This window comes from Catenibacterium mitsuokai (genome assembly GCF_025148785.1).
GTDB classification, from domain to species: Bacteria; Bacillota_I; Bacilli_A; order Erysipelotrichales; family Coprobacillaceae; genus Catenibacterium; species Catenibacterium mitsuoka.
In genome coordinates this window covers 173,014-230,684 of record NZ_CP102271.1, presented here as the reverse complement: position 1 = coordinate 230,684, position 57,671 = coordinate 173,014, and the positions used below count along the sequence as shown (strand labels likewise).

55 protein-coding genes, 1 pseudogene and 1 other annotated feature (2 of these 57 only partly in view) are annotated in these 57,671 nt (G+C 33.7%); of the genes and pseudogenes, 13 read left to right on the top strand and 43 right to left on the bottom strand.

The window, feature by feature from the left end:
- Positions 1–216, top strand: the 3' portion of a protein-coding gene (locus NQ499_RS01145; RefSeq protein WP_006505407.1) for a LacI family DNA-binding transcriptional regulator. The gene continues 795 nt to the left of window position 1, outside the view; only the last 216 of its 1,011 coding nucleotides appear in the window; its start codon lies off the left edge, out of view; the stop codon is at positions 214–216.
- 16 nt (positions 217–232) lie between these two features.
- Here NQ499_RS01145 and NQ499_RS01140 read toward each other — a convergent pair whose 3' ends face one another.
- The 12 genes from NQ499_RS01140 to NQ499_RS01085 all read right to left on the bottom strand — a co-directional run bounded on the left by NQ499_RS01140 (position 233) and on the right by NQ499_RS01085 (position 15,268).
- Complete coding sequence (locus NQ499_RS01140; protein WP_006505406.1) at positions 233–1,066, bottom strand: DUF6591 domain-containing protein; 834 nt, start codon at positions 1,064–1,066, stop codon at positions 233–235.
- Between the two features lie 171 nt (positions 1,067–1,237).
- Positions 1,238–4,459 (bottom strand): protein kinase domain-containing protein, encoded by a 3,222-nt coding sequence (locus NQ499_RS01135; protein WP_040389799.1) that lies wholly within the window; start codon positions 4,457–4,459, stop codon positions 1,238–1,240.
- Positions 4,460–4,530: 71 nt separating this feature from the next.
- Positions 4,531–5,739, bottom strand: a complete 1,209-nt coding sequence (locus tag NQ499_RS01130; protein ID WP_006505404.1) for a hypothetical protein — start codon at positions 5,737–5,739, stop codon at positions 4,531–4,533.
- A 173-nt stretch (positions 5,740–5,912) separates the two neighbouring features.
- Positions 5,913–7,091, bottom strand: a complete 1,179-nt coding sequence (locus tag NQ499_RS01125) for an ATP-binding protein (RefSeq protein WP_040389798.1) — start codon at positions 7,089–7,091, stop codon at positions 5,913–5,915.
- Positions 7,092–7,233: 142 nt separating this feature from the next.
- Positions 7,234–7,986 (bottom strand): MurR/RpiR family transcriptional regulator, encoded by a 753-nt coding sequence (locus NQ499_RS01120; protein WP_040389797.1) that lies wholly within the window; start codon positions 7,984–7,986, stop codon positions 7,234–7,236.
- Positions 7,987–7,991: 5 nt separating this feature from the next.
- On the bottom strand, positions 7,992–9,677 hold the full coding sequence (locus NQ499_RS01115) for a glycoside hydrolase family 13 protein (protein WP_006505401.1): 1,686 nt from the start codon (positions 9,675–9,677) through the stop codon (positions 7,992–7,994).
- Positions 9,661–10,083 (bottom strand): PTS sugar transporter subunit IIA, encoded by a 423-nt coding sequence (locus NQ499_RS01110; RefSeq protein ID WP_006505400.1) that lies wholly within the window; start codon positions 10,081–10,083, stop codon positions 9,661–9,663. The genes NQ499_RS01115 and NQ499_RS01110 overlap by 17 nt, the downstream gene beginning before the upstream one ends.
- Before the next feature lie 24 nt (positions 10,084–10,107).
- On the bottom strand, positions 10,108–10,929 hold the full coding sequence (locus tag NQ499_RS01105) for a PTS system mannose/fructose/sorbose family transporter subunit IID (RefSeq protein WP_202898380.1): 822 nt from the start codon (positions 10,927–10,929) through the stop codon (positions 10,108–10,110).
- Complete coding sequence (locus tag NQ499_RS01100) at positions 10,922–11,719, bottom strand: PTS mannose/fructose/sorbose/N-acetylgalactosamine transporter subunit IIC (RefSeq protein WP_006505398.1); 798 nt, start codon at positions 11,717–11,719, stop codon at positions 10,922–10,924. The genes NQ499_RS01105 and NQ499_RS01100 overlap by 8 nt, the downstream gene beginning before the upstream one ends.
- 18 nt (positions 11,720–11,737) lie before the next feature.
- Positions 11,738–12,214, bottom strand: a complete 477-nt coding sequence (locus tag NQ499_RS01095) for a PTS system mannose/fructose/N-acetylgalactosamine-transporter subunit IIB (RefSeq protein WP_040389796.1) — start codon at positions 12,212–12,214, stop codon at positions 11,738–11,740.
- 305 nt (positions 12,215–12,519) lie between these two features.
- Complete coding sequence (locus tag NQ499_RS01090; RefSeq protein ID WP_006505396.1) at positions 12,520–13,776, bottom strand: L-cysteine desulfidase family protein; 1,257 nt, start codon at positions 13,774–13,776, stop codon at positions 12,520–12,522.
- Positions 13,777–13,906: 130 nt separating this feature from the next.
- Entirely contained in the window at positions 13,907–15,268 is a 1,362-nt protein-coding gene (locus NQ499_RS01085) for a PTS sugar transporter subunit IIC (protein WP_040389795.1), read from the bottom strand.
- Between the two features lie 278 nt (positions 15,269–15,546).
- Between NQ499_RS01085 and NQ499_RS01080 the strand changes: the two genes are divergently transcribed.
- From NQ499_RS01080 to NQ499_RS01070, 3 genes are all read left to right on the top strand, one after another.
- The gene (locus tag NQ499_RS01080) at positions 15,547–16,269 is read left to right on the top strand and encodes a 6-phosphogluconolactonase (protein WP_006505394.1); all 723 of its coding nucleotides are present in this window, start codon (positions 15,547–15,549) and stop codon (positions 16,267–16,269) included.
- Between the two features lie 124 nt (positions 16,270–16,393).
- On the top strand, positions 16,394–16,939 hold the full coding sequence (locus tag NQ499_RS01075) for an RDD family protein (protein WP_006505393.1): 546 nt from the start codon (positions 16,394–16,396) through the stop codon (positions 16,937–16,939).
- 51 nt (positions 16,940–16,990) lie between these two features.
- Positions 16,991–17,782, top strand: a complete 792-nt coding sequence (locus NQ499_RS01070) for a MurR/RpiR family transcriptional regulator (RefSeq protein WP_006505392.1) — start codon at positions 16,991–16,993, stop codon at positions 17,780–17,782.
- Positions 17,783–17,896: 114 nt separating this feature from the next.
- Here NQ499_RS01070 and rsmH read toward each other — a convergent pair whose 3' ends face one another.
- The gene (gene rsmH, locus NQ499_RS01065; protein ID WP_006505391.1) at positions 17,897–18,943 is read right to left on the bottom strand and encodes a 16S rRNA (cytosine(1402)-N(4))-methyltransferase RsmH; all 1,047 of its coding nucleotides are present in this window, start codon (positions 18,941–18,943) and stop codon (positions 17,897–17,899) included.
- A gap of 180 nt (positions 18,944–19,123) precedes the next feature.
- Here rsmH and NQ499_RS01060 point away from each other — a divergent pair, with 180 nt between their 5' ends.
- Positions 19,124–20,260 (top strand): DUF4825 domain-containing protein, encoded by a 1,137-nt coding sequence (locus NQ499_RS01060; RefSeq protein ID WP_006505390.1) that lies wholly within the window; start codon positions 19,124–19,126, stop codon positions 20,258–20,260.
- Between the two features lie 300 nt (positions 20,261–20,560).
- Here the strand turns inward: NQ499_RS01060 and NQ499_RS01055 are convergent, their stop codons facing one another.
- The 18 genes and pseudogenes from NQ499_RS01055 to dusB form a co-directional block, all read right to left on the bottom strand.
- The gene (locus NQ499_RS01055) at positions 20,561–21,832 is read right to left on the bottom strand and encodes an ATP-binding protein (protein ID WP_006505388.1); all 1,272 of its coding nucleotides are present in this window, start codon (positions 21,830–21,832) and stop codon (positions 20,561–20,563) included.
- 433 nt (positions 21,833–22,265) lie between these two features.
- Positions 22,266–22,418 (bottom strand): annotated as a pseudogene (locus tag NQ499_RS01050) (amino acid--tRNA ligase-related protein); the annotation flags it as partial.
- 552 nt (positions 22,419–22,970) lie between these two features.
- Positions 22,971–23,282, bottom strand: a complete 312-nt coding sequence (locus NQ499_RS01045; RefSeq protein WP_006505385.1) for a hypothetical protein — start codon at positions 23,280–23,282, stop codon at positions 22,971–22,973.
- A gap of 51 nt (positions 23,283–23,333) precedes the next feature.
- Complete coding sequence (locus NQ499_RS01040; RefSeq protein ID WP_259848572.1) at positions 23,334–23,468, bottom strand: hypothetical protein; 135 nt, start codon at positions 23,466–23,468, stop codon at positions 23,334–23,336.
- Between the two features lie 177 nt (positions 23,469–23,645).
- Positions 23,646–24,443, bottom strand: a complete 798-nt coding sequence (locus NQ499_RS01035) for a hypothetical protein (RefSeq protein ID WP_259848571.1) — start codon at positions 24,441–24,443, stop codon at positions 23,646–23,648.
- A gap of 117 nt (positions 24,444–24,560) precedes the next feature.
- Positions 24,561–25,361, bottom strand: a complete 801-nt coding sequence (locus NQ499_RS01030) for a hypothetical protein (protein WP_006505381.1) — start codon at positions 25,359–25,361, stop codon at positions 24,561–24,563.
- Positions 25,352–25,951 (bottom strand): type IV toxin-antitoxin system AbiEi family antitoxin domain-containing protein, encoded by a 600-nt coding sequence (locus NQ499_RS01025; RefSeq protein WP_040389793.1) that lies wholly within the window; start codon positions 25,949–25,951, stop codon positions 25,352–25,354. Before NQ499_RS01025 ends, NQ499_RS01030 begins: the two co-directional genes overlap by 10 nt.
- A gap of 523 nt (positions 25,952–26,474) precedes the next feature.
- Entirely contained in the window at positions 26,475–27,959 is a 1,485-nt protein-coding gene (gene lysS, locus NQ499_RS01020; RefSeq protein ID WP_006505378.1) for a lysine--tRNA ligase, read from the bottom strand.
- Positions 27,960–27,997: 38 nt separating this feature from the next.
- Positions 27,998–28,207, bottom strand: a binding site (T-box leader).
- 70 nt (positions 28,208–28,277) lie between these two features.
- Positions 28,278–29,135: a YitT family protein gene (locus NQ499_RS01015; RefSeq protein WP_040389792.1), complete on the bottom strand. Its 858-nt coding sequence runs from the start codon at positions 29,133–29,135 to the stop codon at positions 28,278–28,280.
- A gap of 67 nt (positions 29,136–29,202) precedes the next feature.
- Complete coding sequence (locus tag NQ499_RS01010; RefSeq protein WP_006505376.1) at positions 29,203–29,931, bottom strand: MurR/RpiR family transcriptional regulator; 729 nt, start codon at positions 29,929–29,931, stop codon at positions 29,203–29,205.
- A gap of 31 nt (positions 29,932–29,962) precedes the next feature.
- Positions 29,963–30,607: an RDD family protein gene (locus NQ499_RS01005; protein ID WP_006505375.1), complete on the bottom strand. Its 645-nt coding sequence runs from the start codon at positions 30,605–30,607 to the stop codon at positions 29,963–29,965.
- Positions 30,608–30,624: 17 nt separating this feature from the next.
- Positions 30,625–31,506 (bottom strand): ROK family protein, encoded by an 882-nt coding sequence (locus NQ499_RS01000; RefSeq protein WP_006505374.1) that lies wholly within the window; start codon positions 31,504–31,506, stop codon positions 30,625–30,627.
- Entirely contained in the window at positions 31,503–32,918 is a 1,416-nt protein-coding gene (locus NQ499_RS00995) for a 6-phospho-beta-glucosidase (protein WP_006505373.1), read from the bottom strand. Before NQ499_RS00995 ends, NQ499_RS01000 begins: the two co-directional genes overlap by 4 nt.
- Entirely contained in the window at positions 32,911–34,263 is a 1,353-nt protein-coding gene (locus tag NQ499_RS00990) for a PTS sugar transporter subunit IIC (protein ID WP_006505372.1), read from the bottom strand. Before NQ499_RS00990 ends, NQ499_RS00995 begins: the two co-directional genes overlap by 8 nt.
- Positions 34,264–34,404: 141 nt before the next feature.
- Positions 34,405–35,136: a MurR/RpiR family transcriptional regulator gene (locus tag NQ499_RS00985; protein WP_006505371.1), complete on the bottom strand. Its 732-nt coding sequence runs from the start codon at positions 35,134–35,136 to the stop codon at positions 34,405–34,407.
- Positions 35,137–35,952, bottom strand: coding sequence for an AmmeMemoRadiSam system radical SAM enzyme (gene amrS / locus NQ499_RS00980; RefSeq protein ID WP_006505370.1), 816 nt, complete (start codon positions 35,950–35,952; stop codon positions 35,137–35,139).
- Complete coding sequence (gene amrA, locus NQ499_RS00975) at positions 35,945–37,312, bottom strand: AmmeMemoRadiSam system protein A (RefSeq protein WP_040389791.1); 1,368 nt, start codon at positions 37,310–37,312, stop codon at positions 35,945–35,947. Before amrA ends, amrS begins: the two co-directional genes overlap by 8 nt.
- 43 nt (positions 37,313–37,355) lie before the next feature.
- A complete protein-coding gene (gene dusB, locus NQ499_RS00970) occupies positions 37,356–38,333 on the bottom strand; it encodes a tRNA dihydrouridine synthase DusB (protein WP_006505368.1) in 978 nt (325 codons plus the stop codon).
- 234 nt (positions 38,334–38,567) lie between these two features.
- Between dusB and NQ499_RS00965 the strand changes: the two genes are divergently transcribed.
- From NQ499_RS00965 to NQ499_RS00950, 4 genes are all read left to right on the top strand, one after another.
- Positions 38,568–38,942 carry a hypothetical protein gene (locus tag NQ499_RS00965; RefSeq protein WP_238319832.1) on the top strand — a complete coding sequence of 125 codons (375 nt, stop codon included), beginning with the start codon at positions 38,568–38,570 and terminating at the stop codon, positions 38,940–38,942.
- Entirely contained in the window at positions 38,882–39,394 is a 513-nt protein-coding gene (locus NQ499_RS00960) for a 4Fe-4S binding protein (RefSeq protein WP_407651059.1), read from the top strand. Before NQ499_RS00965 ends, NQ499_RS00960 begins: the two co-directional genes overlap by 61 nt.
- 251 nt (positions 39,395–39,645) lie before the next feature.
- A complete protein-coding gene (locus NQ499_RS00955; RefSeq protein WP_259848570.1) occupies positions 39,646–40,398 on the top strand; it encodes a helix-turn-helix domain-containing protein in 753 nt (250 codons plus the stop codon).
- Positions 40,399–40,409: 11 nt separating this feature from the next.
- Positions 40,410–41,297: an IS3 family transposase gene (locus tag NQ499_RS00950; protein ID WP_259848569.1), complete on the top strand. Its 888-nt coding sequence runs from the start codon at positions 40,410–40,412 to the stop codon at positions 41,295–41,297.
- Positions 41,298–41,377: 80 nt separating this feature from the next.
- Here NQ499_RS00950 and hslO read toward each other — a convergent pair whose 3' ends face one another.
- From hslO to prfA, 8 genes are all read right to left on the bottom strand, one after another.
- Positions 41,378–42,250, bottom strand: a complete 873-nt coding sequence (gene hslO / locus NQ499_RS00945) for an Hsp33 family molecular chaperone HslO (RefSeq protein WP_006504841.1) — start codon at positions 42,248–42,250, stop codon at positions 41,378–41,380.
- Positions 42,251–42,384: 134 nt separating this feature from the next.
- Positions 42,385–44,343 carry an ATP-dependent zinc metalloprotease FtsH gene (gene ftsH, locus NQ499_RS00940; protein ID WP_006504842.1) on the bottom strand — a complete coding sequence of 653 codons (1,959 nt, stop codon included), beginning with the start codon at positions 44,341–44,343 and terminating at the stop codon, positions 42,385–42,387.
- 7 nt (positions 44,344–44,350) lie between these two features.
- Positions 44,351–44,881: a hypoxanthine phosphoribosyltransferase gene (gene hpt / locus NQ499_RS00935; protein WP_006504843.1), complete on the bottom strand. Its 531-nt coding sequence runs from the start codon at positions 44,879–44,881 to the stop codon at positions 44,351–44,353.
- A 28-nt stretch (positions 44,882–44,909) separates the two neighbouring features.
- A complete protein-coding gene (gene tilS, locus NQ499_RS00930) occupies positions 44,910–46,127 on the bottom strand; it encodes a tRNA lysidine(34) synthetase TilS (protein WP_259848568.1) in 1,218 nt (405 codons plus the stop codon).
- 39 nt (positions 46,128–46,166) lie between these two features.
- Positions 46,167–46,739: an HdeD family acid-resistance protein gene (locus NQ499_RS00925; protein ID WP_006504845.1), complete on the bottom strand. Its 573-nt coding sequence runs from the start codon at positions 46,737–46,739 to the stop codon at positions 46,167–46,169.
- 18 nt (positions 46,740–46,757) lie between these two features.
- On the bottom strand, positions 46,758–47,321 hold the full coding sequence (locus NQ499_RS00920; RefSeq protein ID WP_081455794.1) for a GNAT family N-acetyltransferase: 564 nt from the start codon (positions 47,319–47,321) through the stop codon (positions 46,758–46,760).
- Positions 47,272–48,105 (bottom strand): peptide chain release factor N(5)-glutamine methyltransferase, encoded by an 834-nt coding sequence (gene prmC / locus NQ499_RS00915; RefSeq protein WP_006504847.1) that lies wholly within the window; start codon positions 48,103–48,105, stop codon positions 47,272–47,274. The genes NQ499_RS00920 and prmC overlap by 50 nt, the downstream gene beginning before the upstream one ends.
- On the bottom strand, positions 48,106–49,182 hold the full coding sequence (prfA, locus tag NQ499_RS00910) for a peptide chain release factor 1 (protein ID WP_006504848.1): 1,077 nt from the start codon (positions 49,180–49,182) through the stop codon (positions 48,106–48,108). It lies immediately after the preceding gene.
- 158 nt (positions 49,183–49,340) lie between these two features.
- On the opposite strand from prfA, the gene NQ499_RS00905 reads away from it, so the two are divergent.
- Both NQ499_RS00905 and NQ499_RS00900 read left to right on the top strand, forming a co-directional pair.
- Positions 49,341–49,985, top strand: coding sequence for an HAD family hydrolase (locus tag NQ499_RS00905; protein ID WP_006504849.1), 645 nt, complete (start codon positions 49,341–49,343; stop codon positions 49,983–49,985).
- A 133-nt stretch (positions 49,986–50,118) separates the two neighbouring features.
- On the top strand, positions 50,119–50,745 hold the full coding sequence (locus NQ499_RS00900) for a thymidine kinase (protein ID WP_006504850.1): 627 nt from the start codon (positions 50,119–50,121) through the stop codon (positions 50,743–50,745).
- 465 nt (positions 50,746–51,210) lie between these two features.
- On the opposite strand, the gene dnaB is transcribed toward NQ499_RS00900, so the two are convergent.
- From dnaB to NQ499_RS00880, 4 genes are read right to left on the bottom strand one after another with little or no spacing between them, the layout of a single operon-like run.
- The gene (gene dnaB / locus NQ499_RS00895) at positions 51,211–52,572 is read right to left on the bottom strand and encodes a replicative DNA helicase (RefSeq protein ID WP_006505593.1); all 1,362 of its coding nucleotides are present in this window, start codon (positions 52,570–52,572) and stop codon (positions 51,211–51,213) included.
- Positions 52,573–52,583: 11 nt separating this feature from the next.
- Entirely contained in the window at positions 52,584–53,030 is a 447-nt protein-coding gene (gene rplI / locus NQ499_RS00890) for a 50S ribosomal protein L9 (RefSeq protein WP_006505594.1), read from the bottom strand.
- Between the two features lie 3 nt (positions 53,031–53,033).
- Positions 53,034–54,995, bottom strand: coding sequence for a GGDEF domain-containing protein (locus NQ499_RS00885; RefSeq protein ID WP_006505595.1), 1,962 nt, complete (start codon positions 54,993–54,995; stop codon positions 53,034–53,036).
- 14 nt (positions 54,996–55,009) lie between these two features.
- On the bottom strand, positions 55,010–55,900 hold the full coding sequence (locus NQ499_RS00880) for a DUF2232 domain-containing protein (protein ID WP_006505596.1): 891 nt from the start codon (positions 55,898–55,900) through the stop codon (positions 55,010–55,012).
- 90 nt (positions 55,901–55,990) lie between these two features.
- Here NQ499_RS00880 and NQ499_RS00875 point away from each other — a divergent pair, with 90 nt between their 5' ends.
- Together NQ499_RS00875 and NQ499_RS00870 are read left to right on the top strand one after the other, a co-directional pair.
- The gene (locus tag NQ499_RS00875) at positions 55,991–56,296 is read left to right on the top strand and encodes a metal-sensing transcriptional repressor (protein WP_202898385.1); all 306 of its coding nucleotides are present in this window, start codon (positions 55,991–55,993) and stop codon (positions 56,294–56,296) included.
- On the top strand, positions 56,293–57,671 hold the 5' portion of the coding sequence (locus NQ499_RS00870) for a heavy metal translocating P-type ATPase (RefSeq protein ID WP_259848567.1). Its footprint extends 1,084 nt past the window's final position; only the first 1,379 of its 2,463 coding nucleotides appear in the window; it begins with the start codon at positions 56,293–56,295; its stop codon lies off the right edge, out of view. Before NQ499_RS00875 ends, NQ499_RS00870 begins: the two co-directional genes overlap by 4 nt.

The window sequence follows — 57,671 nt, the reverse complement described above, 5'->3', positions numbered from 1 at the left end:
TCTATTGTGAGCTTTAATAATTCTATCTTTGCACGTTTCTCAGAACCACCACTGACTTCTATTGATGTAAGCCCAAATCAGTTAGGCATGGAAGCAGTTGTCCAGCTTATTAAACATATAGAAACACCTACCATGTTTGCGACACGCTCAATTGTTCCATTCACAATACGTAAAAGACAAAGTGTAAAGGAAATGAATAAAGGCGATTCACATTAAGTGAACCGCCTTTTCATTATTCATGATTAGCTTTTGGAGAATTTATTGCTGCAGTGATCGAATGATCATCTTCATCATAGATTGCCTTAATATTATAACCTTCTTTACTATTTGCGCTATAGAATCCATCAACGTAACTCAAATCAACGTTATAGCCACGTTTTTCACATTCTTCAACATAAGCATTAAACTGATCTCGTGACAATCCATATGCTTTAAATGTAAAGTTTATTTGATCATCTCTGATGATTTCTACTACCTTTGCATTTGTTTTAGGAATTTTATCTCCTAATTCTGTTTTGGACCATTGATTAGCTATCTGTGTCTCTTTATCAAGAGAATATTTTTTTGCACTAAAATCATAGTATTCAGTATAGACCTTATTATTATCAATATACTTAATAGTCGCAATATCAGGTTCCATCAGCTTATAGTGATTGATATTCTTTACATAATAATAGTTATCGTAACAACAATGCACATTCGAAATAGATTCTTTTTTACTCACAACCTGATTACTATCCGCATACATAGAAATAGAACTATTCTTGTATTCATCAGTTAATCCACATGACTCTTTGACTTCTGAATATAATTTTGATTTTTCTTCTTCAGTTATATTCTTTTTTTCTTTGAATGTAAGTTCAAAGCCGGTGATTGTATAATTTGTATTATTCGTATAGTCAAGAAGTACACAACGTTCTCCATCCACAATACCTTCATCCACATTCCAAGCAATATCTTTTATATTGATTTTTTCCTTTGGACTACTACTCGTAGTCTTACTACTACCACATCCAGTTAAACTAACTAATAAACTCATAATCACAATAAATATTTTCTTATTCATAATTAAGCCTCCTCATTATTATTCGTACGATTGAATTTATTCTTAATACCTATTCATATGCATTCTCCTTCCTTTTTCTGGTCAAAATATAACATGGTGATTTTTATATCTGGTTTTGTGGATGCAAACAAAAAAGCCTGAACTATAATAGTTCAGACTTGGATACTTACACTATAAACTTCGTACCTCTTCTGGAATAATCACTCTATTTTTATTATCTAAGATTTCTTTATTCTCTGTTTCTATAAGTTTGATCATCTTTTGACACCATTCAACTTGTTGTGCTTCTATGCCAACCTGAAAGAAATGATTATAGAGCTGCTGTCTGATAAACGCATAGGAGTCAGTATTGATATGCTTAAAACAGAGGCGTGTGCCTTTATACAACAAAGTCATAGCCTGATTATAACAATACAATTCGAAGTAAATATTGGCGCAAGGAATAATCACATCCTCAATTCTCTGTAAATCAGTTGGGATTATAACATTGGATAACTCTAGTGCATCTTTGATAAATACTTCTGCCATATCTTTGTCATCTTGTACTAACGCATAATACCAGGCACATACTAAATAATACTGCAATCGAACATCCGCATATTCCTTTGTATTCTCTATGATTATTTTCTTTGCGTTAGTAATCAGCTTATCGATTTTTCTTACCGTACCTCGATTACTTCGCATCAAGATTGTGGCTTTAGCCAAAATATTTTTTACATGCAAATGATTGATATCATAAGAAATATTTTGTTTAGAATAGAATAATGTTTTTTCAATAGCGTCAAGCATCTTATTAAGTATTCGTTCTTCATCTTGATTGTCTGTATCATAAAAACCATCAAGAAGAATATCATAATACTCAGAAAGCATATTATAATAAATTGCATAAGCTTCTTTCCTATGGAAACAGCTTGATGCTTTTTTAGCGCGTACTAGTATATCCTGCATACCTTCTATATCTTCGTTATTGGCAGAAATTGAGAAAATCAATTCATAAATCGGCATAATCACAACAGCATCTAGTCTCATTTTATGCATAGAGTCTTCATCTTGCTCAATAGACTTAATATAATCTAAAAGAATTCTGCTTGTTTCAAAGTCATCTCTATAACGAGGCATATTGAGTAAGACTACAACCTGCAGGTTTGTGAATAGATCTGTATCACAAATCACTTTCTCTCTTTGACATTGTTTAATAATGCCTTCAGCTAAATAGAGTAATTTTGTTAGTTTTTCAATGTCTGCAGGAGATTCATCTTTAATTCGTGCATATCTTTCTTGGTTTATCTTCCCAATAAGACCTTTTTGCCACTTATACAGTTTATTGATTATCCATTTACCTTTTAATGACTCTGATCTAAGTTTCTTAGGGTAATTATTCTTTGTGGATTCTAAATGAATTTCTATATAAAAATATGTTAAGAACTGTCTAGCAGCATGAATAGAATCATTTGTCCATTCCCAGCGATGTACAGCTTCTTGAATCACATTATTCATTGAAACCATATCCCTAGAAATAGTAATCCAGCCATCTTTAATTAACTCATTTAAATCATCTTTAGACTCAAGTTGCATTATTCTCTGGAATGTATTTATCTCTATTCCTTCATCACCAGTCAAAGAAAGTACCTTCATTAAGACCTTCTTTTGTGAAGAAAGCATATTTGTGACAAATAAAGCATCTATAATATGTCCAATCGTATCACTTATTTGTTTACTATCTCTTTCGTAATCCACCTTCTCAGGCGCAATTGTAGAAAAACCATTCTCAATTGTAAGAGCTGCAGCACTAGAAATAGTTATATGACTATTCGCAATCTGTTTCGCAATTAATTCTAGAATAAGCGTATGATTCTCAATACTATTGAGTATAAATTTAAAGTCATCTAGTTCATATGTTTCAATAGAACGTCCAAGATGGGCTTCAAATATATGTATTAAAGCATTCCACTCTGTTATCGCAGAAAGTTCCATTTTTAGACAATTTGAATAAGAAGGTAACTTACGCGTTAAGAGAATAATTCTTAATCCTGTAGAAAGAAGTGCAATTAAATCATCATCCATCTCACCTGTAAAATTATCAATGACTAAAACAGCGGAAGTACCTCTTACAAGTTCACGTATCTTTTGAACTTTTTTATCAAAGTATCTGATGGGCGTTTTATTTTCTTCATCTTGTCTTAATGTGTTTATTTCAATATTCATGTCATTGGATATAGTTTCTTCAATACTGTCCTTATAATAGACATACAGAACTGTATCAAACTTCTCACGATAACGTGTAAGATATTCTTTAATAAAGGTACTCTTACCAATACCACCCATACCTGATATAAATAAACAATTATAGTGTGGATTTAATAGAAGACTATCTAATTCTTTAAACTCCTGTTCACGTCCATAAAAGATTTGCGGCTTTATAATATGAGTAGAATAAATACGTGGTATTAAAGGATCAGCATACTTCTCAATTATTGATAATTGATCTAATACTTCCTCCATATTTTGATATCTATCAGCATAATAAACAGCTAATGTATTATGAAAGAAATGACATAAAGAACTCAATAATCGATCATCACATTGATGATAGTCATATTGTATTTTTGAGAAATCATATACAGCATCTATTTCACAATCAGGTACAGTAGGTATATGACCAAACAAAAGATAAAACAATAATGCACCTACACTATAAACATCTGTATGTGGTCCCAATCGTTTGATTTTTGAAGTCTGTAACTCAATAGGTGCAAAACCTTTAGTATAAGATAGTCTGATATCACTTGGTTGATTTACTTTTTTCCATTCAAAAAGCGAATTAAAGTCAAATAGCTGAACCTGCTTTTGGTATCCATCAACAATCAAAACATTATCAGGCTTGATATCTAAATATAGATATCCAATCTTGTGAATATTACCTAAAACATAAACAACCTGTTTAATGAGTGTAATACATTCTTTTAAATTCACTGGTTTATAAGCAGCTAATGTATTCTTAGAAGAATAGACAGATAAGATATAAGATGTACCATTTTGATTAAATACATCTAATTGATTCGTCATGGATGAATAGTTATCACCTGAATAGAATAACTTATTTGTATGTGAAAAATCACAACGGAATTGTTTCTGTTCTTTTTGAAAAGAATCCATATCATGTACTGATGGAACTAGTTCATTATTATTACGAGAAATATGAAGTTTGTAAGGGTAGAACTCCTTTATTCTATACAGTGTCTGATCACCTGTATCAGTGATACGAACTGCTTCATATACAATGCAGGATCCTCCACGCCCAATTTCATTTTTTATAATACAATGAATCATTTCACCACTATCATTAGATAAACAAAGCGGAGTATTTGGTTTCAATGCAATTCTGTGATCCATAAGTTCACCACCTTTTATTATGAATAGATTATAATTCAAGGTTTATTCGATTAGGTTTTATTATTACACCATTAATTCTCAGCAGCTTCCGCAAATACTTCTCCCATATAATATCTAAACGCAAATAAAGGATTATCATAGTCTTTTAATGCCCACATAAAGAGCCAATCATAAGGATTACCAATATATAATTCTGGATAACCTGCACCGAGTAGACGTGCATTGATCATATCTAGACATCTTTCAAAATCATTGTCTTCTACAATATAGGAATCTTGTTTTTTTCTAATAATTCGTTTTGCCCAATAAGTATAGAAAACAAGAAAAATAAGCATCTTTCTAATTATTTCATCCTTGCCAACTAGTTCTTCACGAAGTAACTTATCAATGTTTTGTCTGTTCGGAAAACAGTATTCAGCTTTTAATGGCATGAGTCTATTATCAGATAATACAGAAGCCAATGAACGATCATATTTAATCGAAAACTCACTTTCTTGATAATTTCTGAGCCCCATTATTTGAGAAAAGATAGTCCAAGTAGATGCATGAGGCTTCGCAATTACATAATCATCTTCTTGTTTCTTCTTATTATCAAATCTATTATGACTATCAATCACAGCACCTTCCTGCACTGCAAGTCCATCTTCTTTAGAAATATCATTCCAAAGATTTCTAATATATTTTAAAGCAGTGACATTATTATAACGAAATTCATCAATATTCTCTGTTATATAGTGTATTAACTCTTCTTTATCCTCAATGTTGTTGAGGTTTTCAATAATAGTACCTGTGTAAAGAACATCACAATCTGGAAGTTTTTTCATCTTTTCAGGTATAGGAATACTATGAATCATCTCTTGTGCTTCATCATACGAAAGACCTTTTCTCATACAGAAATAATAAACTGCTTCATTTATAGTATGACAATCAAACCCACGTTCAAACTGAACACATCTAAAAAAGTCTTTTGTTTCATCAGCATCTAAACCTAACGCAAAACAGATCTGAAAAGCAGTTTTACGAGAAATCTTCCTATTGGGTACAAACAAATCACGAGGTAGTTTTATATGCACTGCTTTGAACTTATCACGTAAAAACTCTACCTTTGCAGGTGTATCAGATAAATCACCTGTATATCCATGTTCTTTAATAAATGATGTAAATGCTTCATCAAATCCACGAAATAGTGTAGCGACTTCAAGTAATCTTTCTTCATAGTTATCATCATCTAATAGTAGTTCTTCAGCTTTTTTATCAAGTAATTCTGTATATTGAGTCATATTTTCTTTTTCCCTTCATAAGTAATCTTAAAACAATTGTATAACGTATATATGTACATTACAACAAAGTGCAAAAAACCTTGATTTACATCAAGGTTCATAGGCTAGAAGGATTCACAAGCATAAAGTAAAACGTTTATTTATTATCTTATCTGCATTCAAATCATTTATATTTACAATTTTAACCATTTTTCAATATCAATTATTTTTACACCTTCATACTGATATTCATCATGATGTGTGTTAGCCAATAAGATTTTAGGATATGCATCTTGTATTTCTAATAGTGAAGTAACTTCTCTTTCGAAAGTTTTCTGATTCGAAATATCATCACTTACTTGAAAATAAATCTTCTCATTTTGTTTTATAGCCACAAAATCCACTTCTTTTTTATAAAGTTTACCAACATAAACTTCATACCCTCTTCTAAGCAATTCAATCGCAACGATATTTTCATATACTCTGCCATAGTCCATGTTTTTTGTTCCTATAATAGCATATCTGAAAGAATGGTCGGACAAATAATACTTATCATTTGTTGCCAAATATTTTTTCCCTTTTATATCATACCTTCTAACTTTATAAAACAAGTATGAATCTTTCAAATATTGCATATATAATTTTATAGTCTTATCTGTTATTTTAATATTAGCATTTGCTAATGATTTAGATATATTATTAGCTGATGTCAAAGAACTAATGTTATCCATCATAAAGTACGCTAAATCATGAATAACTTCTTTGTTTCTCATCGAATATTTATTAGTTATGTCCCTTATAATAAGCGTCTCAAAAACATCTCGTATGTATTTATACTTATCATCTTGTTCACGATAAAGCAAAGTTCCAGGCATTCCACCTTCTCTAACGTATCTATCAAGTGAATACTGCCCAGCATAATATTTTAGACATTCTTTATAAGAAAAAGGAAATATTTCTATTTCATACGTTCTACCGGTAAATAAAGTAGCCAAATCACTACTTAATAGAAATGCATTCGAACCAGTAATATAAATATCATATTTCATACTACTATGTAGACTATTTATGACTTTCTCAAAGCCACTGCACATTTGAACTTCATCTATACATACATAATTATTCTTGTTAGATTTATATTGACCTTCTATATAATTATTTAATGCATGGTATTCTAAATACGGCTCTGCACTTAAAGAATTGAAATCAACAAAAATAATATTCGCGTCTTTATCAGTTTGGTTTATATATTCCATAAATTGTAGTAACAGACATGATTTTCCAGATCTTCTAATACCCGTAATCACTTTAATATCAGGAGTTCCAATTACATTAATAATTTTTGTTAAATAGTTTCTTTCTAAAAGTTTCATTTCATTCACCCATATATATTATACCTTCTTATTCCGAAAAAATGAATTATTTTCATTTTTTCGGAATAAGATTTAACCTTGATTTAATATATATATATTCGTAAAGTCTATAACACGTAAAAAAGCCAGACCATGCCTGACTTTATTCATCAAAGAATGCGAATTCCTGATACTTTCTTGCAAGAATAGTAAGGATAATCCCTACTGCATTCATAGAAATGATATGTTCATCCTCAAGAGGAAATTCTGTTGTATTATAGTAAAGTTGATAATCTGAATTTTCTACAAGGAAATTCTTTCCTAGCTCAGTTATAGAAAGAATAGGTATATCCTTCATATTTAATTCATTAACTATTGTTCTGATACCTGGTGTATTACCTGACAATGAAATAATAATTACGAAATCATCACTAGTTAGGGAGTGTGAGATGACTTCGAAATTAGTTTCACCAGATACAATATAATTTGAACGCCCTGACATAAATAACTCACTGGAGAACTGTTTTGTATAGTTATTCTGAGTAAACCCTGTCGCATACAAAATGACTTGTCGTGCTTTATGGATTTCGGAGATCAATGTCGCAAAGTTTACCTGCGATGCATATTCAAATGTTTTATCAATCTCTTTTCTAAATTTTTCAACCAAATCTGTAGGAACAACAGCTTTCTTTACTATATCCTTCTTTAAAGAATACTTTAATTCTGAATAACCTGTATAGCCTAGCTTTTGTGCGAGGCGTAATACAGAACTCTTTGACGAAAGCAGAACTTTCGCTAGTTCATTAATAGGCATCTCTACAACATCAGATTTATGGTTTCTGATGTATTGAATCATGTCTTTTTCATTATCACTTAGTGTTGAATAAATAAGTCCTGCTTGTGTGTCAAAGTCCATATCCATTACTCCTTTGTTAGATAAACTACTGCTTGATATGGATTTAGAATAATATTTTTATCATCTGTTTTCAATACATTCTCATAATTTCCAATAAGAATTTCAGCATCCTTATAGTCATCTGGTAATGTATATCTTACCTTCTCTTTTGCGAAAGAACATACTACAAGTAATTTCTTACCTTCATATTCTCTTTCATATGAGAAGATATCTGAATCTTCTTCATCTAATAGTTTATAAGAACCATGGACAATAACAGGGTTTTCTTTTCTTAAACGAATTAACTTCTGATAATAGTAGAAGACAGAGTTTGGATTTTTTAATTCATCTTCTGCATTGATGAACTTGTTATCAGGTGAATAATCAATCCAAGGTTTTACATCAGAGAAACCAGAACCTTCTTCACCATTCCAAGGGAATGGTGTTCTTGCATTGTCTCTTGAACTTAAATATGCATATTTCTTGATTGTTTCTTCTGATTCACCATTATCCTTCATTTTCTGACACATAAAGACTGTTTCAATATCTTTATATTGATCAAGTGATTCAAAAGGTACATCTTTCATACCTAATTCATCACCCTGGAAGACATAAGGTGTACCCTTCATCATATGTAATAGAGTAGCTAACATCTTAGCTGATTCTACACGATAAACACCATCATCACCAAAACGAGTGACATTTCTAGGTTGGTCATGGTTATCCCAATAAAGTGAATTCCATCCATCACCTAAATCATTGATCCAAGTTGATAAGCTCTTCTTTAAATCACTGAGTTTAAATCTTACATCAGAGAACTTACCATATTCACCATAGTCTATATGCATATGGTCAAATTGGAATACCATGTTTAATTCCTGTCTAGAAGGATCAGTATAAAGCTTACCCTGCTGGACATTTGTATTAGCTGTTTCACCAACAGTCATAATACTGTAGTGTGATAAGACTTCTCTATTCATTTCATGTAGGAATTCATGAATACGTGGTCCATTAGAAGCTCCTTTATAATATGATTTTGCATAATCATATTCTCCTGGTAAGGCATCTGGATAGTCCTGTCTCTTACTTAATAAAGAAATAACATCCATTCTATAACCATCAATACCTTTATCTAACCAGAATCTCATTTCATTATAAACAGCTTCTCTCACTTTAGGATTCTCCCAGTTTAAATCAGGTTGTCCAGGCGCAAAACAATGTAGATAATACTGTTTTCTTTCAGGAACATAAGTCCATGCAGCACCGCCAAAAGTAGCACCCCAGTTTGTTGGTTCACTGCCATCTTCCTTAGGATCTTTCCAGATATAGAAATCAGAATATTCATTATCCTTAGAAGACTTAGACTTTAAGAACCATTCATGCTGATCACTTGTATGATTAACAACTAAGTCCATAATAATCTTAATATTCATACTATGTGCTGTTTCTAATAATTCATCAAAATCTTCCATTGTGCCATACATTGGATTGATCTTTCTATAGTTCGCAATATCATAACCATTATCTACTAATGGTGATTCATAGATAGGATTTAACCAGATAACATCAATACCTAATTTAGATAAATAAGGAAGTTTTTCAGTAATACCTTTTAAATCACCAACCCCATCATTGTTGGTATCATTAAAACTTTGTGGATAAACCTGATAAACAACGCTGCTTTTCCACCAATCTTTATTCATCATCTTCATCAACCCCCATATTTTTCATAACATCGTTGACATAAACAATCTGTGACTTGGCATCATCAATCGCATTTCTAATGACATCCTCATTTACTTTTTCACAGCTAGATAATGATAAGCAGACACTTAATACAATAGGTAAATTCATCCCTGTAATCACATATACATTAGGATACTGTAAATATTTGACTGCTTCCTGATTCACACTACCCCCAAGCATATCAGTGAAGATGATGTATTCATCATCTTCATTGATTTCTCCAAGTGCTTCTTTTAACTGTTTTTCAACAGGTACATTATCCATATAAGCACTCACTGACTTGATATCAGTTAAAGTTGACATAAGATACTGAATGGTATCTTTTAAACCATCAGCGAGTAAATGATGGCTGGCTAGAACGATTTTTCTCATAAACTTTTCCCCCGAAAACTTTGATTAGAGAGCTAGAATTCCAAAGAATGAGCAAACTAATGCAAGAATGATAATTAAGAAGATGACCTGAATAACAGTAAGTTTCTTAGATGCAAGTAATTTATAAACGATAAATGTAAGTGCAACTGGTAATAAAGCAGGCATGATCTTATCTAAGACACCTGTCTGAATAGCAAGTTTTACTTTACCTGACTTAAAGACAAGGCCTAATGACATCTTAACAACTGAAGGAATTAATGCCCCAATAACTGTTAGACCCATGATAGATGCTGCTTCTGTGAAGACTGATAACTTATCACCTAATGTAGTAATAAGCTTTAAACCTGAATCATATCCTAAATGGAATAACTTAATTCTAAAGAAGAAGAAAATCACGTTAAGTAACATCCAGATAAGTGCACCTGTAGGGTTACCTTCAAGTCCCATATAAGCTGCAATAGAACCCATGATTGTTGGATAGAGTACCCAGATCAAAGTATCACCGATACCTGCAAGAGGACCCATCATACCTGTCTTAAAGTTCTGTACTGTATCTAATGCTTCAACACCATCTTTTTCTTCCATGGCAACACTTGCACCAAGTAAGATATTAGCCATCCAAGTTGTAGTATTGAAATATTTAAAGTGGTTATTTAATGATGCAACATAGTCATCATCATTATTCTTATGAATCTTTCTTAAAACCTTCTCTAATCCAAATACAACTGCTGGACCCTGATGGTTTTCATAGTTATATGTATTACATGCCATAAACATGTAACGTACTGCGGCTTTTGTAAGATCTTTCTTTGTAACAACTTCTGTTGTCTGTGTTTCCTTATTCATCCCAATCATCTCCTTCTTCGATTACTGCACCTTCTGCTGCGACTGCTGGTGCTTTATTGACCTGTGTTGTAAAGAAATAGTAAGCAATAGCTAAACCAATAATAGATACACCTAACATTGGTACATTTAAGTAAGCTGAGAAGACAAAACCAATCATCAACATTGATAAGTACTTCTTAGCAGGCATAACCTGTAACAATAATGCGATACCTACAACTGGTAACATATTTCCTGCGATAGATAGACCATTTGTGAACCATACTGGAACTGATTTTAAGATAACATTAACGATTGCATCACCAAATACTACACATAAAGCTGTTGGTAAACCTGTAGATAAAGCAAAGATCATAGGACCAATCCAAAGAATTCTGTTCATCTTACTAAACTTCTTTTCATTACATGCTTTCTGTGCTGCATGTGTTACATAAGTGTTTAATAACTTTGCGAATACATCTAACTGAATACCAAGCATACCAACTGGTACACCTACTGCTAAGGCAACTGCTTTTGCCTGAGCCACATCATTTGTAGTTCTACATGCAACATAAATACCAACTACTGTTGCAAGACCCCAGTTAGGCACTGATGAACCACCGATGTTGGCAACACCTAAGTTCATTAACTGGAATGTACCACCAATAATCATGGCAGTCTTCATATCCCCCATAATCAATCCTGCAAAGAATGCAACCATGATTGGGAACCATGTTGTAATAACAATACCCTGCTGGTCTAAAACCATCCACATTGATAATAATACGATTAATACTCCTTGAATAACCTGCATACTTCTTATCCCCCTTGATTATTTAATATATGTTTCTAGTGGTTCTTCTGCTTCGCTTGGTACGAAGTGGAATGTCACTGGAATACCCATAGACTGTAATTTCTTTAAATCATTCACTTCTTCTTCATTGACTGAAACCATCTTCTTCACTGTTGTCTTACCTTCCCCATCGAAGATAATACCAATGTTTACTTTAGGAATCTTAACGCCACCTTCAGCTAACTTAACTAATGTAGATGGTTCTCTTACAATCATGAATACATTATGGCTATCATACTTTCCTGCGTTGAAGTTCTTAATAGCTGTTTCTGTATCAATGATTGACATACCAGTCCCCACTGGCTTACTCATTCTCATAGCTGATTTTTGAACTTCATCCTTACTTACTTCATCATCGACTACCATTAATCTTTTTGCCTGTGTTGCACCTGCCCATTGTGTAACAACAATACCATGAATTAATCTCTGGTCGATTCTTGCTAATACTAAACTCATTTCTGTTTCCTCCTTGAAATTGCTTTCATTTGTTTTGACGAGTCCTAGTTTACCCAACAATGCAAACACTTTCAATATTTCAGGCCCCTTCTGGGACGTGGCACAAACTTTTGGAATAGGTGTCAAAGATAAGGGAAATGTTCCATTATGATGTTTTAGAATAGTAATATTATGTTTATACAATTCATTTTTTTATGATATATACAAGGTTATTTTAATCAACTGACACTTCATACTTTATTCACTTTAATTATTAAAATGTGCCATTATATGCAAAAAGAAGATGATCCTTGGACCACCTTCCACTATTGACACTCTTTACTTTTCATAATTGAGATGATTTCTTCATCTACTTTATTCATTCCATTTTTCCCAATACGGGCCATATTTTGAATACATTGTTCAGGGGTTGATGCACAAATTCCATCACTTTCTCTTAATACTGCATTATTGACTGCAGTTGTTGCACACATAAGTGCAGCCGTAGAACCTGTAGACACCTTTAATGCACATCCTACTTTTCCACCATCACAAATCATACCAGTTACAGTTCCTGTCATATTACGTATACAATAACCTATCTGATCGTCTGTTGCATCTAAGAGATAAGCGATACCTACAGAAGCAGATGTAGAAGACGCCATGACACATGTACACATAGGTGATAATTTTCCAATATGTGCATTAATATATCTATTTACTAGATGTGTAAGCGCAAGTGCTTTGAGTTTCTTTTCTAATGATACATGGAGTTCTTCTGCCACTTCATTCACTGGTATAGAAACAACGAGTCCTTTTGTACCTGCACCTGAACTGCTCATTGCAGGAAGTGGACAGCCATCTAGTCTATTTTCAGCAGCTGCAGTAACTTTCCTTATTATTCTAGTTAACAAGTCTTCAGAGAATAATGAATGATTGAATGATTCACTCAAATGTGTTGTTCCTTTATATTGTGATAATCGGTTATTCATTTCTATACCATCTAACAGGAATTCAAGTTCATCCACTGTCATTGAGTCTACCAAAGAACGTATGTCTGATATTCTCATTTCTTTGAGTTCTTCAATCACAGTGGGTGTATTATTTGTTTCTTGAGTTGTTTTCTCTTCTAATATAATTCCATTCTTTTCTAGATAAACTATATTTGTATGTGCCTCTTTGATCATACATGTCACTGTCTCATTAGATGTATGAAGAGTACATTTTACATGAATAAATGCTGAATCATTAATTGTGATAAAAACATGGGGCACTAATAATTCAGCTTGTGTAATTGTATCTGACTCTATATCTTCAAATAAAGTCAGCTGTTTCTCTGGGTTCTTTAATAATGTCCCGATAGAAGCAGCATACTCTAGACCTACATGCTCACAATGTGGTATACCTGCAGACATCCCATTCTTATATATACCTTTATTAACATCTAACTCTATTTTAGTTATTGGATTATTTAACTGTTTTGATGCATAAGCTGCACATAATGCGACACAGACTGGTTCTGTACATCCTAATGCAGGGACTACATCCTTCTTCAATAAGTCTATTAGTTCTTCTTTTCTCATATGATTCTCCTTGTTTACAGTATACAAGGTTTATCACAAATTAAAAAGACTGCTGTGGGGTAGCAGTCTTTCACAAAATATTTAAGGTTATTCAATTTTATGTGTGTGTGAGTTTTATTTCTTGTTTTAATTATTTTGAATTTTCTTCTTCTAACTTTTGTTTTTCTAATAATTTAACGAATGGATAGTAAAGCGCCATATCTAGAATGATTAGCCCTATAACCATGATACCTGCTTTTACATCCATACATCCTAATGCTGCACCAAGAGGTGCTGGTGTTGTCCATGGTGTCTCAATAACACCCTTTCCAACGATATTTAATGCCATACATGTATAGGCAATAATTGAGTTAACAACTGGCACAAAAATAAATGGAATCATCATAATTGGATTTAATACCATTGGTAAACCAAAGATGATTGGTTCATTGATATTGAAGATAGCTGGACCAATTGAAAGCTTACCTAAAGTACGTAATTCAACTGATTTAGATCTAACTAATAGAATACATAATCCTAAAGTAGCTCCTCCGCCACCTAATGCGATAATATATGACCAGAATGGCTGAGTGAAGAAGTGCACTAATGGTTTATTAGCACTATATGCTGCGATATTAGTAATTAAATACATCTGCATGAATGGTAATCTGATTGGCTGAGTGATACTTGCACCATGTAAGCCAAAGAACCAGAATGTCTGAGCAATAATAGTAATTAAACAGATACCTACCAATGAATCTAGACCAGATACTGCAGGTGCAAGTACTGTCATGATCATGCTTGGTAATAACTGACCACTGATGTTCTGTACAAATAATGATAATGCATAGAATACGATAACACAGATAAAGAGTGGTAAGATAGCATCAAATGATGAACTAATTGCAGGTGGAACGCCTTCAGGCATCTTAATACGAACATTCTTCTTAAATAAGAAGTTCATGATTTCTACACATCCGATAGAAACGATAATAGCTGTAAAGATACCCTTTGCATCCAGGTAAGTTGTTGGTAGATAACTTCCCGCAAGTGCAAGTAGATCAGTGGCTGATTTACCATCAGTAATGAGATTAGCTGGAACAGCAGAAGTAGTTGGTGCAGATACGATTAAGAATACTGCAGTAGAAACAACAGCTGCATTTAAGCTTGGCATTTTGTATTTCTTAGCTAAATGATAAGAAATAGAGAAAGCGATAAATAGTCCCATTAAAGCCATTGTCATATTATATGGTAATAATAATGCAGCTTTATTGGCCTGAGCCCAGTTATACCATCCTGTAAGCATGGTAGTGATGAAACCCCAGTTTGGTAGAGTTTCAGGTTTGAATGGTGGTGTTGATACAATTAAGCAAGCACCTCCCATGATTGATAGTGGAATAGCAACAACCATTCCATCACGAATTGCAGCAAGATGTCTTTGGTTAGCTAACTTGTCTGCAACAGGCACTAGTGTGCGGTTTGCTAGTTCATTGAATTTTTCCATGAAGTTCATGTCGAGTCCTCCCTTCTCGTTGGATACATTATATCTTGGAAAAGCCTAAAAAATCTCGTATTTTCCAATATATAAAACACCTTTCCATATGATAGAAGAACTTTCCAAATCGTGGAAATCACTTGCAAAAGCGGCTCTATATAAGTATAATGCGCACCAAATTACACCGATATATACAATATAATTTTAATTTTTTATAGGTTGACAGAAAGAGTTTGATGCTTATAATGTGAAGTGTGTGAGTTTTATCTTCTTGTGAAATACAGGAGGAATTTATTATGAAATTAATCGTTGAAGAAAACACTCAGAAAATGAGTGAAAGTGCATTGCACATCTTACTTGGTGCTATGATGCAGGATAAGAGAGTGAATATTTCTCTTACATCAGGCAGAAGTCCTATTGAACTTTACAAGATGTTAGCTCCAGAAGTAAGAGATCAGGAAAAGTTCAAGGATATCGAATATTATTTATTCGATGAAGCACCATACATGGATGGTAAGCCTTATGGTCCTAACTGGGAAGAAATGCAGAAATTATTCTTCGAAGAAGCAAATATTCCAGAAGAAAGAATTCATGATATGACTATGGAAAACTGGGAAACATATGATGAAGAAATCAGCCGTGCAGGTGGTATTGATGTCATGGTTATTGGTCTTGGCTATGATGGTCATTTCTGCAGTAACTGTCCTAGATGTACACCAATGGATTCATATTCTTATGCAATGGATCGTGCTACTAAGAATAAAGCAAACCCTGATTACCCAAAGAGAGAAAATCTTCCATTCAGTCTTACAATGGGTCCTAAGAGCTTAATGAAGGTTAAACACTTAGTGATGATTGTAAATGGTAAGGAAAAAGCAGGTATCTTAAAACAGGTTCTTGATTCAACTATTACAGATGAATTACCATCTACTGTTTTAAAGCTTCATCCTAATATGACATTGATCTGTGATAAAGATGCAGCTTCTGAATTAAACATGGACGATTACAAAAGACTATAAGTCTTTATAGAAAGTTCTTCGGAACTTTCTTTTTTTATATTCCGGAAAGGTTTTCCAAGAATTGGAAACGAGATTACTGATCAATTATGAATTGATATACTTGAATAAACAGGAGGTCCTATATATGAGTAAGATGGATATTGTAGAGTTAAGATTAAGAAGAACAGTCGCATTAATAATTGACTGGTATATTACTAATATGCTGGCTTCTATTCCTATCACATTCTTTTTAAGAAAAGATAGTCAGTTTAAACCAGAGATGTTTGAGTTAACTGCTTATGGTTTGAATACAGCTCTTATTGTATGTTTAATCGCAATTACTATTGGAGTTCTTTATTATGTATTCATTCCTCTTTATATCTGGAAAGGACAGACTCCAGGTAAGAAGATATGTAAGATCAAAGTCATTGATTATGATCATAAAGATGTAAGCATGAAAAACATGATGTTAAGAGAATTACTCGGTGCAACTCTTCTTGAAGGAGGTATTACTATTATTCCTTCTTATTTAAGAAAGATTGCCTCTCTTTTACAGTTCACTTCTATTGTAAATCCTTTAACTTATGTTGCTTATGCATTGACACTTGTTTCTATTGGATATGCTTATTTTCAAAAAGATACACGTTGTTTTCATGATTTAGTTTCACATACTGTAATTATCAAGCAATAAGTAACTGTCCTATGGTATAATAAGGCATATTATACCCAGGACGGTGAGTACATGTTTAACTTAATTATTATTTTATTATCTACATTAAATGGTGAACCTAAAGGTTCTAATAATTATAAGATTGCGAAATTTATGATAGAGAATATTCGTGATTTAGAAGACTATACTCTAACTGAGCTTGCGAAAGCGTGTTATGTGTCTAATTCTAGTATTTCTAGATTCTGCAGGGATATAGGTTTAAGGGATTTTAATCAGTTGAAAAATCAAGTTGCGAAGTTTTCAGTAGAAAAAATCAAATTTTCTAATAAGTTTAACTATGAAGGACGTAATGAAGATTCTATTTTCACTTCTTATGTAAGAAGTGTAATTGAGAATCTAGAGATGTTGGAAAAGAGCTCTATTGAAGATGATATTAAAGATTTAGTCGATGATATTTATGAGTATCAAAAAGTAGCTGCATTTGGTTATATGCATTCTGAAAATGTTGCATTAAACTTGCAATATGATTTGCAGACAAGTGCTAAACCTGTATTTACTGCCATTAAAGTAGCTGATCAGGCTGAATATATTACAAATGCGGATGAAAAGACTTTAATTATCTTGTTCTCTGATTCTGGTACTTATTTTGATCGTATTTTCCCACGTGCAAAACCTTTTAAACACCAAAGCAAGAAACCTAAGATCTGTTTAATTACATCTAATAAAGAATTAGATTATTCTTTTATAGATCAATATATACGCTATGATAGCAGAGGTGATTATGCAACTCACCCTTATTCACTCACAGCGATTGCAGATACAATATGTATAGAATATGCAAAAATGCTGAAAGAACTTGAATAATATGAAAGCACTAAAAAGGTAAGGATGACCAGATCCTTACCTTTTCGTTTTGATGCAATTGTTCTCAAATTCACAAATAAAGCATAACACTTGTATATCTGATATTCAAGTATTCTATTTTGCTTTAATAGCCCATCTCATCTTAGTAGACTTGGCACGTGAATTACGATGACATTCTTCCCTAGAAGGTCTAATCACATTTCTACATACATCTTCATAAATACCAAGATTCTTTAGTTCTTTAAAAGACTTCTTCACAATTCTATCTTCTCCAGAATGGAATGTAAGAATTGCAGCCTTTCCTCCTGGTTTTAAAATAAGAGGGAGCTTCTCTACAAAATCATATAATACTTCAAATTCCTGATTCACTTCTATTCTTAATGCCTGGAATACTCTTGCAGCTGTCTTATTCACAATATCTTTTCTATTCTTATCAGTAACAAAACTTAATGTTTTATCAATGATCTTATAGAGCTGCTGAGTTGTTTCTACTTCCATACCTGAACGTATGAATGAATAGATATTCTTAGCTAATATATCAGCATATGGTTCATCTGAGTTTTCTGTAAGAATATGTTCTAGTTCTTCTCTTGATAAGTCTTTTAAGATTTCATAAGCAGGTCTACCTGCTTTAGGATTAAGTCTTAGGTCTAATGGGCCATTTTTCTTATATGAGAATCCTCTTTCTGGATTATCAATCTGCATAGAAGATACTCCTAAATCAGCTAAGACAAAATCAAATGGTCCATACTTCTCACTTACTTGATCAATGTTTCTAAAATTAGTCAAAATAGGAGTAAAGATGTCTTCTCCATAACCTTTATTTCTTAGTCTCTCTGTTGTTTTTTCTATTTCAATAGTATCGATGTCTAATCCATAAAGGTGTCCCTGACCTTCTAATTTTTCCATCATTTTAGAAGAATGTCCTCCATATCCTAGAGTACAATCTAAACCAATCTGTCCTGGCTGAATATCTAAGAATTCTAGTATTTCATCTACCATGATAGAAATATGCATACCTGCTGGTGTACTTCCTTTTGAAATAACCTTTTCTATTGTTTCAGGATATAATTCTGGATTAAGTTCTTTATACTTCTCTGAGAAGTTTTTAGGGTGTGTTCCTTTATATCTTTTTCTTCTTTTATGTACCTGTTCAGTCATTTTTATACCTCATTTCATCATCTACTATATTAACGAAAATAGAGATAATAAACAAGTCAGATCAAACTCTGTATATATAAGATTATTTCCATCATATATAATAAAAATAGTGGATTCGCTATTTGTGGGGTGTTGTTGTTTCATGCTTTATTTTATAGTTTTCATGAAAGGAGAAACGTTATGGATACAAAGAAAATAGGTAAGTTCATTTCTGAGAATAGAAAAAGAAAGGGTCTCACTCAAGAACAACTAGGAAATATATTAGGTGTCAGTAATAAGACTATCTCTAGATGGGAAAACGGTAACTATATGCCTGATTTGTCTTTACTGATTCCCTTAAGTGAAACTTTGGACATTTCTTTAAATGAACTGCTCAACGGTAAATATATAACGGAGGATAAAATCATGGAAACAACAGAAAAGAGCTTAAAGAATACAATTAATTATAGTAAGAATATGCTTATACAAGAGAAAAGAAAGATTTCTATTGGCATTATGATTTTTGGCGCATTTCTATGTTTTGCTGCCTTTGCGATATTAGATAAAGAAAGCAGCTGGTGCTGTATTTACTCTATTGTAGGTATTATAGTATTTGTTTATGGGTTATCAAAAGAGTTGAAGAGAAATAGATTATTAATAAGTAGTGGAGTATTTGTTGCAATATTATGTGGATTTATGCTGATGGATTATGTAGGTGTTATAACTTCTCATAGACCTCCTATCTATGTATATATGATTAAGACTTCTAATGTGACAACCTACTACAACCCATTCTATAATGTTTATAGAATAAATAAAAACACACCGAATGAGTATTATATTGTAGATAGCGCAAAGAAATATACAGAAGATACTGTTCCTACAACTGTATTTAACAGACCGTTGAGTGGCATACACAATATTAAGAAGTATAAGAATCCATATATTGGTAATAATTCCAATATAGGAAACTTGTTAAATAGTCTGCCTTTGCATGAATACGGTTATGTTTTTAAAATTGATTCTAAAAATCAAGGACTCACTGTGAACTACAATGCGACAGACTGGTATCATAATGAGGAGCTTTATATCAATAAGAGCCTGATCTATAATTCTGTGTCTATCTTCTCTTTAATTGATAATGTACAATCTATTCAGTATAACTTTAGTGGAAGTACCTACACTACTACTAGAAAGATGATTGAAGAGAATTATCCACATTTTAAACAAGTAAAAGAGAATGAGAAAAACTTTAATCAGTACTTAGAGAACAAGATGAATGATGATGAATTTACAAGAAGGATATTCAATAAGATATTTGTGAAGAAGGTTTTATAAGAGGGGTTGAGCCCTCTTTTTAAATACCGTGTATCATAATGAACTCAACAATACTATTCCTAAAGAAAAGAGTTAGTCTTATGGAAAAATCAAAAGAACAATCACCTACAATTAATGTGCAACCTATCTGCATAAGTGCACTCAACAAAGAGGAATTAAATACTGAAATAGCTAAATGATAACTAGATATTTTAGAAGGAAGAACAAAACCTGCAAAGCAGGCTTTCGATGAAATGTGTAAAGAATTTAATCTATAGAAAAAATAGAGATTCTTGCGAATTCTCTATTTTTTCATAATTATTAGTCTTTTAAAGCTGTTAGAGGTACAACATAGATACCATCTTCTCTTTGATAAGCAGCATTAGATAAACCACATACAATAATCATTGCAGAAGGTAATATTGACTTAGGGTCTTTTTCCATTTCCTCATATATCTTCTTTAGATTTTCTGCAGCACTCTCTATCTGGTTAGCACCTAATTTAATTTCAATAGCACACCATCTACCATCATTTAATTCAATGATAGTATCTATTTCTCTGTTCTTGTAGTCTTGATAATGGTAAACATGAGCATCTATAGATTCAGCATATATCTTTAAATCTCTTTCACATAGAGATTCAAATAAGAAACCTAATGTTTCTAAATCATTCAACAACATATGAGGCGTAATATTTAGCAATGCACACGCTAAAGAAGGATCACAAAAATGTCTTTTTTCAGATTGTTTAATTCTTACTGATGAGCGTATTTTAGTAGAAAATGGTTTTTGATTATCTGTAATAAATAGTCTATCCAAGATATTTAAGTAATCCGCAATTGTTGCTGTATCAATATCTTCATCATCAATTTCTTTTATATCATTTTTTAATGTTTTATTTGATACTGTTGTACTTTCATTTCTTGCAAGTGAACGTAATAATAATCTCATTTTATGGGTATTTCTTTTAACACCATCCACCCTATAAATATCATCATTTAATACAGCTTCTAAATATTCCTTTGGTAATAATGCAGCACTTTCAATAGGAAGACCTAAACTTGCTGGCCATCCACCTCTAATAATAAATTCTATAACGTTTTTTAAATCTACTTCTCCTGTCATCTTTGGAGTCAGTTTACCATTACATAAATCCCCTAAAGATACATCACCTGAAGAATCACCAGATTCATATAAAGACATTGTTCTCATTCTTATTCTCGCAATTCTTCCTGCACCACTATGTAATATTCCTTTATGGTTAGGTGTTGCAGAACCAGTTAAAATAAACTGTCCCTTCTTAGGAACTTGATCCACCTTATATCTAACAGCATCCCATAATGGTGGAACTTCCTGCCATTCATCTATTAGTCTGGGTGTTTCTCCATCCAACACAAGAGAAGGGCTCATCTGAGCAAGTTGTCTATTTTGAAAATTACCACTAGGATCACCTATATATATTTCACTATTACTGTGATAAGAAGATGTCCAAGTTTTTCCACACCATTTTGGACCTTCAATACAAATTGCCCCAAATACCGATAAATATTTATCTATCTTTTTATCAATTATTCTAGCTTTATAATTTTCCATGTATGCTCACCTCATACTTATTATAGTGAATTCCATCATATTTTACAATTTTATTCATTTATATTTTTGATTTTCATTCCATCATATTTTGATTTTCTATTCCATCATATTTCTAATTATTATTCCATCACATTTCCATTATTCATTCCATCATATTTCATTTTTTCATTCCTTCTCATTTTAAAAAGACAGTTATATAAAAAATATATGATGTACTGTAATAAATTGTCGCCTCACTGAGGCAACAATTTCAGAGAACATTCAACATACCTTCAAGTTTAATAAAGTGTTACTTTTCATCAACCAATAAATGCGTACGATAGTGAATCTAAACTTTCCACTCACTGAGTGGAAATTCTCAATTAACTCCTGTTTCACATAGATAAAAGACGCATCTCGTGTCTGATGATGCGCCTTTTATTAATACTTTGATTTATTTATTCTTCATATGTGGGAATAAGATAACTTCACGGATAGTTTCCTGACCAGTTAATAACATAACTAATCTATCAATACCCATACCACCAGTTGATGGAAGACCATATTCAAGGGCTTCTACATAGTCCATATCCATTTCTTCTATATCACACCTATATTGAGCATATATACACAATATATTAAAGCTTTATTTAACAATATTTTTGATTAATTTCTTGTAATAACTTGAAACCATGAAAAGTATGGCCAAATTAATTGCACTCCATTTATCAGCTAGTTCCATAATTATTACCATACTTTTTTCGTAATACCGTTTTATCTACCGTTCTACTACCATACTTCTTTTCGATACTATTTCTTATTAGCAACCCATTTTGACTTTCTACTTGATCCAACGTTTTTAATACGATCTGCTTTTCGGAGTTTAGTTAATAAAAATTTATTTGAATACCCACAAACCACAGGTATGCTATAAACACGTCTTTAATAAGTTCCTCTTAAACAGTATTAGAAACAAAGAACAAACAAAGATTAAAAAGACTGTTTCTGCAGATTATGGGTATTCAAAAAAATTTACCTTATTTTTTCAATAGACATATCTCTAGGTAGATATTGAAAAATCAAATCCTCTATTTCACTTCTTGACGCACCATTAAATGTTTCAATATGCTGCATTATTTTATCCATATAAAATTGATTTTTAAAATCCTTTTGCATTTGTATACTCCGCTTTTTTATCAATTGCAGAAGCTCCTGCAGCAGATATATTTATATTTGGATACCTACCCTCAACCAATTCTTTTTTCTTTAAAATTCTATACTCTTCTTTAGATATTGGTAATTTCTTTTGAATTCTATCTAATAAGACAATCTCATCAAAAGAAATTGAAGGATTATTAGATAAAAGTCTAGAATAATTTGCATCAATTACTTTACCATATAAAGTTACTTTAACTCTTCTTTCTTCACTCAACTCATAATCTAGCATTGGAAAATAACGATTTCTTTGCATATTAAAAACTCGTTTTATTCCAGTGTCTACGTTTCAATGTTGCTTCATTACTCAAAGCAGAAAATATTGACCTAATTCGTCAAAATCAAATGTATTTTTTGCTTCTTTAAATTCTACACACTCATCTTCATCATTTAAAAATAATCTGTACATTATTTTTCTTAGTTCATCACTATCTATTTCCATTTCAAGTTCTCCTATATTTAAGATCATTCTGCTTTTGTATAATTATACATTTTTTAAACATAACATATACTATCTTTTAATATATACATTATTAAACTTATCATTAGATATGTTTTTAAATTATATTGTATAATAGCATTAAAATGTGACCATCAACCAGTCACATTTTATGTTATATTATTTTATTGTAGTTAAAGAATTTAAGATATCGTTTTCCAATTGCTTTTGTTGAGAAGCTGTAAGTTTATCAGATGTTCTTATAATTATAGTTCCATAAACTGTATGTGACCCACTAGCAAAAATACCTCCATCAAAAGCACCCAAATAATCATTTCTCTTATTAGCTTCTTCTTCTGTTTTATATACCTCAATACTTCCGCCACAATCAGTTCCTTTTTCTATTACAGTATTTCCATCAATAGAAGATTGATCAATTAAATCACTTGAAAAACAAACTTGTGCAGTATATCCTCCTGCTTTGTTTAACTGTCCATTAGGATCATTATCCTCAGTTACAGCAGATATATCTTTAACATTCGGTACATTTTGAAGACATTGAATAACATATGTCTCATTAGGATGATTAACTAATTTATACTGTTTTATACTCGTATCTAAATTATTATAAGCTTCTTGCAATTTTCCTTTTACTTCTTCAAAATTATAATTATTCATTTTTTTAGTTTCTTTTTCTATTTTACTTTCTTTATCAGGTAGATCAATTATTTTATACTTAGATGCTTTGGTTTCTGATATAACCGTTTCCAAAGTTGGTCTTAAATTTTCATCTAAAGACTTATCTTTGGATTTTACTAATTTATTGGCTTTTTTAATTTTTTTATCCAATTCCTTATTTTCTTTTTTAACTTTTTCTACAGCTGTGTTAAAATTTTTTTCTGCTTTTGATTCTTTATGACAACCAGTTACCCCCAAACACATAAATAGAACAATAAATAAACTAATAATTTTCTTCATATTCCCATCCCACTTTCTTTATATTAATTTTAATACTTTAAATATTTCATTTCAATATTCCATTAAAGTATTCATTAATTTTCGCTCTTTTTAAGCAAATTGTTGTTTTGGGTAATCTTATTCAGCAAAAATATCATAACGATATTCGTAATACGTTTCCTTAAGTGAAATGGGCATAGGTGTAGCTCTTACCATTTCATTACTAAAAGCTTCGGTACCTATAATCATTCTAAGGATCTCAGAAGCCATTTTCTCTTTCTTGAACTTATAGTTAGCTTGCTTCTTTAGAAGTAGAAAATCTAGATAACCCTGTATATATCTAGTTCCAACACCTCTTGTTGTCTGTATCATTAAACTCACTTCTGTCATCATTTCATTGACAGCTCCTAATGATTTGCCATCATCAGTAAGATATCTCTTCTCTGTAGGAGTTGTCTTTATCTTATTGTTTACAGCTTCAAGATAGTTGGCAAACTGCTGTATGCTTGCCTTTGAATCTGATATGAACTCTTTCACATCTTCAAAGCAGTCTTCATTCGCTTTATATTTATCGAATGACTCACTTCCAAGACCTGATACCTGCATCATCATATGATCATTTTCATCTGTAGCAGATATAATGGCAACCTTGTGATGGGATATTCCTCTATATGCAGACTGGTTACCTCTTTTCTTTGAATATCTGGGTATATTTTGAGGGCGTGTCCCCTTTAGGTTGATACTTTTATACTGTGTATCTATCTCAACTTCACCAGATAATTTCTGATGGCTCATGATTTCAGATGCTGCATGACGAAGAAACTCTTCCTGCGCAAAAAGCTGTAAACAAGTCTGATAATTGATTCCTGTTTCTTTCGCCTGTTTCTTTAACTTGGTAAGCACAGATGTACCAATATCTTTTATCTCTTTTACAGCCATATTCCAACCACCCTTCTAGCTTTCTTTTCCACACCAAGCTTTGAGGCATACATCATTAGTTTCGCAGCATCTTTCTTTTCATCACCAATATACCTTTGGATTACAGTATTAAATACCTCTCCATCCATCGTATTAACATGACGCAGGCAATTACATACAACACGCTCTCTGTCATAGATTTTTACAGTAATTCCATCTATGTTTCCTTCACTCACACCAATATTCAATCTGGATGTTTCAATAAAATGTGGTTTTATGATAGGAAATTCCAGCTTGAATTTGTTTCTTGCAGACTTATTATCCACAGCTATATGCCAGACTTCTGGCACACGATCCGTATAACCATAATACATCGCAGCTGACATATCACAGATAATCGCTTTAGGAAAGAGACCTCTTATTACTGACACTTCTGTAAAAGCCTTTTCATCCTGCCACTGATAATAACCGTACTTGATTTTTTCTACTCTTCCTTGTTCTATTAGATTTTGAAGTATCTGATAAGATATACCTTTCCTTGTAAGTTCGCAAGTACGCATTATTCCTCCATATCGTTCAAATATTGATTCATAATTCATAATCGTATTCATGCACATCTCCTTAAATAACTTCATACAATTTCTTTGTAGTTTTTGTACCAAGTTCTATTATGCGCAAGCGTCAAGGAAAAATATACTTGATAGAAAAAGTAACTTGGGTTCGATACATTCTTATTCTATTACCGAAATTTGCTCTGAGTATTTCACCATACTCTTTGTAAGATTTGTTCGGCTATCTACCAAAGTAAGAAACATATCGTCTATCTTAATATCCTCTTTACTTTTGAAATGGTCTGTATAAGCCACGTCATACCCTTTGCAGGCAAATAACGATCCCTTTTCTTTGTTTAGGCCAATGCACATGATTAATATGCTTAATTGTATGAAAAAAATGCCAATATAATAAATTAACACAACTGATAACGCATATATAACAATAATCTTCTGTGAAAAAAAACATTATCAAATAAGGATATCTGCAAAAGATATTATCAATAACAATATAAGCAGAATGTGTAAATTGCTAATCACAAAAAAAGTATATGGTTCATTATCCATATACTCTTAATAGTCCTTATTTATTCTTCATATGTGGGAATAAGATAACTTCACGGATAGTTTCCTGACCAGTTAATAACATAACTAATCTGTCGATACCCATACCCATACCACCAGTTGGTGGAAGACCGTATTCAAGGGCTTCTACATAGTCCATATCCATTTCGTTGGCTTCATCGTTACCTAATTCTTTTTCTTTTAACTGATTTGCGAATCTTTCATACTGATCATCTGGATCATTTAATTCTGTGAATGCATTTGCATATTCGTTACCACAGATGAATAATTCGAATCTCTGAGTGAAACGAGGATCCTGTAAGTTCTTCTTTGCGAGTGGAGAGATTTCAATTGGATGACCATATACGAATGTTGGTTCTACAATTGTTTCTTCTACATACTTTTCAAAGAATGCATTGACAATATGACCATATGCAAAGTGTGGTTCTACTTCAATACCATGTTCTTCAGCAAGTTTCTTAGCTTCTTCAAAAGTCTTCTGTTCACCAAAGTCAACACCAGTCTTTTCTTTAATTGCATCAACCATAGAGATTCTCTTGAATCCAGGTGCTAATGAAATAGAATGACCTTTGTATTCTACATCATAAGTACCATTGACTGTCATTGCGGCATTCGCGATGATACCTTCTGTTAAGTCCATCATACCTTCAAGGTCAGAGAATGCTTTATATACTTCGATAGTAGTGAATTCTGGGTTATGAGTTCTGTCCATACCTTCATTTCTGAATAAACGACCGATTTCATAAACAGCATCCATACCACCTACGATCAATCTCTTAAGGTTTAATTCTGTTGCGATTCTTAAGTAGAAATCTTTATCTAATGCATTGAAATGAGTGATGAAAGGCTTAGCTGCAGCACCACCAAGAATAGAGTTCATGATTGGTGTTTCTACTTCTGTATAACCTTTGTCATCTAAATAATGCTGGATTGAACGAACAATCTTAGGTCTCATGAAGGCTACTTTACGTGCTTCATCATTCATGATTAAGTCAACATATCTTCTTCTGAAACGTTCTTCAGTATCTGTTAAACCATGGAACTTTTCTGGTAAAGGTCTTAAAGCCTTAGTAAGGTGTGTATACTTTTCTACTCTTACAGTTAATTCACCAGTATGAGTCATGAATACTTCACCATCAATACCAATGATATCACCTAAATCACTCTTCTTAACTAATTCATAAACATCTTCACCAACAGTATCTTTCTTGATATATAACTGGATTTTTCCATCTCTATCAAGAAGGTTCATGAAGCATACTTTACCTTTTCTTCTCTTTGCAACAATACGACCTGCAATACTTACAGCTGGTTTGCTTTCTTCTAATTCTTCTGCAGTCTTATCGCCATAGTTCTTTCTAATGTCTGAAGTATAAGCAGTCACATCAAATCTCTGTCCAAATGGATCAATTCCAAGATCTTTAAGTTCCTGTAACTTCTGTCTTCTTACTAATTCCTGATCAGTAAACTTTCTTTCTTCCATGTCTGTTCTCCTTCTTTAGAATATAAAAACTCTCATCCGCTAGGGACGAGAGTCAACCGTGGTACCACCCTTATTCATCTACATAAGTAGACCTCATTAAGCCTTAACGCGGCAACACGTTATTTTATCACGTTAGATCCAAAATACAGCTCCCAGTCTTTATTCATATCAACTTTCCCATTCCTTTACACCAGCCAGGAATTCTCTCTGCGTTCCATCGATATTACTCTTCTGTTCATAGCTTTTACTCAAGTATTATAGACAATAAATAAATGTGTTGTCAAGGTCAATTTAGCAGCCTGATTCAATCTAATTTATCTATAGACGTTTTTCAAATCCACCAAGGATTTCTGAATCCTCACTAATAGTCACAAATGCCTGCGGATCAATATCATGAACAAGTTTCTTAAATGTTTTCATTTCATATTTATTGATTGCACAATAAAGAATATATTGATCATTTTCTGTATAAGCACCCTTACCCATCCAGTAAGTCACACCTCTACCAGTCTTTTCCATAATCACATTCTTCATATCTTTTTCTTTGGTGAAGATTAATGCTATCACATTGATATTCTGGTAGTGGATACGGTCACTAATGAAATACAATACAAATACAAAGATAATAGAATAAAGTGTAGTCTGTAAATCAAAGATAAATGCACAGCAAGTTAAAATAACAGCATTCACAATAGTTGATAACTTACCTACTGAGAATCCTGGTTTAGTCTTAGATAAGCATACACCGGCAATATCAATACCACCTGTACTACCACTACCTTTTAGGGCAAGTCCTACACCAACGCCACACATAATAGCCCCAAAGATACAGTTAGATAACATATCGGGCATTACTGGATGTGTTAAGTTAGGTAAGACAGATAATGTAATAGTCTGTACAACAATACTCATACCTGTTTTAAGACAAAATTCTCTGTTCAAGATTCTATATCCCATAATAAATAATGGAATATTAATCATGAAGTTGATGATCCCTACAATATTCATTGATTTAGGGATTGGTAGAAGTTTTCTTACAAAAACTTCGATAATCTGTGATGTACCAATTACGCCTCCAAAGTTCAAGCCATTAGGTGTTACGAACAACCAGATTCCTAAAGATAATAAGATACTTCCAGCGATAACTTCGCCGTACTTTTCTAGATTTTCCCTCATAGCGTCCCTCTTTCTTCTCATATCATAGAATATTTAAACAAATAAAAGAATGCCTTTCAAGCATTCTTTAGTAAATTCCATATTCTATAAACAGATTCGCAATAGACTCAATAATATAAAGAACAGGTACCTGTGTTGCTGAACTATAAAAGTCACTATTTTTGGTACTTGGCATATAGTACGTAAGAGCTAAATCAGACATCTTTGCAGCTGTTGAAGAGGCACTATTGGTAATCACAATAATCTTAATATCATATTTTTTTAAGTCTTTGATACGATCAATGATTTCTCTTGTTTCTCCTGAAACTGTGAAGAAAAGAGCACAGTCATTTTGATCATACATCCCCCTAAAACGGCTACTGAAGTCTCCACTATACATTGTACGTTTTCCCTTACGATTAAATAAAGAAGCCGCAAATTTCGCAATCGCATCACTTAAGCCAATGCCAGAACAGATCACCTCGTGACTGTTCACAATTATTTCAGCCGTTTGATGAATAAGATCATCAAACTCTTTATTGTCTACTCGATTAAAATAATCGAGAATATAATTTAAAGCACGTTTATTTTGTATAGGTTTATCTTCCTGATCCAGTTTCATTTCTGCTTTCCATTCTAAAAATCCTTTATAACCAAGTTTTTTAGCTACTCTTGTAATCATAGAAGAAGACACATGAAGATCTGTAGATAAATCAATAAGTTTCATATGGATCACTTCATGACGATGAGAAATGATGTAGTTGTAAATATCTAATTCTAAATCACTTAATTGATTCATTTGATCTACCGTAACCATAAAATACCTCCAAAAGGTATTTTATCACACTTTATGCAAATCTCTTTTTCATTTTCTTATTCTGTTTCTTATTTTTCTTTTCAATACTCAACAACATATTCTTGTAGTCTTCTGACTTAATGTCTACAACAAGTGTATGTGAGACAATATCATGTAATGATTTCTTAGACTTTAAGATAATCACAAGTATTGCAGATAATATAGTAATAACGAGTCCTACTTTATTCCAGATAGAGGCAATATTGTATCCAGTTAAGACATTGACTAACTGATGAAGCATATTACTGCATGTATAAATACTTCCTTCTACTAAGAAGATCATAATAACCTGTCTGATGATCAGTTGTTTCACATTCACTTCTTGATAGTTGTCATTCACAATCTTTAAACCAAGTAGTTTCTTTCCTAAAGTCTGTCCTTTCCAGATTATAGGTAATACGACATAGTACACAAATGCAACTGAGAGTGAAAGAACACCTGCAAGTACTTGATAATATCCCTTAAATATAGATAACTGCTGAGGAATATAGACAGCATCCTTATGAAGAGACATATATAACAAAATAAGAGGAAGTGATGATAAGACACTTCCTAAATACCAATCAATACCATAAGCGATTATACGTTTGATATAACCTGTTTTATTCACAGGTTCATTTCTTAATTTATTCCACATCTTATCATCCTCCTTTATTAATTTAAGTGCTGATATAAAGCACCGATTAAGTTCGCATCATTACGATATTCACAAACTACGATTTCTGGTGGCAATGTGCTTGCATAACATGAATTATAGATTTCATCAAAGTTCTTTTTGATAAGTTCTAATAGTAATGGCTGTGCACTAATACCTCCGCCAATGGCTACTTTTTCACAATCAAAGATCTGATTGATGTTGTAGATCTGTACTGCAGTTTCTAAACAGAACTGATTTAATCCTTTTAAGACAGCTTCATTTCCATTATTTGCCATTTCAAAGATTTCTTCACCTGTAAAATGTTCTTCTGTTTCTAATGCTTCCTGGATATGTAATAATAATCCATTGATTCCATTACTTGCATACCAAGATGTATCACCATCATATGGCTTATGATAATCAGTGATGATATTAGAAAATTCACCTGCACCAAATCTACATCCGCTTAATACCTTATGATCCTTAATTAAAGCGCCACCAATAGCTGTGCCAAGAATCACTACAGCACCGTCCTGAATATCCTGAAGACTACCAAAACCTAGTTCTGCATTAGCGGCACATTTTGCATCATTACCAATTGTGACTCTTACACCACAACGCTCAGATAGTAATTCTGCCATATTTATATCATGATTATAAGCTAAAGCACCACCAGTGTAACAATAACCCTTATTAGGATCAATTCTTCCTGGCATACTCATCGCAATACCAGATACATCAGAATATGTATTATATAGAGATTCAACGCTATTCACAAATGAATCAAGGCAATCTAAGGGAGTAGGTACCTTACCTCTTTCATATATATTCTTTTCTGCATCCATTACTGCATATTTAATAGCACTGCCACCAACATCTAGAACTAAGTATTTTTTCATAATTTTTCTCCGTTACTTTCTATTACTTTCTTATACCAATCAAAGGAATCCTTCTTGCTTCTTGCAAGTGTTCCATGACCTGCATTATCTTTATCTACATAAATGAAACCATAACGTTTCTTCATTTCACCCGTACCAAAGCTAACACAGTCAATACATCCCCAAACAGTATAACCTAATAAGTCTACACCATCAATATCTACTGCATTTTTCATTTCTTCGATATGCGCTTTAAGGTAATCAATACGGTACTGGTCATGTACTTTTCCATCTACCATCTGATCCACTGCACCGAAGCCATTTTCTACAATAAATAGAGGAAGGTTATAACGGTCATACATCCAGTTTAAGCTATATCTTAAACCTTTCGCATCAATTGGCCATCCCCATTCAGTCTTAGAAATATATGGGTTATCACATAAATCTGTTTCTTCATTATAGTCAAGGTTGACATCTCCATCACCCTTAACCGCAAATGACATATAATAACTAAATCCAATATAATCTACTGTACCCTGAGGAAGAACAGCTAAGTCTTCTTCAGTAATATCTAGATTGAAGTTCTTTCTTTCAAAGAAAGATTTCATATAACCTGGATAACGTCCTCTTGCATGAACATCCATATACCAGAAACGCTTATGGTTAGCACCTACTGCCTTCAACATATCATCTGGATTACATGAATAAGGATAAATAGGTGTCATCGCAATCATGCAGCCAATCATCATAGAAGGATCAATGGCATGTCCTTCTTTAATAGCCATCGCACTTGCAACAAGCTCATAATGCGCTGCCTGATAAACAGTACGTTCTTTGTCTTCACCTTCTTCAAATATAATACCTGAGTTAGTAAATACAGCTACGTCTGCTTCATAGTTCGCCTGGTTGTTGATTTCATTGAAAGTCATCCAGTATTTAACTTTATTGTGGTATCTTTCGAAACATACTTTTGCGAATCTTACAAAGAATGTAATCATCTTTCTGTTTCTCCATCCACCATATTTTTCTACTAAATGATAAGGCATTTCAAAGTGTGATAATGTGATGACTGGCTGAATACCATTCTTTAATAGTTCATCAAACATATCATCATAGAACTTTAAGCCTTCTTCATTTGGTGTTTCTTCATCTCCCATTGGGAAGATTCTTGCCCAGGAAATAGATGTTCTAAAACATTTAAATCCCATTTCTTTAAATAAAGCGATATCTTCCTTATAGTGGTGATAGAAATCAATCGCTGTATGATTTGGGTAGAACTGATCAGGTTCAATTGTTTTAGTGATCTTTCTACGAGTAGTGGCAGAACCAACTGTCATCATATCTGAGACATTTGGTCCTTTACCACCTTCATTAAATCCACCTTCTACCTGATGTGCAGCAACTGCTCCACCCCATAAGAAGTCTTTACGCATTGTTTTCTCCTGCTTCTTCTGCTTCTTTTTTGATAGCGGCTCTTGTGCTTGCTGCAACGAATGGTAAGTAGATAATTGTACTTACGACTAAGCAAAGAATACCGATAACTAATGCCATAATGCTGTTAGCACCTGATCCTAAGAATGGTGTTAAGAATCCTGGAGTTGTCCAAGCAACTGAATAAGCAACTGGTGGGATGATCTTAATGACACATACACAGAAATAACCAATGAGGTTACATACGATTGGCGCTAAGATGAATGGAATAACATACATTGGGTTCATAACGATTGGTAAACCGAACATGATTGGTTCATTGATGTTGAATAGTCCTGGAACTAATGACATCTTACAAATAGAATATTCACCTTTATTCTTTCTACCTACGAGGAACATAGCTGCAATTAAACCTAGAGTTGCACCTGATCCTCCACCATTACCAAATGCATCGTTGATTGAACCCCAGTTAACTGGGTAAGGTGCACCCCATGCAGAACCGTGAGCTGCAACATAAGCTAAGTTTGCGTTTCCCTGTTCTGTGAAGATAACTGAACGTAATGCACTTAAAGTGTTAGGACCATGGATACCTACAATCCATAACATCTGCTGTACTAATACGAATACGATGATTGTACCCATAGAGCTTCCAAGAGATGTTAATGGAGCCTGGATAGCGTTATAAACAACAACCTGAATACCTTCAGGAGTAATCATTGAGAATAAGTAGTTTAATACACCCATGATGGCAAGTACTAACATCATTGGGATTAATAAGTTAAATGACTGTGCTACTGCAGGAGGTACCCTTTCTGGCATCTTGATTCTTAACTTTTCATTTCTACCAAAACGAGTTAATAATTCTGTAGTTAATAGACCTACTAATAATGCAACGAATAATCCCTGTGCACCAAAGTAAGTAGTTGTTAAACCAGTTCCTGCATTCTTACCTGCAAATGCCTGAGCAGCAGGATAAAGAATAAAGAAAGATGAAAGAGATGTAATACCACATAATACTTTATCTCCACCCATTTCCTGAGCTAACTGATAAGCCACTAAGAATGCGATGATGATTGATAAGATATTAGTTGTACCATTGATAACAGAACTTAAAACAGCCTGATACTGAGCTAAGTTTGGAATTAAATCACCTAAGTGAAGTAATTTTGCGATGAATCCTGTAGGATCTAATAATACATAGTTAATAAGTAAAACCATTGACCCACCCATTGTGAGTGGGAATGATAAAGTGAACGCATCACGCACGGCTGCCACATGGCGCTGACCATTGATTTTTGCAGCTAATGGTACGAAGTAACGTTCCATAAAGCTTTGAATTGCTTCCATTTTGTTTCTCCTCTTCTTATTTTATTCGGCCGATGTTGAAAACGTTTTCGTTTTCCGCAATTGATTCTATCAGAGGATTACAAATAAAAAAAGGGCTTGAAGCCCTTCTTGAATAGTATGCATTATCTGCAAAATGTTTCACTATTGTAACGTATTGTGACACATATGCAATGTCATATTAGAAAGTATTTCAATAATGCTTAATGCAGGTACCTGAGTTGTATGGGAAGAAAGTTCATTTCTTACATCATTAATATAATAGCTGATATGATAATCACTCATTTTTGCGAGTGTATTATCGTCTGATGCAGTAATTGTGATTAAAGTACTGCCTGCTGCTTTATAAGCATTGGCTTTTCTAAAAAGTTCTACCGTATCACCTGAGATAGACAACATAACAACAACTATATTAGTACCATCCATTGATATCTTCTGGTATGGATCTGTTAAGGCAGCACTAAAGAAACCATTACTAGAAAAGCGTCTTGCTGCATATTCTGCAATCTTAGCTGAATCACCCATACCATCAAAAATAATCATATTCGCATCACCTAGTATATATGCGATTTCTTTGAATAAATCCTGATAATAAGGGGTATTGAACTTCTTTAAACAGTCGATAGTTTCATCTAGGTCATTGACCATATAAAGAGAGACTTCTTTTTCTTCTTTCTTATAAGCATATTTTAATTCAGGAAAACTGTCATATCCCATTTTTTTCACAAAACGCATAATAGAAGCTGTAGATGTAGGAATCTCATCTGCGAGTTCTCTTATACTCATATAAGGGAATTGAATGCTGTGCTTCAATATATAGTTATATATACGCATATCTGTTGTACTAAAGCTTTTAATCTTTTCTTCATTAAACATCTAACAATTACCTCTATATACATTCTTCAAATATTTCTTAGCTACTTCTACCATTTGGTCAATAAGTTCTATAGATGTAGGAGATTCATGATAATGATACTCAGGAAAATAACGTGTGATATGTAACACTATATTCGGATCAATAGACGCTAACCACTTTGCTTCTTCTTCCATATCTTCTAAATGATCATTGATACCAGGGACAATCAAAGAAGTGACTTCTAGATGACTTGTAGAAGCATGGTAAATACTCTTCTTTACTGTGTTTAAGTCACCTGATAACTTCTTATAAATATCTTCTTTAAATCCTTTTAAATCAATATTCCATGCATCTACTAAAGGAGATAACTCCTTTATATATTTCTCTTCTATCATTCCATTAGAGACAATAACAGTCTTTAAATCATGCTTCTTACATAATACAAATGTATCATAAATAAACTCATAGCTGATCAGTGGTTCATTATAAGTAAACGCAATACCGATATTCCCTTCTTTTTTGAGATCTAAGGCGACTTCAACAAGTTTTTCAGGTGTTGTATGCACCTGTGTAGAAGAACCTTTATCCTGCGATATTGTATAGTTCTGACAGAAAGGACATTTCATATTACAGCCATAAGAACCGACAGATAGAATCTTTGTATTTGGATAAAAATGATAGAGAGGCTTCTTTTCAATAGGATCTAAAGACAGTGATGTAATAGCACCATAGTCTTTAAGTACTATGCTTCCTTCTTTATTGATTCTTTGATGACAGAATCCTGTCTGTCCTTCTTTTAATACACATTGATGAGGACATAAATCACATCTAGCCATGTCTGATCACCTTAAATCTTTCTATCTTGATTTTCTCTCCTTCATGAATACCTGCCTTATGACAAGCTATCTGAATCTGATCAGTCACTGTATCTACACCCTCTAAATCAGGTAGGAGTAAACCTCTTTTAGAACCATGGGATACTATAATACCATAGATATGAGGATCTAATGTACTGATATCTTCTACGGCTTCTATTTTTCCTAATACATCGACTGAGATAACGAGATTATCTAGTTCTTCTTCTGTAATAGGATCAAAGCGTGGATCTTCACTACATGCACTGATCGCATTATGTACTATTTCTAAGGCAATATTATCCTGTACAGGCATAAAGGTACCAATACAACCTCTTAAACGCCCTTCTTCATGAATAGATACAAAGACACCTGCACGTCTTTTCATCTCTTCTGTGACTTCTGGAATGATTTCTACTTTCTCTTTCACATAATGCTCTATTGTGGTTCTAGCCAGTCTGACATAGTCATCTTCATGTTCTTTGATCTTCTTGACTTCTTCCTGCATCTTCTTTTTATATTGGTTTCCTATATCACGGGTTTGATCTTCACCACATATTTCAAAGCCACATATACCATAACCTACTCCAAATGGTCCTTCATAAGAATAAAAGTTTGGTTTAATCTTTTTTTGATCTAAAGCACCTGCCATGATTTGAAATGATCTAAGTCCACATTCAGATGCAGCTTCTATAAAGAGTGGATCAAAGGTTAAGAAACGCATAAAGTCACTATTCTTCCATGCTGTAATAATATCATGATCAAAGAGCGGTCCTTCTTCTTTATAACCATAAGGACCATCCTCTTTTAAACAATGAGACAAATCACCACTCGCAATTAATAAAACATTCTTATCTCCCACTGCTTCTTTAATACATTGTCCAAAGCGATAATGAGTAAGAGGAGATAAACCAGATATTCCAATTCTTACAACTTTATAGTCCTTTAGATACTTATTTAAGAAGTAAAGAGGAATCATTGTGCCATGATCTAAATCATCATCTTTTCCTAATGTTCCTGCAAAAATATGATGCTTCTTGGCAGATTGAGTGATCTTCTTTACAAGTTCTGTATCATAATCCACTTCTATTCTTACATTTCCTGCATGAAACTGACTAAAGTCTCCTGATGCATGAATACCAGGAGATATATGAATATAATCACTATAGGCGATTGCATGAGGACTGATCACAATCACTGTTTCTATTGGAAGAGTAGATACATATTTCATAATGGATTCATAAGACTGTATTGTGTTACTAATAGTTTTCTCTTCTCCTTGACCTATTTCAGGAATAATTAATGGAGGATGAGGGACACACATAGAATAAAGTATAGACATAAAATCATCTCCTTTACCCTATTATAAAACAAAAAGAAGATGATTACTCACCTTCTAGTTCTTTCTCAAAGTCTTTTAGAATTGTTTCTAATTCTTCTAATGTATTCATCTGTGTTAAATGATTCTTGATTTTTGCTGAACCTCTTAACCCTTTGACATACCAAGGTGCCTGTCCACGCATTTGTCTAATCGCATTCTTTTCACCTTCCGTTTTTACTAAACGATGAGCATGATCAATACATAACTGAATACGTGCATGATAGTCTGGCTCTTCTTCTAGAATACCTTCTTCTAGATATTTCACCATTCTACGAATCACAAATGGATTACCTAAAGCACCTCTACCAACCATGACAGCATCACAGCCTGTTTCTTCCATCATTCTTTTCGCATCTTCAGGTGTTCTGACATCACCATTCCCAATAACTGGAATACTAACTGCTTCTTTTACTTTTTTAATCCATGACCAATCTGCATGGCCTTCATACATCTGTGAACGTGTACGACCATGAATAGCCACTGCACTTGCACCTGCTTTTTCCATTAATTGTGCCATTTCTACACAGTTAATATGTTTCATGTCATAACCAATACGCATCTTAACAGTCACTGGTACATTCACTGCTTCTACGACAGCCTTCACAATATCATATGCAAGTTCTGGATACTGCATTAAATAACTACCTGCATGAGCCTTTAATACCTTATTTACAGGACATCCCATATTAATATCAATAATATCACAATCAGAATGTTCCTCTACAAACTTGGCAGCTTTGACCATAGTCTCTACTTCACCACCAAAAATCTGCATACTCATAGGGTGTTCATCTTCACCTACTGCAAGCATATCAATTGTCTTTTGATTTCCATAACATAACGCTTTATCACTGACCATTTCAGATACTACAAGCCCTGCACCAAACTCTTTTACAAGTCTACGGTAAGCGACATTTGTGATACCTGCCATAGGAGCCATGATAATAGGATGTTTTATTTCTATATTTCCAATTTTCAACATTTTTTAATCACCATCACAAAATATACCATATTCCTGACACAATACAAAGATAAATTATGTTTATACTATGAGTTGTGAAAGGAAGTTCCCGATCCTTTCAATAATATATATATCGTTTTCATTTCCCTTCGAAAAGAAGCAGGTCTTCCCTTCCTGCTTCTTTTTATTTTTTATCATAATCTAATTGTACAAACTATTCATACATTCTAAGATGAATATAAGGGAGGAATGAAGATGAAAAGAAAATACACTTTCTCTATAATCATGTTTATATTATTTGAGATGATTGCGATTACTTTATGGCTCACTAAAGATAATTTATTTTACATGTTGAACTTTAGCTATATAGGCACTTGTCTTGCCCTAGGTACCACATTATTTACTGCAGGAAAGAGCTATGCAAGACATTTTGTACAATTGGCAGTAGGCAGTTATATGTTGTTGTATTTAGGTATTATTTCTCAAGAAAATATGCAGATTGAAGGCTTCTGGTACTATTTGTTTTTGGGTACTTTTGAAGCAGCTACTATTCACTATGCGATTGCAAAATCTTTGGACCTCTTATATTTGGTCGAGGATGGTGTGGTTATGCCTGCTGGACAGCTATGATCCTTGACTTCTTACCTTATAAAAGACCACAGAAACCAAGAGTAAAGAAACTTGGAATATTACGTTATGTAATGTTTGTATGTTCTCTTGCATTGGTATCAGGATTATTCTTAATGAAAGTCGCTCATCTAGAAAAAATCATGTTCTATCTATTTCTTCTAGGCAACGCCTTTTACTATATTGTGGGTATTGCGCTTGCCTATATATTTAAAGATAATCGTGCATTCTGCAAGTATTTGTGTCCTATTACAGTATTTCTTAAGCCTATGAGTTATTATTCACTCCTACGTGTACATTGTGATGAAAGTCAATGTGTGCACTGTAATAAGTGTTTAAAGGTATGCCCAATGAATGTAGAAGTGAATAAAGAGTCACGTAAACGTAAAAACGGCACTGACTGTATTCTTTGTTATGAATGTACAAAAGAATGTCCAGTCAAAGCACTTCATTAATGCAGCACATATTTCTCCATAATATATAGATATTTATTATAAATTTATCTTCTATACTAGTTATTGAAAGGAGGAACTGTCATACAATTCTCAAAAGATCAATTATTCAATTCTATTCCCTTCCATAATATATGTTAACTGATCTTTGTATAATACCAGACAGTGTGAAAAAAGCGCCATTTTTGATATGATGACCTCCCAGTAGACAGTGTAAATAATTAAAAGCACTGTTTGCTGAGGAGGTTTTTCTTATGGGAAGAAAAAGCAAGTTTTCTAAACAACAAAAAATTGAAATATGTAGAAGGTACTTAGATGGCAGTGAATCAGTTATTAGTCTAGCAAAAGAAATAAATGCTGGTAAAAACACAGTGAAAAAGTGGATTAGAATCTTTAAAGCGTATGGTGATTCTGCATTTGATGAAAAACCTGCAAATGAATCATATACAAAAGAGTTTAAAAGGAAGGTTGTAGAAGAATATCTTGCTGGTGAAAGTTCACTGATAGATATTGCGCTAAAATATAATATTCCTTCAGATAGTACAGTACTTGCATGGGTAAAGTTATATAATGATCATATAGAATTAAAGGATTATATTCCTGGAGGTAAGGAAATCTATATGGCAAAGTGCAGAAAAGTTACAAAAGAAGAAAGAATAGAGATAGTAAAGTACTGCATGGAACACGATCTTGATTATTCAGGAACGTGCAAAGTGTTTGATGTAACATATTCAAATGTATTTAATTGGGTCAGAAAGTACAAAGAAAAAGGTGAAGACGGATTATCAGACAGACGTGGACGCCGAAAAAAGGATGAAGAGCTAGATGAGCTCGGCCTTCTAAAGAAACAGCTGAGAGAAAAGGAACGTGAGCTGGAGAGGGCTCATCTGGAGATAAGACTGTTAAAAAAAGTGGAGGAGATAGAGAGGAGAGGATATGCAGAACAAGCAAATTCGAGAATGAATATCAGTCAATCAAGGAAATTAAGGAAGAAGACAAAGAGGTAAGCCTATCAGCTATGCTTGAGATATTAGGTGTAAAGAGGGCGAATTATTATAAATGGCTTAGACGCAATAAGAGCGAAAGAGATCTTGAAAATGAGGAACTGGCAGACTTTATAAGAAAGTATGATGAGAAATTCAATCATACGCTTGGCTACAGAATGATGACAGATAGAATAAACAGAGATGAAAACAAGAACTATAATGACAAGCAGGTCTACAAGGCGATGAAAATACTTGGCATCAAGTCAATCATAAGACCAAAAAGAAGAAGCTGTACAGTCAGAAAAAGCAACAATACAGCCAAGAATAATCTTAAAAGAGACTTTAATGCATCAAGACCTAATGAAAAATGGGTAACAGATGTCACTGAGTTCAAATATGGAAAGAATAATGAAAATAAGCTATATCTAAGCCTGATACTAGATCTTTATGACAGATATCCAGTAGGATATGCAATTAGTGACCATAATGATAATAAACTTGTCTTCAATACATTCAGATCAGCTGTAGAAGCTAATCCAGGAGCACATCCGCTATTTCATAGTGATGGTGGCTACCAGTATACGAGTCCATTCTTTGTACGTATGCTTAAGGATAATGGCATGGAACAGAGCATGTCCAGAGTTCACTGCTGCATTGATAATGGACCAATGGAAGGATTCTGGGGAATACTTAAATGTGAGATATATCATTATGGCAAGAAATATGAAACAAGAGAGGAATTAGAAGAGGCAATAAGAGAATGGATAAGATATTACAGTCATGAAAGATATCAAAGAAGATTTGGTGTGAGAACACCTTATGAAGTAAGAAGTGAAGCATTGTGCAATGAGAATCCAGTTCAGTATCCAATACCTGAGAACAAGGCGATACAGAAATATAAGGCGGCACATTATGCATAAAAATATGCCTGCCACGTAGTGGCAGGCATAGGTACATGTTTTTAATTATTTCACCTGTCTACTTGACAGGGGCGGTTCATTTACTGGCGCTTTTTAAGTATTTCCTTTAATTCATCTTCACTGAACTGATAATGTGCATTACAGAACTGACATGTAATCTCACAGCCATGATCTTCATTAATCATATCTTCTAGATCTTTTGTATGAAGAGTAGATAAAGCTTCTTCCATCTTTTCTTTACTACAATCGCATTCAAATGATAAATCCTGTGTATCTAGGATTTCAACATCTTCAAAGATCATCTTTAAGATTTCTTCTGGAGTATGTCCTTCATCTAATAACTGTGATACTGGTGGTGTATTCTTGATCTTATCTTCAATATACGCAATATCTTCTTCAGTTGCTTCTGGTAATAACTGAATAATATAACCACCTGCACTTCTTACAGTATTGTCTTCTTCTACAAGAACACCTACGGCAACAACTGATGGTACCTGTTCTGATAACATGAAGTAATAAGAGAAATCGTCACCAATTTCACCAGTCTGTAATGGAGAACTAGATGTAATAGGTTCCTTTAATCCCATATCACGAGTGACCTGGATAGTACCCTGATTACCCACACATAAGCCTACTGCAAGCTTACCTGTATCATTGTATGTATAGTGAACTTCTGAATTAGATACAAATCCTTTGATCTTACCATCAGAATTTGTTGTACAAAGCATTGTACCGATTGGTCCACCACCGTTGATGACTACTGTCATCTTTTCTTTATTCTTATTCATAGCACCCATCATTAAAGTGACTGCCATCATACGTCCAAGTGCAGCACTTGCACAAGGCCATAAGTTATGATTCTGCTGTGCAACATTTGTAAGGTTAGTTGTTGTACAGGCAAAAACACGACAGTTCTTTGAATTAACGAGTCCACGTACTAAATAATCTTTCATTTATCTCATCTCCCTATCGCAAAATAGCTTACTAGAGGCAAAATCATACTAATAACAATAATACCTACTAATAGTCTTACCATAAATCTACGTTGCATTTTATTACCTCCTAAATGAAAATAAGCGCAAAGCGCTTATTTCATTTCATCTAGTAAATCATCTTCTGGATCAGCCTTAGGTGGTTCAGGAGTGTTATTGTTGTCATCGTTAGATTCAACATGTTCTTCTGTTCCATCATATGTTTCTGGCATTTTACCAGTGTTATATAAAGACTGAATCTGTTCATGATTCAATGTTTCATGTTCAAGCAATGCATTCGCAATAATATCCATTTTATCTTTATTATTGTTGATGATTTCAGTTGCCTGAGAATGTGCTGTCTCGATGATCTTACGTACCTGCTGGTCAATTTCAAATGCGATCTGACCAGAATGTGTATTACTTAACTGTGAATAGTCACGACCTAAGAATACGGCATTATCACCACTATCATACTTAATTGGGCCAAGTTCACTCATACCAAGTTCTGTAACCATCATACGAGCAATACGTGTAGCCTGTTCAATATCGTTATGAGCACCTGATGATACATCACCAAAGAAGATTTCTTCAGCTGTACGACCGCCCATATAACCTGTAATAGTTGCAAGTAACTGTTTCTTAGTTGAGAAGTAAGTTTCTTCTCTAGGAGTCATCAAGTTGTATCCACCTGCATCACCACGTGGTACAATTGTAACCTTCTGTACCTGGTTGGCATCTTCTAATGTCAAACCAATAATCGCATGTCCAGTTTCATGATAAGCAACAAGCTTTCTTTCATGTTCAGTATATTTTCTAGACTTCTTAGCTGGACCACCAATAACTCTATCAATTGCTTCATCGACATCACTTAATGTGATCATCTGATGACCGCTTCTTACTGCAAGTAATGCCGCTTCATTTAATACGTTCGCAAGTTCTGCACCTGAGAATCCAGGAGTACGCTGAGCAATGTTATCAAAATCAACATCTGGCGCAAAATGCTTATTTCTTGCATGAACCTTCAAGATCTGAGATCTTGCACGCTTATCAGGGTTAGATACTCTGATCTGTCTATCAAAACGTCCTGGACGTAATAATGCAGGGTCAAGTACGTCTGCACGGTTAGTGGCTGCAAGGATAATAACACCTTCGTTGCCTTCAAAACCATCCATTTCAACAAGTAACTGGTTTAATGTCTGTTCACGTTCATCGTGTCCACCACCAACACCAGTACCTCTCTGACGACCTACGGCATCAATTTCATCAATAAAGATGATACAAGGGGCATTTTCTTTAGCCTTCTTAAACATATCTCTTACACGGCCAGCACCAACACCAACGAACATTTCTACGAATTCTGAACCAGAAATAGAATAGAATGGAACGTTTGCTTCACCTGCAACAGCACGTGCTAATAATGTTTTACCTGTACCTGGAGGACCTACTAATAGAACACCTCTAGGAATTTTAGCACCCATTTCAGTAAACTTCTTAGGGTTCTTTAAGAATGCAACAAGTTCTGTTAATTCTTCTTTTTCTTCATCAGCACCTGCAACATCTGTAAAACGAGTCTTAGAATTTCTTTCTAGCTTAGCGCGAGAATTTCCAAATTCAAAGGCTTTATTGTTGCCTCCTGCAGCACCATTAACGTTCTTGAATACCCAGAACATACCACCAAACAATATTACATATGGAAGGATGGAACCTAGTATATTCCAGATCATGTTATCACTTTCTGAATCAGTGACCTTAATCTTGACATTCTTGTCTTCAAGAATCTGTGTTAATGAATCTAATTCTTTGTCTGTCTTAGGAACGATAGTTGAAAAGTTCACTTTATCGCCCTTAGAGTTCTTCTTGTAGCTACCTTCGACCTTGGTTACAAAACTATTAGGTGTAATAGTCACGTTAGTTATCTTTTTATCTTTTACTACTGTCATGAATTGTGAATAAGTCAATTCCTTACTACCGCCATTATTCATTAAGAATGGGAATAATGAACTTAACAGCAATAATACGACGATCCAAGGAAGAATAGCTTTTAATAATGTTTTGTTATTCTTCTTCATCATAAACTCCTTACTGGTAACATTCTTCTTTTAAGATACCAATATATGGTAAGTTTCTAAATCTCTGATCAAAATCAAGACCATAACCAACCACGAATAATTCTGGTACAGGGAAACCAACATACTTAGCCTGTACAGGATACTTTCTTGCTTCCTGTTTATCAAGCATAGTAACGATTTCGCAAGATGCTGTACCACGATCTTTCAACATATGTGTAACAGTATCTAATGTTTTACCTGTATCAAGGATGTCTTCCACGATAAGTACATCCATACCTTTGACGTCAATATCAACATCTTTCTTAATATGAATAGTTCCAGATTCAGTTCCTTTATAACTGCTGACTGACATATAATCAAAATATACATCGCCCTCAATATATTTAGAAAGTTCTGCTAGGAATGGAATAGACCCCTTTAAAAGACCAATAAGAAGAAGTTTCTTACCTTCATAATCTTTTGAGATCTGTGCGCCTAATTCTTTACAGCGTTCAGAAATCTGTTCCTGTGTAAATAATATTTCTTTCAAGTCCTTATGCATTGAACCGTACCTCCTAGTATAGTCGTTGTTATTTTATCACAAACAAATCTGGATTGATAGACAAATACTTCTTGTTTTTCGCAATTCCAGGGACCAAAAGAATATTTCCCTTACAGTCTAATACAATTGGCCAATAATGTCGTAATGGTGAGGGTATTTTTGCATTAATAAAGAGTCTAGAGACCTTTTTAGTGCCCCCTGCTGTTTCCATACGATCTCCTGGTCTTATGTTTCGAATGGTCAATGGAAAGTCTTCATCTTTGACAGGGATACCATCATTCATTTCTCCTTGTGTTCGAATCTTGAAATAAGGACAGTCGAAGTTCTGTCTATGATCTATTCTATACGTATAATCTAATTGTTTTATAGATTTACGAATGTATACATTATTATATTCTTTTATGAACTCCTCATTAACACCAATAGGCATTTGAATATTAGGTTTAGAGGATTGAATCTGATGGATGATTTCATCAATGAGATGATGAGAAATCTTAGATACTTCTATATGTTTCTTTAATAAAGCATAGAGTACATCCGAAAGAAGGTCTTCTGGTACTAATGTATAATCGAGTGGTTCAGTGAGATATTTACTTACTTCTTCTTTCTTTAATACCTGCTTTTGATTGTATTCTTCTGCTTTTTTTAAGAGTTCTTCTTTTTGTGAATTGGTATACTGATTCAAGATCGTATTACGAATGCGGTCTCTAGTAAACTCTGTCTGGAAATTCGTATAATCATCATGAAACAAAATATGATGATCATCACAATAATCACGTAAATCTTGTTTAGTCACATGAAGTAATGGTCTAATAATAGTCATACCTAAGCGGCAAGAGACTTCCTGGATACCTAAATAATCAGGATGAGAGTCACGTTCCAAGTGCATATAAATAGTTTCAATCACATCATCCTTCTGATGTCCTAGGCATAATGCATCACATTGTTCCGTTTTATATACTTCTTGATAAAAAGCGTAACGCATATCTCTTGCGACAGTCTGGAAGTTTCCTTTCACATAATCATCTGGTGTAAATTCCTTATAGTAAAAAGGAATATTATGTGCTTTACAGTAATCATGAACAACCTTGTAATCTTCTTCTGTATCATTTCGAAGATTGTAATTCACATGAGCCACACAGATTGAATATTCATGCATCATATCAAGAAGTGCCATAGAATCAGGACCACCTGATACACCTAGGAGATATTTCTTTTTTTTGTCTAATAATGATGTATTCAGCATGTTTTCTCCTTTATCAAAAAAGTACCGTAATGGTACTTTTTAATTAATATATGATCTAGACATTTTAGAATGATTGAGCTTATATAAGACATAGATTGTCTGAATAAGACTCAATACTTCGGTGACTAATAATACAATACCTTCAGCCATAGTTAATCCAATCGCCATATCGATAGGATGTACAATAATAAATACGCCTAATACAACACTTAATACAGCACATAAGAAGATCCAGAACCAGTTGAATTCAATGATCTGCTGCAACTGGAATGAAAGCTGTAAGTTTAATAAACCTTTAATGACAACCCATAATCCAATGATCATTGTGAGTGCACCAATGAATGCATCCGCATTGAATGCAACAAAAACACCTGCCAGTAATGCGAGAATACCTTCTAACAAATCATTAGAAAAGATACGCATTTCATGAGTTAATGCAAAGTAAGTCACAAAATGAATCAAACCATCCACAAATAATGCGCCTGAAATAACATAAACAACAATATTCAACATTGTCTTCGGGAAAACAATCAATAATACTGAAGCAACAATCATAATCACTGATGTGATGATAGATGCTTTACTATACTTCTTAATATATTCTTTAATCATAGTTCCACCTCGTATCTGTTATTGTAGCACAAAATATATATTTTGTAAGTTACTGAGGTCAAAAACATAACCTTCATCCCCATAGAAGAAAGATTCATCAAACTTCTTAAAACCTATCTTCTTTAATAGGTGTCTTGATTTTTCATTCTGTTTATAAATATAAGCAATACATTTAAAGAAACCATGTTCTTCATACATATAGCTTAAGAGTCCAAGTACGGCTTCAGTTCCAAAACCATTATTCCAGAAAACATCGTCTAGCGTATAACCAATAGAGAATGTATGAGGTGCCATGATCTCTATATGTAAATCACCAATAAGATGCTGGCTTCCTTTGATTGTAATACCAAACTGCATAGACCCCTTTTTATGATCTATCACTGTCTCTTTACACTTCTTGATGAGTTTCACTGCATCTCTTCTTGTATATCTATTCCAAGACTGATACTTAGAAACAGTCTTCTTACTGCGATATTCTACAAGACGATCAATATCACCTTCATCAAGTGTTCTAATTGTGAGACGGTCTGTTTCAAATATTTTCATAGTTATGATAGATGAACAACATTCTATCCTTTCCATTCATATCCTTGATGACTTCAAATGTATCATTCGGGAAATAGAGAGGAACAAGCTGTTTCATTCTTTCTCCTTGATTATATCCAATTTCAAATGCAAGAATCGCCTTCTCCTTTAATACAGAAGGAGCTTCTTTAAATATCTTTTCATAACATGCATAGCCATGATCATCCGCAAACAAAGCCAGATGTGGTTCATGATCTATCACTCTTGGATCCAATACTTCATCATAATCAATATAAGGAGGATTAGAGACAAGAATATCTACACGAATATTTTGATCAATAAGAGGTTGTAATAAGTCTCCTTCTAAGAATGTGACAGAAGCTTCATGCTTCTTCGCATTCTTAGATGCTGTATCTATTGCCTCTTTAGAGATATCTACTGCATATAGATCCGCCTTTGACTCACAGGCTAATGTAACTGCAATAGCGCCTGAACCCGTACCTATATCTGCTACAACCATTCCTGGTTTTATATAAGATAGAACCTTTTCTACAAGTTCTTCTGTTTCATAGCGAGGTATGAGAACACTTGGATTGACATCAAACTCTCTACCATAGAAATATTCTTTTCCAATAATATACTGATAAGGTTCACCCTTAAGGTATCTATTTAAATAGTCCTTATATTGCATAAGAAGAGCCTCTTCAACAGGCTCTTCCCTTTTCAACAATAGTTGATAATAAGCATCTCCTGTGAGATCTTCATAGAGTCTTTCAGGGATATTTGTATGTGGATCATCAATTAAATCATGTGCATGTTTAAGTAATTCACCTAATAGCACTTATTCTTCTTCTCCTAGAAGTTTTAGTCTCTGGTCTTCATTAATTAATGCATCGATAATTGGTTCTAGTTTACCTTCCATAATACGATCTAACTGCTGAATAGTTAAACCAATACGATGGTCAGTAACACGGTTCTGAGGATAGTTGTATGTTCTGATCTTTTCAGCACGATCACCTGAACCAATCTTATTACGACGTTCGTTTCCTAGTTTTTCTTCTTCTTCTCTTAATTTAGCTTCATAAACTCTTGTACGTAATGACTGCATAGCCTTCGCACGGTTATCATGCTGTGAACGACCATCCTGGCTTGTTGCTACAATTCCTGTTGGAATATGTGTAATACGTACGGCAGAGTCAGTCTTATTGATATGCTGTCCTCCAGCACCAGATGAACGGTAAGTATCAATTCTTAAATCCTTTGGATCAATATCGATATCTACTTCTTCTGCTTCTGGCATAACTAATACTGTGGCAGTTGATGTATGAACACGTCCCTGTGTTTCAGTCTTAGGCACACGCTGTACACGATGTGAACCAGATTCAAACTTCATCTTAGAATATACACCATTCCCCTTGATAATAAATGATATAAGTGAATATCCTCCTGCTTCAGAAGGCTGAGCATCTTCAATTTCAATCTTCCATCCCTGTGATTCAGCATACTTAGAATACATTCTAAATAAGTCACCTGCGAAGATATTACCTTCATCTCCTCCGGCTGCACCACGGATTTCCATTACTACGTTCTTTTCATCATTTGGATCCTTAGGAATTAATTCAATCTGGATATCATGTTCCATGATTGGCTGTTTCTTTTCTAATTCTTCTAATTCCATCTTAGCCATTTCTTTGATTTCAGGATCATTTTCATTTAATAATTCTTTGGCTTCTTCGATACCATCTAATAAAGCCTTGTATTCTTTATATAGGTTATAAGCCTTTTCTAAAGAAGCCTGTTCTTTAGAAGCTTGTGTCATCTTCTGAATATCATTCGCAATAGATGGATCCATAAGGATCTGTGTTAATTCTTCATATCTTTTTTCTACTGTCTGTAGTCTTTCTAATAGTGTATTCATCTTCTATCCTTTCTTTTAATAATGTTGATTTCATCATATAAATTGGTTAATTCTTCCAAATCGTACCCATTATAATATATTCAATTATTTTTCGCAATTAATTGAACACGGTTTCTATTTCTTATATACTTGAATATATATGTTGGAGGTTAGGAATTATGATAAAGGCAGTTATATTTGATATGGATGGTTTGATGATTGACTCTGAAAGAGTGACTTTTGAATGTTACCAAGAAATCATAAAACCAATGAATTTGACAATGGATGAAACATTCTATAAAACTTTATTAGGGAAACCTATCAAAGGAATCTATGAAAGATTTTACGATACTTATGGTAAGGACTTTCCTATTGATGATGTCATTAAAGATGTACATGCTTTAATGGCAAAACGTTTTGAAACAGAAGGAGTTCCTATTAAGAAAGGTTTATTAGTGCTTCTTAATTATTTAAAAGAAAATGGTTATAAGACTATTGTCGCTACTTCTTCTAATCGTGATCGTGTTGATACTATTCTAGCACAGGCTCATATTACACAATATTTTGATGATTCTATCTGTGGTGATGAAGTAACTCATGGTAAACCACATCCAGAAGTATTCTTAAAGTCATGTGAAAAGCTTGGTGTAAAGACTGATGAAGCGATTGTATTAGAAGATAGTGAAGCAGGTATTCAGGCCGCTTCTTCAGCTGGTATTAAAGTGATCTGTATTCCTGATATGAAATATCCTACAGAAGAATATGCAAGCAAAACATATAAAATATTAGATTCTCTTGATGAAGTAATTGATGAATTAAACTAACAAAAAGAGTCGGTATGGTGACCGACTCTTTTTAATGGGATTCAGGGGAAATTTTTTATGGTTTTTCTTCTCTACAACTGTATAATACAGTGAGTATATGAAATCTATGTGAACTTTTAGGAGGTTTTATTAAATGTATAATCAATATCGTGAAGGATGGATAGAAGTCATCTGTGGATGTATGTTTGCAGGAAAAACAGAAGAATTGATTCGTCGTATTAATGTACTCTCTTATGCGAGAAAAAATATTCTTGTGTTTAAGCCAAAGATTGATGATCGTTATTCTACAACTGAAATTGCCTCACATGCAGGAAGTAAAGTACCTTGTATTGTCATCAGTGAAGCAAAGGAAATACTTGATCATGTGAATTATGATACTGATGTTGTAGCTATTGATGAAGTACAGTTCTTTGATGAAGATGTGGTAGATATCTGTGAATATCTTGCAGATAGTGGATTACGTGTGATGGTTGCTGGTTTAGATAAAGATTTCCGTGGTGAACCATTTGGTGTCTTACCTGATTTATTAACACGTGCTGAGTTTGTGACTAAGTTAACTGCAGTTTGTGCAAAATGTGGTGCACCTGCCACAAGAACACAGCGTATTATTAATGGTAAACCTGCTTCTTTTAATGATCCTATTGTCTTAGTAGGTGCAAAGGAAGCCTATGAACCACGTTGTCGTCATTGTCATGAAATAGTAGAAAAGCCTATTAAATTTGAGAATCAGAAAAAAATACAATTCAGACCAAGAAAATAAGAGGCTGTAACGGGTAAATAACTCATTATAGTTTCATAAACAGTAAAAGGCGGACCGAAGTCCGCCTTTTATGGTACATTAATTCTACCATGAAAACATACCAACAAGATTATACGGCATATCAGACATATGCGCTACTAGATTTTAATATTTCTTTTGAAAAAGATATACCTGCTGATGATGTTTCAAGAACTGTGATTGAAGTTACGGAAAGGACAGATATAAACAAGTTTTTTGACTTCACTCATAGAAATTCTCACGAGTATGATGGTCTCATGATGCTCAGATTGTTTATCTGCTGATAAAATTTTTTTAGGAAATGGGCAGGTTCTTTTTAAGTGCGTCTGGAATATGAAAAGGTTATTCACCATGCAGTAGTGAATAACCTTTTTGGCTTTGGATATACGAAAAAGAGCTGTAACGCTCAAGGTAGTAGTAAATACTATCTATTCGTTACAGCCTCTTTTAAATTCTTAGTCCTTCACCACTATTCTGGTTTTCTGGACCTGTATAGTAATCTGAGAAACGAGAGTATTGTTTTTCAAATACAAGGCTGATATCAGCTGTTGCACCATTTCTGTGCTTGGCCACAACGATTTCTGTTAAGCCGTTTGTTTCTGCTTCTTTTTCTTTATTCTGATAGTCTTCACGATGAAGAAAGGCTACAATATCGGCATCCTGTTCGATGGCTCCAGATTCTCTTAAGTCGGACAACATCGGTTTTCCTTTACGCTGTTCAACCTGACGAGAAAGCTGTGATAAGGCAATAACAGGACACTTCAATTCTCTAGCTAATGCCTTTAACTGTCTAGAGATATCTGATACTTCCTGCTGTCTTGATTCTCTTGATGAAGATGGACCAGAGATCAGCTGAAGGTAATCGATAATAACCATCTTTAAACCCTGTTCTCTTTGCAGTCTTCTACATTTAGCAGCAATTTCACCAATCTTAATTGCTGGTGTATCATCAATATATAAATTACAACGTGTGACACGATCTGCTGCTGCATAATATTTATTCGCATTCTCTTTCAAAATCGCACCTGTTTTTAATTTATCGTTATCAATAGATCCTGCACAACATATTAATCTGGTTACAAGCTGTTCAGCAGGCATTTCTAGTGAGAATATTGCGACAGCCTCTTCACTATTAAGTGATGAATTAAAACCAATATTCAAGGCAAAGGCTGTTTTACCTACAGAAGGTCTAGCCGCAAGAATAACTAAATCACCTGGTTGGAAGCCCGATGTTAATTTATCTAATTCTTTATAGCCTGTTTTTACACCAGAGACAACTCCACCATTTTTCTGAAGGAGATTCATTCTGGCTGTGACATTCTGTACAACACTTTCAATTGTCTTGAATTCCCCGGCATTTCTATCTCTTGTGACTTCTAAGACATCTTTTTCTACTGTATCAATAAAATCATTGATATCAGTAATTTCACCATAAGCATCCTGTACGATAGTTGTGGCTTCTTTAATGAGTCTTCTGAGTAATGACTTCTCATTTAAGATCTGAAGATAATGTGTTGTATGGGCTACTGTAGGTACAGAATTCGCAAGTACCAATAAGTAATCTACACCGCCTACTTTTTCTAATATCTTCTGGTTGATTAAATAATCAGTCACTGTTGTTGCATCAATCGGTTTATTACTGTCATGAAGGAACTTCATGCCTGTAAAGATCAGTCGATGCGCATCAAGATAGAAATCCTGAGGTGTTGCCATGTTGATGACATCATTACATGCGTTCTTATCAATCAACATCGCCCCTAACAATGCACGTTCTGCCTCTAAGTCATGAGGGAGTTCTCTTGTATCCATAAGTATTCACCTTATTTTTCAGATAGATGAACATTGATAGTCGCAATAACACCTTTATAAAGTTCAATCTTAAACTTAGTAGTTCCTAAAGCACCTACTGGATAAGCATTAATGAACTTTCTCTTATCAATCTTAATACCATATTCTTCTAATAATTTCTTTGCGATATGTTTTGTAGAAACATGATCAAAGCTCTTACCATCCTTACCAGTCTTAACCTTGAATTCAACTACGATAGCTTCAAGCTTCTTTGCAAGTTCCTGAGCTTCTTCTTTTCTCTTTAAGTCTTCCTGTTTCTTTTCTTCTTCCTGCTGGGCAACAATCTTTTTACCTGTTTCTGTTGCCATTAAAGCTTTCCCATTCTTGATTAAGAAGTTCTGTCCATAACCGTCAGATACATTAACGATTTCACCCTTCTTACCAACTTTTTTCACATCTTCTAATAAAATAACTTTCATATCTTATACACCCCTATCTTCCAAATATGCATCTATTGCATGTTCTAATCTCTCTTTTGCTTCTTCGATTGTCACATTTTCAATCTGACAGGCGGCCATAGAGAAGTGTCCGCCTCCATGTAAAGCATCATTTTCCATAATCATCTGGACATTGACCTTCTTAGAACTACGTGCGCTGATTGCAACTGTGTTCTTAGATATATATCCTATCGCAAATGCAGCATAAATGCCAGAAACATATACCAATTGATTGGCTGCTTTTGCAAGAGTAGAACGGCTAAGTTCCTCATCTTTGCCTGTCGCAATAAGGAATTTATCCTTATAACGATAAGCTGATTCTGTGATATCAAATATTTCTTTCATACATTCAAATGAATCTTCTAATAATTCATAAGCAAGTGATAAGTCAGCCTGCGCTTCTTTGAGTTTAGCCGCTGACTGGAATGTTCTTGTACCCACATGCTGTCTAAAATAGTTTGTATCAACAAGCATCCCTGTATACATGATTGTCGCATCAAGAGATGAAATTTCAATTTCATGCTGCTGATAATCAAATAGTTCTACAAGTAATTCTACTGTAGAGGATGCAGATGGCTCTAAGTATGTTAGAACCGGTGAAGAAATGAATTCTTCACTACGACGATGGTGGTCAATAATGACCTTGTTCTTTACTTTATCAAGCACTGAACGACTGATAGCAAGTGAATCCTTATGGTTATCCACACTGATTAATAAAGTATTCTTATTGGCTTTTTCAAGTGCTTCTGAAATAGTCAACATGAGTCCCTTATAATCAGGATTACTTCTCAACATTTCTACGACACCTTTTGTTTTTTCTTCAAGAGATTCATAATCAATGACTATATTAGCTTTCTTCCCTAAATTCTCTACAATACGTGCTGCCGCAAGAGACGCTCCAAATGAATCTAAATCTGAATTCTTATGTCCCATAATGAGAACATTGCGTGAACGTGTAATAAGTCCCGCAAGAGACTGTGCCATAATACGTGAACGTACTTTAGAGGATGTTTCAAATGCATCGGTCTTACCACCAAAGTAACGCACATGATCTTTACCACTCTTAATCGCAATCTGGTCACCACCGCGTGAATAAGCAAGGCTTAATGCGGAAGAAGCGAGTTCTTCTAGTTCTCTTAATACTTTTGTACTTCTACCAATACCAATAGAGAGTGTCATAAGAACATCCAATTCTTCTATCGCATTCTTGAAGTCATCTAAAATAGAGAATTTAGATTCAATAAGTTTCTTATAGATACGTTCATTAAAGAAGACAATGTATTTACCTGTCTGATAACGTCTAATAATCATACCATTCTTATATGCCCAGTCAGTAATTGTACTACGGCATAAGTTTTGAATCTTTACCTTCTGTGATTCATCTACATTCGCAATAATTTCATCATAGTTATCTACAGTAATATAACCCATGCATACCTGAATATCTTCATAGTCCTGTGATAAAGACACATATTGTGTCACATCCTTCATATAGATGAGTCTTGTATCTGCACTATTATAGACTTCAAATTTTTTTCCTTTGACTTCTATTATTTTGACATCTTCATCATCAAAAAGACTGGCAAGTGTAGGCTGCCATTCTAATAGCTTAATTCCTACAATATTGATATTTAATGCCTTTAAGAAATCTGAGACCCATGTGATGTTTCTATTTTCATCATATTGAATAAGTCCTACACCACCATAGATCAAGGCATTCTTGGCATCAATACCTAATGCATCGCTGACTGAATAGCTGTTTTGCTCCATTAAGTAGCTCATATAGAACAACAATGAAATATAGACCACATTCGTAATAACTGCAAATATCGCAAGACGAAGCATCCAGGCCTGATGAAATATGCCAAAGGCCGCAAAGGCGGCAAAGATTATAAATACGAGTAAAAGAACAAAGATATTTCTAATTTGTGCAACTTTTCTCGTCATTGTAGAAGCCCTCCTTATTGATACTTATTATACAGTATTTGACGTATTTCAACAAATATATCAATAATTCCTAGTATAACTAATAGTGACTGTAGGAATGGTATAAATACCAAGAAAATAAGCAAGTTAGAATAACGACCATGGTTTCTGATAATAAGATAAAAAGATAAGAAAGCCAGACCATCCACCATAAATCCTAAGATACTAATAAAATAGAGATATTGTACAATAACAACATTTCCAAAATATTGTCTTGCCAGAATACTACCTGCAAGCATGATTGCTAGAATATATCCCATTTTAGGACTGAATCTAAATGTCGCAATATGAATACTCATATCAAAAGGTATTCTTAAGCGTTTAAAGAATAATGCACATAACATCATGACTAAATAACTCTGTAAGAATGACATGATGAGGATAAAGAGTGGAATGAGATTATAAAAGTTCTGGAAAGTAAAGACATTGGATAAAGAAGGCACAACCGCAATAATCTGGTTATACATTTCTTTTGATTCAGCAATTAAGTTAATACCGAGTACTCCTGAGAATATATAGAAATATAAAAAGTCAGATAAAAAGAAGAATGTAGCACCAAGCACCAGCATCGTTTCTTTCTTAGCTTTATTTTTAAGACATAGTCCTACAACTGTTCCCATACCAAGTGATGAGAGGACAATTAATACATAGCTGAGTGTTCCAAATAGGAAAGCAATGACCATGGAAGCAAGAGAAGTCATTAAAGCTTCTTTTAGTCCTGTTTTATAGCTATAGATAGCCATAGGAATAGCCATTCCATAGCCTATTAAGGAATCAAACATCGTACCTGTCATTGTATTGAGTACTGCAAGGACACCAAAGAGTGCTGCGATGAGTGCGCCCTGCACAAGTTTATTTGTTTTCATAATTTATTTCTCCTTGTGGTCATTATACAACAATCATATCGCTTGACGTATACCCCTATAGGGTATATGATTGGGACAGGAGGTGAAATGATGGACAAAAAAGATTGCTGTTGTAGTGAACGTCATAAGGATCGTAGTGAAGAAGAGAAGAAAAAACTTATGAACCGCCTCAAACGTATTGAAGGACAGATTCGAGGAATTGAGGGCATGGTTGAAAAAGATGCCTATTGTCCTGATATTTTGATTCAGGTTTCTGCAGTGAATGCAGCTTTGAATAGTTTTAATAAAGAATTACTTGCAAAACATATTAAGACATGTGTTGTGGATGATATTAAAGAAGGTCATGATGAAACAATTGATGAATTAGTGAATGTATTACAGAAGGTGATGAAATGAAACAATATAATATTACTGGTATGAGTTGTGCAGCGTGTGCCAATCGTATTGAAAAAACTGTAGCTCATATTAATGGTGTAGAAAGCTGTTCAGTTTCTTTACTCACAAATTCTATGGGTGTAGAGGGAACAGCATCTTCTGAGTCTGTTATTCAAGCAATTGAGAATATTGGATATGGAGCAAGTGAAAAAGGTGTTGAAAAAGTCAAGGATGATTCTTTAGTGGATCATGAAACACCAAAATTAAAGAAGAGATTGATTACTTCTTTAGTATTCTTATTACTATTAATGTATCTATCTATGGGTCATATGATGTGGAAATGGCCTGTGCCTTCATTTTTAGAGAATCATGTGTCTCTTGCAGTGACAGAGATGTTATTGACTATTATTATTTTAGTCATTAATAAAGCATTCTTTATTAATGGATATAAGAGCTTATTTCAGTTATCTCCTAACATGGATGCTTTGGTCGCATTAGGATCGAGTGCTGCTTTTGGTTATAGCTTAGTTGTTTTATATTTAATGATTGATGCCATGAGCCAAGGACAGATGATGAAGGTCATGAGTTTAGGCCATGATCTCTATTTTGAATCTGCCGCTATGATTCCTACTTTAATTACTGTAGGTAAGATGTTAGAGGCAATGTCTAAAGGACGTACAACAGATGCCTTAAAGAGTTTAATGGATCTTGCGCCTCAGACTGCCGTTATTATTAGAGACAATAAAGAAGTGACTGTAGGAATTGATGAAGTCAATAAAGGTGATTTGTTTATTGTCAGACCGGGTGAAAATATTCCTGTCGATGGTGTAATTATAGAAGGTTCTACAGCTATTGATGAATCTGCCTTAACAGGTGAAAGTATTCCTGTTGATAAAACTGTGAATGATACAGTATCAGGTGCAACACTTAATCAGTCAGGTTTTATTAAAGTACGTGCCACTCGTGTAGGGGAAGATACAACACTTTCACAGATTATTCAGATGGTGAGTGATGCAGCAGCCACTAAGGCACCTATCGCAAAGAAAGCGGATCAGGTCTCTGGTATCTTTGTACCTGTGATTATCGGTATTGCGTTAGTCACATTTATTGTCTGGATGATTCTAGGAAAGAGTATTGGATTCTCTATTGCCCGTGCTATTTCTGTATTGGTTATTTCATGTCCATGTGCACTTGGTCTTGCAACACCCGTAGCTATTATGGTCGGCAATGGTATGGGCGCTAAAAATGGTATTCTATTCAAAACTTCTGAATCATTAGAAGTCACAGGTTCTATTGATATTATTGCGTTAGATAAGACAGGTACAATCACAAAAGGAACTCCTGTAGTCACTGATGTGGTCCCTTACAAGATAGAAAAAGAAGTACTTTTAAATTA

What these genes read in the sequence shown, in the direction of transcription:
- NQ499_RS01000 (WP_006505374.1), bottom strand. Translation starts at nt 31,506, where the DNA reads ATGAAAAAATACTTAGTTCTAGATGTTGGTGGCAGTGCTATTAAATAT.
- dusB (WP_006505368.1), bottom strand. Translation starts at nt 38,333, where the DNA reads ATGTTGAAAATTGGAAATATAGAAATAAAACATCCTATTATCATGGCT.
- NQ499_RS00950 (WP_259848569.1), top strand. Translation starts at nt 40,410, where the DNA reads ATGCTTGAGATATTAGGTGTAAAGAGGGCGAATTATTATAAATGGCTT.
- NQ499_RS01035 (WP_259848571.1), bottom strand. Translation starts at nt 24,443, where the DNA reads ATGAAGAAAATTATTAGTTTATTTATTGTTCTATTTATGTGTTTGGGG.
- NQ499_RS01095 (WP_040389796.1), bottom strand. Translation starts at nt 12,214, where the DNA reads ATGAGTTTAGTATTAGCAAGAATCGACCAGAGATTAATTCATGGTATT.
- NQ499_RS01130 (WP_006505404.1), bottom strand. Translation starts at nt 5,739, where the DNA reads ATGACTCAATATACAGAATTACTTGATAAAAAAGCTGAAGAACTACTA.
- NQ499_RS01135 (WP_040389799.1), bottom strand. Translation starts at nt 4,459, where the DNA reads ATGGATCACAGAATTGCATTGAAACCAAATACTCCGCTTTGTTTATCT.
- NQ499_RS01110 (WP_006505400.1), bottom strand. Translation starts at nt 10,083, where the DNA reads ATGAGAAAAATCGTTCTAGCCAGCCATCATTTACTCGCTGATGGTTTA.
- NQ499_RS01080 (WP_006505394.1), top strand. Translation starts at nt 15,547, where the DNA reads ATGAAATTAATCGTTGAAGAAAACACTCAGAAAATGAGTGAAAGTGCA.
- NQ499_RS01055 (WP_006505388.1), bottom strand. Translation starts at nt 21,832, where the DNA reads ATGGAAAATTATAAAGCTAGAATAATTGATAAAAAGATAGATAAATAT.
- NQ499_RS00880 (WP_006505596.1), bottom strand. Translation starts at nt 55,900, where the DNA reads ATGAAAACAAATAAACTTGTGCAGGGCGCACTCATCGCAGCACTCTTT.
- rsmH (WP_006505391.1), bottom strand. Translation starts at nt 18,943, where the DNA reads ATGACTGAACAGGTACATAAAAGAAGAAAAAGATATAAAGGAACACAC.
- NQ499_RS00990 (WP_006505372.1), bottom strand. Translation starts at nt 34,263, where the DNA reads ATGGAAGCAATTCAAAGCTTTATGGAACGTTACTTCGTACCATTAGCT.
- NQ499_RS01005 (WP_006505375.1), bottom strand. Translation starts at nt 30,607, where the DNA reads ATGTGGAATAAATTAAGAAATGAACCTGTGAATAAAACAGGTTATATC.
- NQ499_RS01125 (WP_040389798.1), bottom strand. Translation starts at nt 7,091, where the DNA reads ATGAAACTTTTAGAAAGAAACTATTTAACAAAAATTATTAATGTAATT.
- tilS (WP_259848568.1), bottom strand. Translation starts at nt 46,127, where the DNA reads ATGCTGAATACATCATTATTAGACAAAAAAAAGAAATATCTCCTAGGT.
- ftsH (WP_006504842.1), bottom strand. Translation starts at nt 44,343, where the DNA reads ATGATGAAGAAGAATAACAAAACATTATTAAAAGCTATTCTTCCTTGG.
- NQ499_RS01090 (WP_006505396.1), bottom strand. Translation starts at nt 13,776, where the DNA reads ATGAGAAAAGAAGAACTAATAGACTTATTGAAGAAGGATGTAGTCCCT.
- NQ499_RS01105 (WP_202898380.1), bottom strand. Translation starts at nt 10,929, where the DNA reads ATGAATAAGGAAACACAGACAACAGAAGTTGTTACAAAGAAAGATCTT.
- NQ499_RS00955 (WP_259848570.1), top strand. Translation starts at nt 39,646, where the DNA reads ATGGGAAGAAAAAGCAAGTTTTCTAAACAACAAAAAATTGAAATATGT.
- amrS (WP_006505370.1), bottom strand. Translation starts at nt 35,952, where the DNA reads ATGGCTAGATGTGATTTATGTCCTCATCAATGTGTATTAAAAGAAGGA.
- hslO (WP_006504841.1), bottom strand. Translation starts at nt 42,250, where the DNA reads ATGAAAGATTATTTAGTACGTGGACTCGTTAATTCAAAGAACTGTCGT.
- rplI (WP_006505594.1), bottom strand. Translation starts at nt 53,030, where the DNA reads ATGAAAGTTATTTTATTAGAAGATGTGAAAAAAGTTGGTAAGAAGGGT.
- NQ499_RS01140 (WP_006505406.1), bottom strand. Translation starts at nt 1,066, where the DNA reads ATGAATAAGAAAATATTTATTGTGATTATGAGTTTATTAGTTAGTTTA.
- NQ499_RS00920 (WP_081455794.1), bottom strand. Translation starts at nt 47,321, where the DNA reads ATGGAAAGGATAGAATGTTGTTCATCTATCATAACTATGAAAATATTT.
- amrA (WP_040389791.1), bottom strand. Translation starts at nt 37,312, where the DNA reads ATGTCTATACTTTATTCTATGTGTGTCCCTCATCCTCCATTAATTATT.
- NQ499_RS01115 (WP_006505401.1), bottom strand. Translation starts at nt 9,677, where the DNA reads ATGAAGATGATGAATAAAGATTGGTGGAAAAGCAGCGTTGTTTATCAG.
- NQ499_RS00965 (WP_238319832.1), top strand. Translation starts at nt 38,568, where the DNA reads ATGAAAAGAAAATACACTTTCTCTATAATCATGTTTATATTATTTGAG.
- NQ499_RS00875 (WP_202898385.1), top strand. Translation starts at nt 55,991, where the DNA reads ATGGACAAAAAAGATTGCTGTTGTAGTGAACGTCATAAGGATCGTAGT.
- NQ499_RS01120 (WP_040389797.1), bottom strand. Translation starts at nt 7,986, where the DNA reads ATGGACTTTGACACACAAGCAGGACTTATTTATTCAACACTAAGTGAT.
- NQ499_RS01010 (WP_006505376.1), bottom strand. Translation starts at nt 29,931, where the DNA reads ATGGTTACGGTAGATCAAATGAATCAATTAAGTGATTTAGAATTAGAT.
- NQ499_RS00905 (WP_006504849.1), top strand. Translation starts at nt 49,341, where the DNA reads ATGATAAAGGCAGTTATATTTGATATGGATGGTTTGATGATTGACTCT.
- NQ499_RS00995 (WP_006505373.1), bottom strand. Translation starts at nt 32,918, where the DNA reads ATGCGTAAAGACTTCTTATGGGGTGGAGCAGTTGCTGCACATCAGGTA.
- NQ499_RS01045 (WP_006505385.1), bottom strand. Translation starts at nt 23,282, where the DNA reads ATGCAAAGAAATCGTTATTTTCCAATGCTAGATTATGAGTTGAGTGAA.
- NQ499_RS00900 (WP_006504850.1), top strand. Translation starts at nt 50,119, where the DNA reads ATGTATAATCAATATCGTGAAGGATGGATAGAAGTCATCTGTGGATGT.
- NQ499_RS01030 (WP_006505381.1), bottom strand. Translation starts at nt 25,361, where the DNA reads ATGGCTGTAAAAGAGATAAAAGATATTGGTACATCTGTGCTTACCAAG.
- prfA (WP_006504848.1), bottom strand. Translation starts at nt 49,182, where the DNA reads ATGAATACACTATTAGAAAGACTACAGACAGTAGAAAAAAGATATGAA.
- NQ499_RS00925 (WP_006504845.1), bottom strand. Translation starts at nt 46,739, where the DNA reads ATGATTAAAGAATATATTAAGAAGTATAGTAAAGCATCTATCATCACA.
- lysS (WP_006505378.1), bottom strand. Translation starts at nt 27,959, where the DNA reads ATGGAAGAAAGAAAGTTTACTGATCAGGAATTAGTAAGAAGACAGAAG.
- NQ499_RS01100 (WP_006505398.1), bottom strand. Translation starts at nt 11,719, where the DNA reads ATGCAGGTTATTCAAGGAGTATTAATCGTATTATTATCAATGTGGATG.
- NQ499_RS01070 (WP_006505392.1), top strand. Translation starts at nt 16,991, where the DNA reads ATGTTTAACTTAATTATTATTTTATTATCTACATTAAATGGTGAACCT.
- dnaB (WP_006505593.1), bottom strand. Translation starts at nt 52,572, where the DNA reads ATGGATACAAGAGAACTCCCTCATGACTTAGAGGCAGAACGTGCATTG.
- NQ499_RS01025 (WP_040389793.1), bottom strand. Translation starts at nt 25,951, where the DNA reads ATGAATACGATTATGAATTATGAATCAATATTTGAACGATATGGAGGA.
- NQ499_RS01015 (WP_040389792.1), bottom strand. Translation starts at nt 29,135, where the DNA reads ATGAGGGAAAATCTAGAAAAGTACGGCGAAGTTATCGCTGGAAGTATC.
- NQ499_RS00985 (WP_006505371.1), bottom strand. Translation starts at nt 35,136, where the DNA reads ATGTTTAATGAAGAAAAGATTAAAAGCTTTAGTACAACAGATATGCGT.
- hpt (WP_006504843.1), bottom strand. Translation starts at nt 44,881, where the DNA reads ATGCATAAGGACTTGAAAGAAATATTATTTACACAGGAACAGATTTCT.
- NQ499_RS00885 (WP_006505595.1), bottom strand. Translation starts at nt 54,995, where the DNA reads ATGACGAGAAAAGTTGCACAAATTAGAAATATCTTTGTTCTTTTACTC.
- NQ499_RS01075 (WP_006505393.1), top strand. Translation starts at nt 16,394, where the DNA reads ATGAGTAAGATGGATATTGTAGAGTTAAGATTAAGAAGAACAGTCGCA.
- NQ499_RS01085 (WP_040389795.1), bottom strand. Translation starts at nt 15,268, where the DNA reads ATGAACTTCATGGAAAAATTCAATGAACTAGCAAACCGCACACTAGTG.
- NQ499_RS01040 (WP_259848572.1), bottom strand. Translation starts at nt 23,468, where the DNA reads ATGGAAATAGATAGTGATGAACTAAGAAAAATAATGTACAGATTATTT.
- NQ499_RS01060 (WP_006505390.1), top strand. Translation starts at nt 19,124, where the DNA reads ATGGATACAAAGAAAATAGGTAAGTTCATTTCTGAGAATAGAAAAAGA.